The organism is Dermabacter sp., from assembly GCF_032550575.1.
GTDB lineage: Bacteria > Actinomycetota > Actinomycetes > Actinomycetales > Dermabacteraceae > Dermabacter > Dermabacter hominis.
The window spans coordinates 57,672-113,796 of the sequence record NZ_JAWFZC010000004.1 but is presented as its reverse complement, the minus strand read 5'-3'; the positions used below and the strand labels follow the sequence as shown (position 1 = coordinate 113,796).

The 56,125-nt window shown below is 62.6% G+C and carries 60 protein-coding genes and 1 pseudogene (2 of these 61 only partly in view); 53 read left to right on the top strand and 8 right to left on the bottom strand.

Annotated features, from left to right (window positions below):
- Positions 1–526, top strand: partial view of a 50S ribosomal protein L1 gene (gene rplA, locus E6X30_RS05860; RefSeq protein ID WP_016664001.1) — the 3' portion only. It extends 194 nt beyond the left edge of the window; only the last 526 of its 720 coding nucleotides appear in the window; the start codon falls outside the window, past its left edge; its stop codon occupies positions 524–526.
- 83 nt (positions 527–609) lie between these two features.
- Here rplA and E6X30_RS05855 read toward each other — a convergent pair whose 3' ends face one another.
- A complete protein-coding gene (locus tag E6X30_RS05855) occupies positions 610–2,193 on the bottom strand; it encodes an oligopeptide:H+ symporter (RefSeq protein ID WP_316335876.1) in 1,584 nt (527 codons plus the stop codon).
- 364 nt (positions 2,194–2,557) lie between these two features.
- Here E6X30_RS05855 and E6X30_RS05850 point away from each other — a divergent pair, with 364 nt between their 5' ends.
- Positions 2,558–3,739 carry a Gfo/Idh/MocA family oxidoreductase gene (locus E6X30_RS05850; protein WP_316335875.1) on the top strand — a complete coding sequence of 394 codons (1,182 nt, stop codon included), beginning with the start codon at positions 2,558–2,560 and terminating at the stop codon, positions 3,737–3,739.
- A 93-nt stretch (positions 3,740–3,832) separates the two neighbouring features.
- Here the strand turns inward: E6X30_RS05850 and adhE are convergent, their stop codons facing one another.
- On the bottom strand, positions 3,833–6,448 hold the full coding sequence (gene adhE, locus E6X30_RS05845; RefSeq protein ID WP_316335874.1) for a bifunctional acetaldehyde-CoA/alcohol dehydrogenase: 2,616 nt from the start codon (positions 6,446–6,448) through the stop codon (positions 3,833–3,835).
- A gap of 679 nt (positions 6,449–7,127) precedes the next feature.
- Between adhE and rplJ the strand changes: the two genes are divergently transcribed.
- From rplJ to tuf, 13 genes are all read left to right on the top strand, one after another.
- Positions 7,128–7,643 carry a 50S ribosomal protein L10 gene (rplJ, locus tag E6X30_RS05840; protein ID WP_016664005.1) on the top strand — a complete coding sequence of 172 codons (516 nt, stop codon included), beginning with the start codon at positions 7,128–7,130 and terminating at the stop codon, positions 7,641–7,643.
- 117 nt (positions 7,644–7,760) lie between these two features.
- Entirely contained in the window at positions 7,761–8,147 is a 387-nt protein-coding gene (gene rplL, locus E6X30_RS05835) for a 50S ribosomal protein L7/L12 (RefSeq protein ID WP_061211095.1), read from the top strand.
- 145 nt (positions 8,148–8,292) lie between these two features.
- Positions 8,293–9,147 (top strand): hypothetical protein, encoded by an 855-nt coding sequence (locus tag E6X30_RS05830; RefSeq protein ID WP_016664007.1) that lies wholly within the window; start codon positions 8,293–8,295, stop codon positions 9,145–9,147.
- 15 nt (positions 9,148–9,162) lie between these two features.
- Entirely contained in the window at positions 9,163–9,939 is a 777-nt protein-coding gene (locus E6X30_RS05825) for a hypothetical protein (RefSeq protein WP_141740594.1), read from the top strand.
- A 16-nt stretch (positions 9,940–9,955) separates the two neighbouring features.
- Complete coding sequence (locus E6X30_RS05820; protein WP_316335873.1) at positions 9,956–10,759, top strand: hypothetical protein; 804 nt, start codon at positions 9,956–9,958, stop codon at positions 10,757–10,759.
- A gap of 50 nt (positions 10,760–10,809) precedes the next feature.
- Positions 10,810–11,595 (top strand): hypothetical protein, encoded by a 786-nt coding sequence (locus E6X30_RS05815; protein WP_316335872.1) that lies wholly within the window; start codon positions 10,810–10,812, stop codon positions 11,593–11,595.
- 307 nt (positions 11,596–11,902) lie between these two features.
- Positions 11,903–15,388: a DNA-directed RNA polymerase subunit beta gene (gene rpoB, locus E6X30_RS05810; RefSeq protein ID WP_259915168.1), complete on the top strand. Its 3,486-nt coding sequence runs from the start codon at positions 11,903–11,905 to the stop codon at positions 15,386–15,388.
- Between the two features lie 117 nt (positions 15,389–15,505).
- On the top strand, positions 15,506–19,393 hold the full coding sequence (locus E6X30_RS05805; protein ID WP_070460077.1) for a DNA-directed RNA polymerase subunit beta': 3,888 nt from the start codon (positions 15,506–15,508) through the stop codon (positions 19,391–19,393).
- Between the two features lie 287 nt (positions 19,394–19,680).
- Positions 19,681–20,928 (top strand): septal ring lytic transglycosylase RlpA family protein, encoded by a 1,248-nt coding sequence (locus tag E6X30_RS05800; protein ID WP_316335871.1) that lies wholly within the window; start codon positions 19,681–19,683, stop codon positions 20,926–20,928.
- Between the two features lie 400 nt (positions 20,929–21,328).
- The gene (gene rpsL, locus E6X30_RS05795; RefSeq protein WP_016664014.1) at positions 21,329–21,703 is read left to right on the top strand and encodes a 30S ribosomal protein S12; all 375 of its coding nucleotides are present in this window, start codon (positions 21,329–21,331) and stop codon (positions 21,701–21,703) included.
- A complete protein-coding gene (rpsG, locus tag E6X30_RS05790) occupies positions 21,703–22,173 on the top strand; it encodes a 30S ribosomal protein S7 (protein ID WP_016664015.1) in 471 nt (156 codons plus the stop codon). Before rpsL ends, rpsG begins: the two co-directional genes overlap by 1 nt.
- A gap of 42 nt (positions 22,174–22,215) precedes the next feature.
- A complete protein-coding gene (gene fusA, locus E6X30_RS05785; RefSeq protein ID WP_070435453.1) occupies positions 22,216–24,363 on the top strand; it encodes an elongation factor G in 2,148 nt (715 codons plus the stop codon).
- A gap of 129 nt (positions 24,364–24,492) precedes the next feature.
- Positions 24,493–25,680, top strand: a complete 1,188-nt coding sequence (tuf, locus tag E6X30_RS05780; RefSeq protein ID WP_016664017.1) for an elongation factor Tu — start codon at positions 24,493–24,495, stop codon at positions 25,678–25,680.
- Between the two features lie 715 nt (positions 25,681–26,395).
- Here tuf and E6X30_RS05775 read toward each other — a convergent pair.
- Positions 26,396–27,295, bottom strand: coding sequence for a general stress protein (locus E6X30_RS05775; RefSeq protein WP_316335870.1), 900 nt, complete (start codon positions 27,293–27,295; stop codon positions 26,396–26,398).
- A 485-nt stretch (positions 27,296–27,780) separates the two neighbouring features.
- On the opposite strand from E6X30_RS05775, the gene rpsJ reads away from it, so the two are divergent.
- Genes rpsJ through rpsQ form a run of 11 tightly spaced genes read left to right on the top strand, consistent with a single transcriptional unit; the run spans position 27,781 to position 33,424 of the window.
- Complete coding sequence (gene rpsJ, locus E6X30_RS05770; RefSeq protein WP_016664019.1) at positions 27,781–28,089, top strand: 30S ribosomal protein S10; 309 nt, start codon at positions 27,781–27,783, stop codon at positions 28,087–28,089.
- Positions 28,090–28,102: 13 nt separating this feature from the next.
- On the top strand, positions 28,103–28,783 hold the full coding sequence (rplC, locus tag E6X30_RS05765) for a 50S ribosomal protein L3 (RefSeq protein ID WP_016664020.1): 681 nt from the start codon (positions 28,103–28,105) through the stop codon (positions 28,781–28,783).
- A 5-nt stretch (positions 28,784–28,788) separates the two neighbouring features.
- Complete coding sequence (gene rplD / locus E6X30_RS05760) at positions 28,789–29,736, top strand: 50S ribosomal protein L4 (protein ID WP_070435451.1); 948 nt, start codon at positions 28,789–28,791, stop codon at positions 29,734–29,736.
- Positions 29,733–30,035, top strand: coding sequence for a 50S ribosomal protein L23 (gene rplW / locus E6X30_RS05755; RefSeq protein ID WP_016664022.1), 303 nt, complete (start codon positions 29,733–29,735; stop codon positions 30,033–30,035). The genes rplD and rplW overlap by 4 nt, the downstream gene beginning before the upstream one ends.
- 46 nt (positions 30,036–30,081) lie before the next feature.
- Positions 30,082–30,918, top strand: a complete 837-nt coding sequence (gene rplB, locus E6X30_RS05750) for a 50S ribosomal protein L2 (RefSeq protein WP_016664023.1) — start codon at positions 30,082–30,084, stop codon at positions 30,916–30,918.
- A 21-nt stretch (positions 30,919–30,939) separates the two neighbouring features.
- On the top strand, positions 30,940–31,221 hold the full coding sequence (gene rpsS / locus E6X30_RS05745) for a 30S ribosomal protein S19 (RefSeq protein ID WP_016664024.1): 282 nt from the start codon (positions 30,940–30,942) through the stop codon (positions 31,219–31,221).
- 59 nt (positions 31,222–31,280) lie between these two features.
- Positions 31,281–31,646, top strand: coding sequence for a 50S ribosomal protein L22 (rplV, locus tag E6X30_RS05740; RefSeq protein WP_016664025.1), 366 nt, complete (start codon positions 31,281–31,283; stop codon positions 31,644–31,646).
- Entirely contained in the window at positions 31,646–32,473 is an 828-nt protein-coding gene (rpsC, locus tag E6X30_RS05735) for a 30S ribosomal protein S3 (protein WP_316335869.1), read from the top strand. Before rplV ends, rpsC begins: the two co-directional genes overlap by 1 nt.
- A 5-nt stretch (positions 32,474–32,478) precedes the next feature.
- Complete coding sequence (rplP, locus tag E6X30_RS05730; RefSeq protein WP_016664027.1) at positions 32,479–32,898, top strand: 50S ribosomal protein L16; 420 nt, start codon at positions 32,479–32,481, stop codon at positions 32,896–32,898.
- Positions 32,898–33,131: a 50S ribosomal protein L29 gene (rpmC, locus tag E6X30_RS05725; RefSeq protein WP_016664028.1), complete on the top strand. Its 234-nt coding sequence runs from the start codon at positions 32,898–32,900 to the stop codon at positions 33,129–33,131. Before rplP ends, rpmC begins: the two co-directional genes overlap by 1 nt.
- 17 nt (positions 33,132–33,148) lie before the next feature.
- Entirely contained in the window at positions 33,149–33,424 is a 276-nt protein-coding gene (gene rpsQ, locus E6X30_RS05720; RefSeq protein ID WP_016664029.1) for a 30S ribosomal protein S17, read from the top strand.
- 96 nt (positions 33,425–33,520) lie between these two features.
- On the opposite strand, the gene E6X30_RS05715 is transcribed toward rpsQ, so the two are convergent.
- The 3 genes from E6X30_RS05715 to E6X30_RS05705 form a co-directional block, all read right to left on the bottom strand.
- Positions 33,521–33,817 carry a hypothetical protein gene (locus E6X30_RS05715; RefSeq protein ID WP_316335868.1) on the bottom strand — a complete coding sequence of 99 codons (297 nt, stop codon included), beginning with the start codon at positions 33,815–33,817 and terminating at the stop codon, positions 33,521–33,523.
- Positions 33,818–33,956: 139 nt separating this feature from the next.
- On the bottom strand, positions 33,957–34,358 hold the full coding sequence (locus E6X30_RS05710) for a hypothetical protein (protein WP_040386478.1): 402 nt from the start codon (positions 34,356–34,358) through the stop codon (positions 33,957–33,959).
- Positions 34,359–34,693: 335 nt separating this feature from the next.
- On the bottom strand, positions 34,694–34,855 hold the full coding sequence (locus E6X30_RS05705) for a hypothetical protein (RefSeq protein ID WP_316335867.1): 162 nt from the start codon (positions 34,853–34,855) through the stop codon (positions 34,694–34,696).
- On the opposite strand from E6X30_RS05705, the pseudogene E6X30_RS05700 reads away from it, so the two are divergent.
- The 24 genes and pseudogenes from E6X30_RS05700 to rplQ form a co-directional block, all read left to right on the top strand.
- Positions 34,830–34,940, top strand: a pseudogene (locus E6X30_RS05700) (50S ribosomal protein L5); the annotation flags it as partial. The gene E6X30_RS05705 and the pseudogene E6X30_RS05700 sit on opposite strands and share 26 nt — an antisense overlap.
- A gap of 328 nt (positions 34,941–35,268) precedes the next feature.
- On the top strand, positions 35,269–35,976 hold the full coding sequence (locus E6X30_RS05695) for a hypothetical protein (protein ID WP_016664033.1): 708 nt from the start codon (positions 35,269–35,271) through the stop codon (positions 35,974–35,976).
- A 29-nt stretch (positions 35,977–36,005) separates the two neighbouring features.
- Positions 36,006–36,536 (top strand): flagellar motor protein MotB, encoded by a 531-nt coding sequence (locus E6X30_RS05690; RefSeq protein WP_246826728.1) that lies wholly within the window; start codon positions 36,006–36,008, stop codon positions 36,534–36,536.
- Complete coding sequence (locus E6X30_RS05685; RefSeq protein ID WP_016664035.1) at positions 36,526–37,299, top strand: response regulator transcription factor; 774 nt, start codon at positions 36,526–36,528, stop codon at positions 37,297–37,299. Before E6X30_RS05690 ends, E6X30_RS05685 begins: the two co-directional genes overlap by 11 nt.
- Positions 37,296–38,207 (top strand): sensor histidine kinase KdpD, encoded by a 912-nt coding sequence (locus E6X30_RS05680; RefSeq protein WP_034372270.1) that lies wholly within the window; start codon positions 37,296–37,298, stop codon positions 38,205–38,207. Before E6X30_RS05685 ends, E6X30_RS05680 begins: the two co-directional genes overlap by 4 nt.
- Positions 38,208–38,712: 505 nt before the next feature.
- Positions 38,713–39,081, top strand: coding sequence for a 50S ribosomal protein L14 (gene rplN / locus E6X30_RS05675; protein ID WP_016664037.1), 369 nt, complete (start codon positions 38,713–38,715; stop codon positions 39,079–39,081).
- A 1-nt stretch (position 39,082) separates the two neighbouring features.
- Positions 39,083–39,493: a 50S ribosomal protein L24 gene (gene rplX, locus E6X30_RS05670; protein WP_016664038.1), complete on the top strand. Its 411-nt coding sequence runs from the start codon at positions 39,083–39,085 to the stop codon at positions 39,491–39,493.
- On the top strand, positions 39,493–40,050 hold the full coding sequence (gene rplE / locus E6X30_RS05665) for a 50S ribosomal protein L5 (protein WP_316335866.1): 558 nt from the start codon (positions 39,493–39,495) through the stop codon (positions 40,048–40,050). The genes rplX and rplE overlap by 1 nt, the downstream gene beginning before the upstream one ends.
- A 1-nt stretch (position 40,051) precedes the next feature.
- Positions 40,052–40,237, top strand: a complete 186-nt coding sequence (locus E6X30_RS05660; RefSeq protein WP_016664040.1) for a type Z 30S ribosomal protein S14 — start codon at positions 40,052–40,054, stop codon at positions 40,235–40,237.
- A 63-nt stretch (positions 40,238–40,300) separates the two neighbouring features.
- Positions 40,301–40,699 (top strand): 30S ribosomal protein S8, encoded by a 399-nt coding sequence (gene rpsH / locus E6X30_RS05655; RefSeq protein ID WP_016664041.1) that lies wholly within the window; start codon positions 40,301–40,303, stop codon positions 40,697–40,699.
- Positions 40,700–40,717: 18 nt separating this feature from the next.
- Positions 40,718–41,260 (top strand): 50S ribosomal protein L6, encoded by a 543-nt coding sequence (gene rplF / locus E6X30_RS05650; protein ID WP_016664042.1) that lies wholly within the window; start codon positions 40,718–40,720, stop codon positions 41,258–41,260.
- A gap of 2 nt (positions 41,261–41,262) precedes the next feature.
- On the top strand, positions 41,263–41,649 hold the full coding sequence (rplR, locus tag E6X30_RS05645; protein ID WP_016664043.1) for a 50S ribosomal protein L18: 387 nt from the start codon (positions 41,263–41,265) through the stop codon (positions 41,647–41,649).
- A 35-nt stretch (positions 41,650–41,684) separates the two neighbouring features.
- Complete coding sequence (gene rpsE, locus E6X30_RS05640) at positions 41,685–42,377, top strand: 30S ribosomal protein S5 (protein WP_016664044.1); 693 nt, start codon at positions 41,685–41,687, stop codon at positions 42,375–42,377.
- Entirely contained in the window at positions 42,374–42,556 is a 183-nt protein-coding gene (rpmD, locus tag E6X30_RS05635) for a 50S ribosomal protein L30 (RefSeq protein WP_034372287.1), read from the top strand. The genes rpsE and rpmD overlap by 4 nt, the downstream gene beginning before the upstream one ends.
- Positions 42,557–42,559: 3 nt before the next feature.
- Positions 42,560–43,012, top strand: a complete 453-nt coding sequence (gene rplO / locus E6X30_RS05630) for a 50S ribosomal protein L15 (RefSeq protein WP_070460050.1) — start codon at positions 42,560–42,562, stop codon at positions 43,010–43,012.
- A 157-nt stretch (positions 43,013–43,169) separates the two neighbouring features.
- Positions 43,170–44,477 (top strand): preprotein translocase subunit SecY, encoded by a 1,308-nt coding sequence (gene secY, locus E6X30_RS05625; protein WP_316335865.1) that lies wholly within the window; start codon positions 43,170–43,172, stop codon positions 44,475–44,477.
- A complete protein-coding gene (locus E6X30_RS05620; RefSeq protein ID WP_316335864.1) occupies positions 44,474–45,058 on the top strand; it encodes an adenylate kinase in 585 nt (194 codons plus the stop codon). Before secY ends, E6X30_RS05620 begins: the two co-directional genes overlap by 4 nt.
- A gap of 6 nt (positions 45,059–45,064) precedes the next feature.
- Positions 45,065–45,922 (top strand): type I methionyl aminopeptidase, encoded by an 858-nt coding sequence (gene map, locus E6X30_RS05615; RefSeq protein WP_316335863.1) that lies wholly within the window; start codon positions 45,065–45,067, stop codon positions 45,920–45,922.
- Between the two features lie 176 nt (positions 45,923–46,098).
- Complete coding sequence (gene infA, locus E6X30_RS05610) at positions 46,099–46,320, top strand: translation initiation factor IF-1 (protein ID WP_016664050.1); 222 nt, start codon at positions 46,099–46,101, stop codon at positions 46,318–46,320.
- Between the two features lie 75 nt (positions 46,321–46,395).
- Positions 46,396–46,509, top strand: a complete 114-nt coding sequence (rpmJ, locus tag E6X30_RS05605; protein WP_016664051.1) for a 50S ribosomal protein L36 — start codon at positions 46,396–46,398, stop codon at positions 46,507–46,509.
- Between the two features lie 172 nt (positions 46,510–46,681).
- Positions 46,682–47,059, top strand: a complete 378-nt coding sequence (gene rpsM / locus E6X30_RS05600) for a 30S ribosomal protein S13 (protein WP_016664052.1) — start codon at positions 46,682–46,684, stop codon at positions 47,057–47,059.
- A gap of 77 nt (positions 47,060–47,136) precedes the next feature.
- Positions 47,137–47,544, top strand: coding sequence for a 30S ribosomal protein S11 (gene rpsK, locus E6X30_RS05595; RefSeq protein WP_016664053.1), 408 nt, complete (start codon positions 47,137–47,139; stop codon positions 47,542–47,544).
- A 96-nt stretch (positions 47,545–47,640) separates the two neighbouring features.
- Complete coding sequence (locus E6X30_RS05590; protein ID WP_316335862.1) at positions 47,641–48,642, top strand: DNA-directed RNA polymerase subunit alpha; 1,002 nt, start codon at positions 47,641–47,643, stop codon at positions 48,640–48,642.
- A gap of 30 nt (positions 48,643–48,672) precedes the next feature.
- Complete coding sequence (gene rplQ, locus E6X30_RS05585) at positions 48,673–49,182, top strand: 50S ribosomal protein L17 (RefSeq protein WP_034372312.1); 510 nt, start codon at positions 48,673–48,675, stop codon at positions 49,180–49,182.
- A 136-nt stretch (positions 49,183–49,318) separates the two neighbouring features.
- On the opposite strand, the gene E6X30_RS05580 is transcribed toward rplQ, so the two are convergent.
- Positions 49,319–51,625, bottom strand: a complete 2,307-nt coding sequence (locus tag E6X30_RS05580) for an N-acetylmuramoyl-L-alanine amidase (protein WP_316335861.1) — start codon at positions 51,623–51,625, stop codon at positions 49,319–49,321.
- Between the two features lie 90 nt (positions 51,626–51,715).
- Positions 51,716–54,010, bottom strand: a complete 2,295-nt coding sequence (gene purL / locus E6X30_RS05575; protein ID WP_316335860.1) for a phosphoribosylformylglycinamidine synthase subunit PurL — start codon at positions 54,008–54,010, stop codon at positions 51,716–51,718.
- 88 nt (positions 54,011–54,098) lie between these two features.
- On the opposite strand from purL, the gene E6X30_RS05570 reads away from it, so the two are divergent.
- From E6X30_RS05570 to fmdA, 3 genes are all read left to right on the top strand, one after another.
- On the top strand, positions 54,099–55,034 hold the full coding sequence (locus E6X30_RS05570) for a MaoC/PaaZ C-terminal domain-containing protein (protein WP_316335859.1): 936 nt from the start codon (positions 54,099–54,101) through the stop codon (positions 55,032–55,034).
- 130 nt (positions 55,035–55,164) lie between these two features.
- Entirely contained in the window at positions 55,165–55,452 is a 288-nt protein-coding gene (locus E6X30_RS05565; protein ID WP_016664059.1) for an FmdB family zinc ribbon protein, read from the top strand.
- Between the two features lie 36 nt (positions 55,453–55,488).
- Positions 55,489–56,125 carry the 5' portion of a formamidase gene (gene fmdA, locus E6X30_RS05560; RefSeq protein ID WP_034372321.1) on the top strand. The gene runs 620 nt beyond the window's last position, so only the first 637 of its 1,257 coding nucleotides appear in the window; its start codon is at positions 55,489–55,491; its stop codon lies off the right edge, out of view.

Below are 56,125 nucleotides of genomic sequence, written 5' to 3'. Positions count from 1 at the left end.
CCCGCACGGCACCGGTAAGACCGCCCGCGTCATCGTGTTCGCGACCGGCCCCCAGGCCGAGGCAGCACGCGCCGCAGGCGCCGACGAGGTCGGCGACGACGACCTCATCGAGAAAGTTGCAGGCGGCTGGACCGACTTCGACACCGCCGTGGCAACCCCGAACCTCATGGGTAAGGTGGGCCGCCTTGGCCGCGTGCTCGGTCCCCGTGGCCTCATGCCGAACCCCAAGACCGGCACCGTCACGATGGACACCGCGAAGGCTGTCAGCGACATCAAGGGCGGCAAGATCGACTTCCGCGTTGACCGTGCTGCCAACCTTCACTTCATCATCGGCAAGGCCTCGTTCACCGAGAAGCAGCTCGTGGAGAACTACGTTGCAGCTCTCGAGGAGATCCTGCGCCTCAAGCCGGCGAGCTCGAAGGGCCGCTACATCTCGAAGGTCACGATGTCCACGACCTTCGGTCCCGGTGTTCCGATCGACGTGAACCGTACGCGCAACCTCACCGAGGAGACCGACGAGGCCTGAGCCTCGAAGCTCCCGGAGAGCACAGCATAAAAGAGTGGGCCCCGCGCAATGCGCGGGGCCCACTCTCGTATAGGAGGGTGCGATTACTTCGCGACCTTCACGCCAACCTCACGCGCTCCACTGAGCTCGCGCTGATCGACGTCGTCCATCTTCGACTGCACCCAGGGGGCAATCAAGAACATAATGATCGCCACGACGACGGTCACGGCACCGAGGCCGTAGTAGTACACGGCGTCACCGAGGTTTGCCCTCTTCACCTGGTCGATAATCACCGACGTGAGACCCATGCCGACGCTCGGCGCAAGGTACCAAAGGGTCATGGTTTGCGAGGCAAACTGCTTCGGTGCGAGCTTGGTCGTCACCGAGAGGCCCACGGGGTTCATGCACAGCTCGGCAACCGTCTGCACGACGAACACGAGGCCCAGGTACCAGAACGGGGCGAGCATGCCCGCACCCGGCCACGTTCCGAAGCCGTAGCCCATGAGCAATGCCGACAGCGCGATGATGACGAGAGAAAGTGCGAACTTTGCGGCCGTGTTCGGGAACTTGCCCTTGCGGCGTGTGAAGATCCACGCGATCACCGGCGAGAGCAAGAGCACCGCGGCGGGGTTGATGGACTGGTAAACCTCGGGGGAGAGGTTCAGTGCGCCGATCGTGCGGTCCGTGTTGTTCTCGGCGAAGAAGGCCATCTTGCCGGCAGCCTGCTCGAAGATCACGACGAACAGAACCTGGCCGACCCAGAGGGGCAGGAATGCGCCAAGGTGCGTGCGCTCCTGTGCGGTGACCTTCGGGCTCTTAAACATCGTGAGGAAGTAGTAGGCGCTCATGATCAGAGCGAAGGTGAACAGCGAGTAGGCGATCGCCGAGTGAAGCTCGCCGAGGAGGGCATTGAAACCGAGCACCAGGAGTGTCGCGACGACGACAATGCCGAGGCCGCCGAGGGCGAGACGCGCGCCTTCACCCTTCTGGAGCGGGTTCGGGATGCGGTAGGCGAACTCGCCGAGCTTGTGGCGGCCGTAGAAGAACGACACGAGTGCAAGCGCCATGCCGACGGCAGCGGCGAGGAAGCCGACGTGGTAGCCGAAGTGGCCGCGCAGGAAGCCTACGATCAGCGGGGCAACGAGCGAGCCGACGTTCACCGACATGTAGAAGTACTGGAAGCCAGCATCGCGCCTCGGGTCGTCCTCATCGTAGAGGCCGCCCACGATTGTCGCGAGGTTCGGTTTGATGAGGCCCGTACCAATAGCGATGCAGATCAGGCCCGACCATGAGGTGATCGCGGCCGGGAACGCGAGCAGCACGTGGCCGAGCATGATGACCGATCCACCGATGAGGCCAGAAATCCACGGGCCGAGGATGCGATCGGCGATGATGCCGCCCGGGATTGTCATGAGGAGCACCGCGGCGCCGTAGGCGGACACGATGACCTGTCCCGCGGTATCCGAAAGACCGAGACCCTGGTTAGCAGCGACATCGGTGAGGAAGTACAGCAGGATCGCGCGCATGCCGAACCAGCTAAAGCGCTCCCACATTTCGACCTGGAGCATCCAGGGTAGGCCGCCAGGGTGACCGATGAAGGACTTATCGTTCTTGGAGGGACCCGTGCGTAGTTTTGAGGGCCGGTACTTGTATACCGCTGAATCTTGTGCGGTCGGATTGGTCGTCATCGATAAATCCTTGCTGTGTCGTTCCTATCAATCGCGTATCGCGGGGGCCAACCGGCGCACGGTGTGTGGCCGGGCTGCGCGGGATATGCGCCACACCCATGACATCAGACGAACGGGACGCCCGCAGGCTCAGGAGACGGGTGCAGGAGACGTAGTTTTATGCGTAATCCGGTTGCCCGGATCGGTAAGAGATGTAGGGACCTAGGGCACGATAGCGGTCGAAGGCGCGCCCGCCTCTCACGCCACGGCTGCTGAGCTCGCGCCGTGTGATTGGGTACTGTTAGTGGCCAAGGCCACGTAATCGGTGCGTCGTGGGCTCGCCCAGTGAAGGCTGCGCCTGCACCGCTGTTGAAAGGGGCTCTCGTTGACTCAGAACGCCGATCTACGAGTAGGAGTGGTGGGTTTTGGCGCTCGTGGCGCTCTGGCGCGTCACGCGCATAAACCGGGAGAGGGAGCCCGCGTCACGGTCGTCGCGGATCCCACCGAGCGAGGCAAAAAGAAAGCGCGCGAGATCATCGGCGAGGACGTCCACACGGTGAACACCGTCGGGGATATTCTGGGCAGCCACGACGTTGATGCGGTCATGATCCTCGCGCCCGACGACCTACACGCCTCGATCGCACTCACAACGCTCGGGGCGGGTATACCGACGTTTTCCGAAAAGCCCATGGCGATCTCTGTCGAGGACACCGATGCGATGTTAAACCTCGCCTACGAGAAGCGCACGCGGCTTTACGTGGGCCACAACATGCGCCATATGCCGGTGATCCGCCAGATGAAGGACATGATTGATGCCGGGTTAATCGGTCGCGTGCGTGCCATTTGGTGCCGGCATTTCGTGGGGGCCGGCGGCGACTTCTACTTCAAGGATTGGCACGCCGAGCGTGCGCGCGCGTTCTCGCTCTTGCTGCAGAAGGGCGCTCATGACATCGACGTCATTCACTGGCTCGCCGGTGGCTACACCCGCCGGGTTTCCGGTATCGGCGGCCTCGAGGTTTACGGCGACATCGAGGACCGACGCGATAACTCCGATCGCATTATGTGGGACTGGTTCGATGCGGACGTCTATCCGCCCTCGAAGCAGAGGGAACTCAACCCCATAATCGACGTCGAGGACATCTCGATGATCCACATGACGCTGGACAACGGCGTCTATGCCTCGTACCAGCAGTGCCATTTCACCCCGGATTACTGGCGCAACTATACGGTCATCGGCGACGAAGGGCGGATCGAAAACATGGGCGACAGCGCCGGGGATCAGATCTACCTGTGGAACTCGCGCCACTCGGGTGCCGCTCGCCCGGATCAGGTGGAGGTGATCGCGAGGGCCGACGGCGGCCACGGCGGTGCTGATCCACGGCTCATCAATGAATTCCTCGAATTCGCGAGGAACGGTGGCCGTACGGATGTGTCGGTGATTGCCGCGCGCGAGGCGGTCGCCACGGGCGTGTACGGCGCTCGTTCGATCCGCGCGGGTGGGCAGATGCTCGAGGTTCCTCCCGTGCCCGCGAACATTCGCGAGTATTTCGACTCGGGGCAGGCCTAGCCGAACGACGCACAAACGGTGCCGAGGCAGCGAGGAGGGGTGGCCCCGCCAAGCGGAGCCACCCCTCATACCGTTGCGGAGGAAATGCCGTGCTTACTTCGCGTGCTTCTCGCTGTAGTCGAGTTCACCCTCAAAGGCGTCGCGGATGAGCGCCTTGAGTTCGCTCACGAGAGGCTGCTTCGGGTTTGCCGGCGTGCACTGGTCCTCGTAGGCGCGATCGGCAAGGGTGTCGATCGTCTTTTCGAGGTGCTCGAGCGTCGCGCCGTTCGCCTTGAGCGACATGTCGATGCCGATGTCCTCGGCGAGCTCGGTGACGGCCTTGACGAGCGAGGCGACGCCTTCCTCCGTGGTCTTTGCCGGGAGGTTGAGTGCGCGGGCAATCTCGGCGAAGTCCTCATCGGCACGGAACGACTCGTACTTCGGGAAGAGCGCGTGCTTCACGGGCTTCTTCGCGTTGTAGTTGATGACGTGCGGGAGGAAGATCGCGTTCGTGCGGCCATGCGCGAGGTTGAACTCGGCGCCGACCTTGTGCGAAAGCGAGTGCACGATACCGAGGAAGGCGTTCGCGAAAGCGATGCCCGCCATGGTGGAGGCATTGTGCATGTTCTCCTTGGCCTCGCGGTCGCCCTCGAGGACCGACTTGCGGAGGTTCGCGAAGATCATCTGGACCGCGCGGAGCGAGAGGCCCTTCGTGTAGTCCGAAGCCATCGTCGAGACGTACGACTCGATCGCGTGGGTGAGTGCGTCCATGCCCGAGTCAGCCGCCGTGCGGGCGGGGACGGTGTCCACGAACTGCGCATCGGCGATGGCGACGTCGGGAAGAATCGCGTAGTCGGCGATCGGGTACTTCACGTGGTTCTCGGAGTCGGTGATGACCGCGAACGGGGTGCACTCTGAGCCGGTGCCCGAGGTCGTTGGGATCGCGACGAAGCTTGCCTTTTCACCGAGCTTCGGGAAGGTGTAGGTGCGCTTGCGGATATCGAGGAACTTCTGCTTCATGCCGAAGTAAGAAGCGTTGCCGTCCTCGTAGAACATCCACATACCCTTCGCGGCGTCCATTGCGGAGCCGCCGCCGAGGGCGATGATCGTGTCGGGCTTGAACTGGTTCATCTGCTCGACGCCGCGGAACACGGTGTCGGAGCTCGGGTTGGGCTCGACGTCCGAGAAGATCTGGTACTGGATTGGGTTGCGGCGCTCGCGAAGCTGCTCGAGAACGATGTCGACGTAACCGAACTGGACCATGCCCGGGTCGGTCACGATGAAGGCTCGGTTGATACCTTCCATGTCGCGCAGGTACTGGGTGGAGTAGCGCTCGAAGTAGGTCTTCGGAACCTTGAACCACTGCATGTTGTTACGACGCTCCGCAATTCGCTTGATGTTGATCAGATCGATGGCCGACACGTTGCGCGACACCGAGTTGTGGCCGTAGGAGCCGCAGCCGAGGGTGAGCGAAGGGATGAGGCCGTTGTAGATGTCACCGATGCCGCCCTGCGAGCTCGGGGAGTTGACGACGATGCGGCACGCGCGCATCGCGATGCCGTACTCGCGCTCCTGCTTCTCGTCGCTCGTGTGGATGACGGCGGTGTGGCCGAGACCGCCGTGTTCAAGAAGCTGATCGGCGAGATCGAAGCCCTCGGCAGCGTCCTTGACGACCTTGTAGCCGAGTACCGGCATGAGCTTTTCCTGGCTGAACGGGTGGTCTTTGCCCACGCCGTCGATCGGCACGAGGAGAACCTTCGTGTAGTCGGGAACGTTGAGTCCTGCGCCTTCGGCGATCTTGAGGGCGCTCGAGCCGACGAGTGCGGGGTTGACTCCACCCTTGTCGGTGATCATGAACTTCTCGAGCTTCGTGCGTTCGGTCTTGTTCAGGAAGTAGCCGCCGTACTTTTCGAATTCGGCAACGAATTCTTTGTTGATGTCGGTGTGAACGAGGACGCTCTGTTCGGATGCACAGATCATGCCCGAGTCGAAGGTCTTCGACAGCAAAAGATCGTTGACGGTGCGCGAAATCTTCGCGGTCTTATCGATGTACACGGGAACGTTGCCCGGGCCCACGCCGAGGGCGGGCTTGCCGGTGGAGTAGGCGGCCTTGACCATGCCCGAGCCACCGGTGGCAAGCACGAGGGCAACCTTGTCGTGGTTCATGAGCAGGCCGGTCGCTTCGAGCGAGGGCGTTTCGATCCACTGCACGCAGTTCTCGGGAGCTCCGGCCTCGACGGCAGCTTCGTACACGACGCGTGCGGCGTGGGCGGAGCTTTCCTGGGCGCTCGGGTGGAACGCGAAGATGATCGGGTTGCGGGTCTTCAGGGCGATGAGCGACTTGAAGATCGTGGTCGAGGTCGGGTTGGTCGTGGGCGTGACGCCTGCAATGACGCCCACGGGTTCGGCAACTTCAATCACACCGCGAGTCTTGTCCTCGTGGAGGATGCCGACGGTCTTGTCGTGCTTAATCGAGTTCCAAATGTATTCGGAGGCGAAGATGTTCTTGATGATCTTGTCTTCGTACACACCGCGCCCGGTCTCTTCGACGGCGTGCTTGGCGATCGCCATGTGTTGGTCCAGGGCAGCGAGGGCCGCCTGGTGCACGATGTGATCGACCTGCTCTTGTGTGAAGTCGCGGAACTCTTTGAGCGCGGTCGCGCCCTTGTCTGCGAGAGCGTCGATCATCGCCTGCGTGTCCGTATCGGGCGTAGCTTTGGCGTCTGCCATGAGCGTGTCCATCCTTTTCTGCGGGTGGAGTGAATAGAAAAGTACGTCGTTGTGACTCCAACCTACGTGGCTGCCGTGGTGCACTCAACAACGTTTGATAGCTGTCTAGATTAAGCAAAAGTGCAGGTCAGAGAGTTTGTTTGCGGAAGGTTGGGGGTGTGGTGTGCGGATCTGGAAATAGTGGGCCCGGACCAGCTTTGGTCTCGGTCACAAGCGCCAGTCTAGCGCTCTAGGGGTATAAGGTCCCCGAATGACCTGCATGTTCATTGAGACCATGAATACTGGGTGAAGTTGGACCTCGAGAGAGGGTGACGAGGCCGGAATGGAAGCGCGGTAACGTGCCGGTTAGGGTCCGACGGCAGCCGAAGGGATATTGGTCCCCATTTTTGAACTGTGGCCCGATTCACGTCGGCATGAAGTGCGGCTTGCTTGTGGGAGGGATCACCGCTCGTGGGGTTTCGCTGCCGCGGGTGTGGGGGTAAAGTTGATCTCACCGAAGACCGCCGGTCGTCGCCCTGCCATCAGGGGGACCGAAAGCTTTCACTGTGGTGAAACGGCCTGCGCAGGTGCTCAAGAAACGATACGCGCTATGTGCGTGCTCAAGCCTTGACCCTGCGGTCAAGGCTTTTTTCATGACTGAAGCTTTCAGGCCGGCCTCGAGACCTCTGGAAGGAGGGCCATGGCGAGGCCTGACAAGGCAGCTGCCGTTGCCGAGCTCACGGAACTGTTCCGCGAGTCGAGTGCGGCAATTCTGACCGAGTACCGCGGGCTGAGCGTTGACCAGCTCAAGACGCTGCGTCGTTCGCTCGGTGCCGACACTACCTACGCCGTGGTAAAGAACACGCTTGCTGCTATCGCGGCGCGGGAAGCTGGGATCGACGCCTTTGAGGGCGATCTCAACGGCCCTACTGCGATCGCGTTCATTAAGGGCGAGCCGGTCGAACCGGCTAAGGCTCTGCGTGACTTTGCCAAGGACAACCCCATGCTGGTCGTCAAGTCCGGTTACTTTGAGGGCAAAGCCCTCACGGCTGACGACGTTGAGAAGCTTGCCGATCTCGAATCGCGCGAGGTTCTTCTTGCCAAGACTGCCGGTGCTCTCAAGGCATCGATGTCGAAGGCTGTTTTCGTTCTCGCTGCGCCGCTCACCAAGACCGCGCGCACCGTGGACGCCCTGCGTGCCAAGAACGAGGGCTGAGGCTTCGAGTCTCATCCCGAGGCGTGATGCACGCGCTCGGCACAACCTTTTACACAAACACCCGGCGCACATGCGCCTGGCACCCTTAGGTGCCACTTGACAGGAAGGACTAGCCCCATGGCTAAGCTCACCAACGACGAGCTCATCGAAGCTTTCAAGGAAATGACCCTCATCGAGCTCTCCGAGTTCGTGAAGCAGTTCGAAGAGGTCTTCGACGTGACCGCTGCTGCCCCCGTTGCCGTTGCCGCTGCTGGCGGCGCTGCCGGTGGCGAAGCTGCCGCTGCTGAGGAGAAGGACGAATTCGACGTCATCCTCGAGTCGGTCGGTTCGGCCAAGATTGCCGTCATCAAGGAGGTGCGCGCTCTCACGGGTCTCGGCCTCAAGGAGGCGAAGGACCTCGTCGATGGCGCTCCGAAGCCGGTTCTCGAGGCTGCCTCGAAGGAAGACGCTGAGAAGGCCAAGGAGCAGCTCGAGGGCGCTGGCGCAACCGTCACCCTCAAGTGATTCCTGCGCTTTAGGCGCATTTCATAGCGAAAGGGTCGTCCCTGCCGGGGCGGCCCTTTTTGCTGCCAGCCCGAGGGTGTGAGGAGGCTCTCAAGGGCGGCTGGTAAGGTATGCCCGGACCTTGCCCCCTGCCCTAAGGACCCCCATGTCACGTACACGTCCCACGTTGACCCGCGCCGCGCGAGGCGTCGCCGCGCTGCTGCTTGCAACTTCCCTCGCAGCCTGCGGGGCGCTCGGGAGCAGCGTCGCTAAAAAGGAGGAAACCTCTCCCGCAGCCACCACTTCGAGCTCGAGTGGAGGATCTGCCGAGCCGAGCGAGGGGGCGAGTAGCGATCCAAGCGATACGTCGAGCGCCACGCCGGGGGGCACCTCCTCTGCATCTCCCACCGACGATGAAAGCGCCCCCGCAGCTCAAGGGGAGGAGCAGCCTGCCGGCAGCGTGGACAATCCCGCGACGTGGCTTGCGAACACTCCTTACGTTCCGCTCAAGGGCATCGAAGGTGTGACGGTCGATGTGCTGCAAGGCGGCCCATCCGGCGACGGAACATTCACCCTGAGCTTTACGTTCGAACATCCGAATGCATCGCAGAGCTGTGTGGACGCTGTGGCTAAATTGAACGAGTTTGAAGTTCCCATCCAGGGCATGGCTATTGCGAAGTACGAAGGTGACTTCGAGGCGTTGGATGAGACGGAAGGGGCAGCGACCGTGCAGTCAGCTGCGGTTGTGACCAAAGAGGACTTGAATCTCGGCGATGCCTATAACGACGTCATCAGTGAGTGTGCGAACACCCCCGGGGAGCCGAAGTCGGTCGTGGAAAAGCTTCCCGGGCACGACGGTATTCACGCCCGATTGGGGTCTGCGGACCTGCTAATTGTGTGTAAATCGCACGGCAATCGGCACGTCTGGATGATCCTTGCGAATGTCGAGCCTGAGCAAGCAAAAACATACATCGATGCCCAAATCGATCTTTTTGATCGCACTGTGACGAATGCCGCCTGACCGTAGCGAATTGTCATGAGCAACGCAACTGCATTCATATCTGCTCGCCGTTCAGGTATGTGGTTTTCGGGCCTCGCCGCTCTCGCCCTAGCCACATCGCTGACTGGGTGCGGAGCGCTTACCGATGCTGGACAGAACGACCAAGCGGGCTCCTCGTCGAACTCGCATAATGCAGGCGACAACGGGCAAACGAAGGGGAGCGGCGGGCGCGGCGTTCCCGACCGGAAAAAGCAGCCCGCGGGCAATCCCGATGATGTGAAGTCATGGCTTCTTACCGAGGAGCATCTGCCGGTGGACGGCATGAAACCCAGCGAGGTAGAAGTCGACAAAGAGGAGGGGGACTTCGAGCTGAGCTTCTCACTCGAGCACCCGAATATTTCAGCAGAATGCACAGACGCAGTCACCACGCTCGACAATGCAACGTTTACGTCCGAGGCTGTTGCGACCAGTGTGCTTCGAGGGCAGCCCGCTCCGGGCTCCGTCAATGCGGAGTCGATGATTAAGATTGTCGCGCTGACGACCCCCGACGACATGAACGTCATGGACTTCTACAACGATGTTGTGCAAAAGTGCGGAAATATCCAGGGCGCGCCCCCGGTCACCGTTGAAAAACCTTTTGGTGGTGAAGGGGTGCACGTCAAGCTTCCCGACGAAGAGTTCTTCCTCGCTGGAAAGTCCAGCGGCAAGCGCCATATCTTTGTCGTCATGTCCGATGTCGGTGATGACGAGGCCAAGGCCGTGATCGATGCCCAGATCGACCTTTTTGAACGCTCCGTAGGTAACGCAACGTAATGGCGAGGTGCTCCCCATGACTCAGACGATCTTTCCCACTGCTCTCTTGCGCCAGCGCGCGTGGGTTTCAGCCCTCGCCGCACTTGCCCTTGTCGGCGCTCTGGGCGGGTGTGGCGCGCTCAGTGCGAGGGAACAGGAAAAGTCCGACGCCTCCTCCACTTCCGCTGACTCTTCGGCGGGCGCAGAAAACTCCGGATCCTCAAGCAAGGGCGGAACGGGCAAAACCTCAGCCGGTGGAGTTGGTGAGCAAGAGGCGGGCGACGTGAACGACCCGGCGACGTGGATTCTGAAGCCCGAGAATACCCTCATCGATGGCGTCGAGGATTACGACCTCAAGACCTCGATTGAGGACTCAAGCGATCGAGACTTCACACTGCAATTTACACTCGGCGCCGAAGCCGCACAGATTCCCGAGTGCGCCGAGGTTTCGCAGAAGATCGAGAGCTTTCACGGCACTATCGCTCAAGGTGCGATTGCGACGTATAAAGGTGATATCGCACCTGTGACACCCGGCGAGGACGTGAGCATCAATGCTGCGACGGTCATCCTTGACGAGGAAACTGACGTGATGACGCTCTATAGCCAGGCGGCGAAGGCATGTGGCGATATCGGCGGGAAATTCGACGTGAGCGTCGAGCAGGTCGACGACCTTGACGTTGTTCACATCATGGCTGATGGAAAGCACTTCTATATTGGTGGGCGCTCCGCCGGCAAGGCGCAACTTTTCCTCTATGTTCAGGGCGTCGAAGAATCCCAAGCGGTCGCCTTCATCAAAGCTCAAGTAGACCTTTTCGATCGATCAGTGGACTCTGCCGGGTAGACATTTGTAGCGCCGAGGCCGGGTGTGCGCTTGGAAAGGACGTAGGTGTCGTGAAGTGCGTTGTCGCGAACGAACCTGGTCTTCTCACGGTTCGGAGGTTTTCCGTAGCGCTTGCCGTACTCGCCCTGACGCTGTCTGCATCAGGCTGTGGAGCACTGAAGAGCGTGGGCGCGGGTGGACAACCCGCACCCACGAGCGCTGTGCCGAGCGAGCAGCCGTCGGACCAAGAGCCTCCCGACGAGCCGGTGGGTGAGCCCGCAAAGTGGCTTCTCACGCCAGAGGACTCGGGCGAGTTGCTGATCCTTAGCGAGGTCGACATCACAACGGAGCGACCAGCCAATAAGCAGATATCTTTCCCTATTGAAATCCCCGACCCAAGCTACCTTGAGGCGGACTACAGAAAAGAATGCAAAGCGGCAGTGGAAGCGATGCAGGCACCGCAATCAGGCGTACACACAGTCGTGACAGCTGAATACACGGAAGACCCCGACTGGCAGGGGAGTGTGGGTGAACCCCCGAAGGCTCGGGTCATCGCGTTCCAGACCGACGAGGACGTCAATATCATGGAGGTTTTTCGCCTCCCGTGGGGAACGTGCCCCGACGAGCGAGGGGAGAAGCCGAGCTTCTACGAATACATCACCCCGGGCGGCGAAGATATGGACACGTTTGTGTACACGCACTTTTCCGACGGTGAAGGCATGCATTCGACCTCCTACTTCGGCGTAGTGTCCCGAGGAAAGAACCATATTTTCATCCAGGTAGACAACATCGACGCTCCGACCAGTGCCCCGTTCATCAAAGCGCAGATCGAAAAATTCAAGCGTGAAGCGGCGTGAGGAACCCCCGCACGTGCATCCAGGCGCGAACTTCCCACCGAGGCGACGTGCGCGGCTGTTGAGTCGATACGACCGGCCCACGCGGGACGGCTCGACTGCCGACGTGACCACAGTCTCGCCAGTTTTTTCGTGCGAGGTCTTGAGGGCGGAGCCACTCTCGCATACTCTTGAAACTTAGCGCCCGTGTTTCGTGCGCCCTTTTTCAACTCATTCGACTCATATAGCGGGGTTGGTCGTGAATGAGGGGCCGAAGCACATCGAGTCTATCGAAGCGTGTACGAGTCCTCATCCCGTGGAAGGATAACCCTTGGCTGCCTCGAGCACCGATTCTCACACCACTGCACTGCGCACCGCCTCGCCCCGCGTTACCTTCGCGAAGCTTGGCGATCCCATCGAAGTTCCCGATCTTCTTTCGCTCCAGACGAGCTCGTTTGACTGGCTGCTCGGTAACGAGCGCTGGCAGGAGCGCGCGGCCGAAGCAGAAGCGGCCGGACGCGAAGACGTCCCGCAGACCTCTGGCCTCGCCGACATTTTCGAAGAGATCTCGCCCATTGAGGACCTCGCCGGAAATATGTCGCTCTCCTTCAGGAACCACTCCTTCGAAGAGCCGAACTACTCGGTCGAGGAGTGCAAGGAAAAGGACCTCACCTACGCCGCCCCGCTGTACGTGACGGCGGAGTTCATGAACAACGAGACCGGTGAGATCAAGACCCAGACCGTGTTCATGGGCGATTTCCCGCTCATGACCGACAAGGGCACGTTCATCATCAACGGCACCGAGCGCGTCGTTGTCTCGCAGCTCGTGCGCTCGCCCGGCGTGTACTTCGAAGAGAGCATCGACAAGACGAGCGACAAGCACGTCTTTAGCGCGAAGGTCATCCCCTCGCGCGGCGCATGGCTCGAATTCGAGGTCGACAAGCGCGACCAGGTCGGTGTGCGCATCGACCGTAAGCGCAAGCAGTCCGTGACGACCCTCCTCCAGGCGCTCGGCATGTCCAAGAGCGACATCCTCGAGGAGTTCGGCGAGTTCGAATCGATGCGCGCCACGCTCGAAAAGGACAAGGTCGAGTCTCAGGACGAGGCCCTCATGGACATCTACCGCAAGCAGCGCCCGGGCGAACCGCCCAGCCGCGATGCCGGCGAGACGATGCTCAACAACCTCTACTTCAACGACAAGCGCTACGACCTCGCGAAGGTCGGCCGCTACAAGATCAACAAGAAGCTTGGTCTCGAAGGCCCGCTCAGCGAGAGCGTGCTCAACCTCGAGGACGTCATCGCGACGATCAAGTACATCGTTGCCCTCCACGCTGGCATGGACAGCATGGAAAACAGCTTCGGCACCGAGATCCGCGTGGAAACGGACGACATCGACCACTTCGGCAACCGTCGTATTCGCGCCGTCGGCGAGCTCATCCAGAACCAGGTTCGCACGGGCCTGTCCCGCATGGAGCGCGTCGTGCGCGAGCGCATGACGACCCAGGACGTCGAAGCGATCACGCCGCTCACGCTCATCAACATCCGCCCCGTGACCGCGGCGATCAAAGAGTTCTTCGGAACCTCGCAGCTCTCGCAGTTCATGGACCAGAACAACCCGCTTTCGGGCCTCACCCACAAGCGCCGCCTCTCGGCGCTCGGCCCGGGCGGCCTGTCGCGCGACCGTGCCGGCATGGAAGTGCGAGACGTGCACCCCTCGCACTACGGCCGCATGTGTCCGATCGAGACGCCGGAAGGCCCGAACATCGGTCTTATCGGTTCGCTCGCAACGTTCGCGCGCATCAACCCGTTCGGTTTCGTCGAGACCCCGTACCGCAAGGTTGTTGACGGTGTCGTGACCGACGAAATCGTCTACCTGACGGCCGACGACGAGGATCGCCACATCATCGCTCAGGCAAACGCCAAGATCGATGAGAACGGAAAGTTCCTCGAAGACCAGGTGCTCTCGCGTATGCCCGGTGGCGAGCCCGAGCTGATCGACCCGAGCGACGTGACCTACATGGACGTTTCGGCTCGACAGATGGTGTCGGTCGCAACCGCGATGATTCCGTTCCTCGAGCACGACGACGCGAACCGTGCTCTCATGGGCTCGAACATGCAGCGCCAGGCCGTCCCGCTCCTGCGCACCGAGATGCCTCTCGTGGGTACGGGTATGGAGCGTCGTGCAGCTGTCGACGCCGGCGATGTGATTGTTGCGGAGAAGGCCGGTGTGATCACCGAGCTCTCCGCCGACCTCATCACCGTCGCGGCGGATGACGGCACGAACCAGACCTACCGCATCGACAAGTTCCAGCGTTCGAACGCCGGTAACTGCTACAACCACCGCGTTCTCTTCGACGAAGGTGACCGCGTTGAGGCCGGCTCGGTCCTCGCCGACGGCCCCTCGACCGAAGACGGCGAGCTTTCGCTCGGTAAGAACCTCCTCGTGGCGTTCATGTCGTGGCATGGCCACAACTACGAGGACGGCATCATCCTGTCCTCGCGCCTCGTCCAGGACGACGTGCTCACGTCGATCCACATCGAGGAGCACGAAGTCGATGCCCGTGATACCAAGCTCGGTAAGGAAGAGATCACGCGCGACATCCCGAACGTTGGCGAAGACGTTCTCGCCGACCTCGACGAGCGCGGCATCATCCGTATCGGCGCCGAGGTTGTCCCCGGTGACATCCTCGTCGGCAAGGTCACCCCGAAGGGTGAAACCGAGCTGACCCCCGAGGAGCGCCTCCTGCGCGCGATCTTCGGTGAGAAGGCTCGCGAGGTGCGCGACACGTCGCTGCGCGTTCCCCACGGCGAATCCGGCACCGTGATCGGCGTGCGCGTGTTCGATTCGGAAGAAGATTCGGACATCCTCCCGACCGGCGTCAACGAGATGGTGCGCGTGTACATCGCGCAGAAGCGTAAGATCACCGACGGTGACAAGCTCGCTGGCCGCCACGGCAACAAGGGCGTCATCGCGAAGATCCTGCCCGTCGAGGACATGCCGTTCCTCGAGGACGGCACCCCGGTGGACATCATCCTCAACCCGATGGGTGTGCCCGGTCGTATGAACATCGGCCAGGTGATGGAAACTCATCTCGGGTGGGTCGCGAAGTCCGGTTGGGACATCGACGAATCGAACCCCGCCGCTAAGGATCTCCCGAAGGACGCCCTGCACGGTGAGCCCGGCACCCCGGTTGCCGTGCCCGTGTTCGACGGCCTGAGCGACACCGAGCTCGGCGCTCTCGTCGAGAACTACAGGCCGAACCGCGACGGCGAGCGCATGATCCGCTCGAACGGCAAGGCACGCCTGCTCGACGGCCGCACCGGCGAGCCGTTCCCGCACGAGATTTCGGTCGGCTACATGTACATCCTCAAGCTGCACCACCTCGTCGACGACAAGCTGCACGCTCGCTCGACCGGCCCGTACTCGATGATCACCCAGCAGCCGCTCGGTGGTAAGGCCCAGTTCGGCGGTCAGCGCTTCGGCGAGATGGAGGTGTGGGCACTCGAAGCCTACGGCGCCGCCTACGCCCTTCAGGAGCTCCTCACGATCAAGTCGGACGACATCACGGGCCGCGTGAAGGTCTACGAGGCGATCGTCAAGGGCGACAACATTCCCGAGCCGGGCATTCCCGAGTCGTTCCGCGTGCTCCTCAAGGAAATGCAGTCCCTGTGCCTGAACGTCGAAGTCCTCGGCGCCGACGGCCAGAACCTCGAGGTGCGCGACCGCGACGAAGACATCTTCCGCAGCGCGGAGGAACTCGGAATCAACCTGTCGAGCCGCCCGAACGAGGGCGCGATCAATATCGAAGAGGTCTGATCGATCGTCGGGGGAGGGTCCGACGATTGCCCAGCGACCGTCGGACCTTCATCCCCCGAAGATCTCAGCCCCAACCATTCAGACCTTGACGACTTTTTAGACGAGAGAAGGACACACGTGCTCGACGTCAACCACTTTGACGAGCTCAAGATCGGCCTCGCGACGGCCGACGACATCCGTTCCTGGTCATACGGCGAAGTTAAAAAGCCCGAAACCATCAACTACCGCACCCTCAAGCCCGAGATGGACGGCCTCTTCTGTGAGCGCATCTTCGGCCCGACCCGCGACTGGGAGTGCTACTGCGGCAAGTACAAGCGCGTGCGATTCAAGGGAATCGTGTGTGAGCGCTGTGGCGTAGAGGTCACCAAGTCCTCCGTGCGCCGTGAGCGCATGGCCCACATCGAGCTTGCGGCTCCCGTGACGCACATCTGGTACTTCAAGGGCGTGCCGAGCCGCCTCGGCTACCTGCTCGACCTCGCGCCGAAGGACCTCGAGAAGGTCATCTACTTCGCGGCCTACATGATCACGAAGGTCGATGACGAGGCCCGTCACACCGACATGCCCGAGCTTCAGAGCCGCCACGACCTCGAGATCCGCGAGCTCGAAAATGAGCGCGACGCCGCGATCAACGATCGCGCGGTCGCGGCCGAGAAGGACCTCGCTCAGCTCGAGGAAGAAGGCGCGAAGGCCGACGCGAAGCGTAAGGTTCGCGATTCCGCGGAGCGCGAGCAGGCACAGATCCGCAAGAAGTATGACGCTGAGATCACGCGCGTGCAGAACGTGTGGGAGCGCTTCAAGAACCTCGAGGTTGCCGACCTCGAGGGCGACGAACAGCTCTACCGCGCGATGAAGCTCCGCTACGGCCACTACTTCGAAGGTGGCATGGGTGCCGAGGCCGTGCAGCAGCGCCTGCTCGACTTCGACCTCGACTCCGAGGCTGAGAAGCTCCGCGAGGTCATCGCGAACGGCAAGGGGCAGAAGAAGGCTCGCGCCCTCAAGCGCCTCAAGGTCGTTTCGGCGTTCCAGCAGACGACCAACTCGCCCGCCGGCATGGTGCTTGACTGCATCCCCGTGATCCCGCCGGATCTTCGCCCCATGGTGCAGCTCGACGGTGGCCGCTTCGCGACCTCTGACCTCAACGACCTGTACCGACGCGTCATCAACCGCAACAACCGTCTCAAGCGCCTCATCGACCTCGGTGCGCCCGAGATCATCGTGAACAACGAAAAGCGCATGCTTCAGGAGTCGGTTGATTCGCTGTTCGACAACGGCCGCCGCGGCCGCCCCGTCACGGGACCCGGCAACCGCCCGCTCAAGTCGCTCTCCGATATGCTCAAGGGCAAGCAGGGTCGTTTCCGTGCGAACCTGCTCGGTAAGCGCGTGGACTACTCGGGCCGCTCGGTTATCGTGAACGGCCCGGAGCTGCACCTTCACCAGTGTGGTCTCCCGAAGGGCATGGCTCTCGAGCTGTTCAAGCCGTTCGTCATGAAGCGCCTCGTGGATCTCTCCCTCGCGCAGAACGTCAAGGCCGCCAAGCGCATGGTCGAGCGTTCGCGCCCCGAGGTGTGGGACGTTCTCGAAGAGGTCATCACCGAGCACCCCGTGCTGCTCAACCGTGCACCCACGCTTCACCGCCTCGGCATCCAGGCGTTCGAGCCGAAGCTCGTCGAGGGCAAGGCCATCCACCTGCACCCGCTCGTGTGTGGCGCCTTCAACGCTGACTTCGACGGTGACCAGATGGCCGTGCACCTCCCGCTTTCGCCCGAGGCGCAGGCAGAGGCGCGCATCCTCATGCTCTCCTCGAACAACATCCTCAAGCCGTCGGACGGCCGCCCCGTGACGATGCCCGCACAGGACATGGTCATCGGCCTCTACCACCTGACGACCCCGAAGCCCGAGGCACTCGGCCATGGCCGCTCGTTCTCGTCGATCGCCGAGGCGATCATGGCTTTCGATAACAACGAGATCGACCTGAACGCACCGATCAAGGTGCGCTTCACCGATGTCGTGCCGCCGTCGGACTGGAAGGCTCCCGAGGGCTGGAGCGAGGGTGACCCGATCACCCTCGAGACCACGCTCGGCACCTACTACTTCAACGAGACCCTCCCCGAGGACTTCCCCTACGTTGAAGGCCAGGTTGGCAAGAAGCGCCTCGGTGGCGTCGTGAACGCGCTCGCCGAACGCTACGACAAGGGCCAGGTGTCGGCTTCGCTCGACGCACTCAAGTCCTACGGTTTCTCGTGGTCGACCTACTCGGGCGTGACCTTCGCGTTCAGTGACGTTGTGGCGCCGCCGAACAAGCCGGAGATCATCGCGAAGTACGAAGCGAAGGCCGCGCAGGTCGAGGAGAACCGCGACCTTGGTCTCGTCTCCGAAGCTGAGCGCAGCAGCGAGCTCATCGACATCTGGACCGAGGCGACCAACGAGGTTGCCGAGGCGATGAAGGCGAACTTCCCGGTGGACAACACGATTTACCGCATGGTGCACTCCGGTGCCCGTGGTAACTGGATGCAGATCCGCCAGATCGCCGGTATGCGTGGCCTCGTGAACAACCCGAAGGGCGAGATTATTCCCCGCCCGATCCTCTCGAACTACCGTGAGGGTCTCTCGGTGCTCGAGTACTTCATCGCATCGCACGGTTCGCGTAAGGGCCTTGCCGATACCGCACTCAAGACCGCGCAGTCGGGTTACCTGACGCGTCGTCTCGTGGACGTCTCCCAGGACGTCATCGTGCGTGAGGGCGATTGTGGAACCTCGAAGGGCTTCACGATGGCCATCGGTCAGGACCTCGACGGTGTCATCGTGCCCGCCGACAACGTTGAGATCACGGCGTACGGCCGTACGCTCGCGCAGGACGTGGCAGGCGAAGACGGCACGGTTCTCGCATCTGCAGGTGACGACGTCGGCGATGTGCTCATTGAGAAGCTCCTCGCCGCGGGTGTCACCGAGGTGAAGGTCCGCTCCGTTCTCACATGTGACTCCGCCGTGGGCACATGTGCGCAGTGCTACGGGCGCTCCCTCGCGACCGGCCAGCTCGTGGACATCGGCGAGGCCGTTGGCATCGTCGCCGCGCAGTCGATTGGTGAGCCCGGTACCCAGCTCACGATGCGTACCTTCCACTCCGGTGGTGTGGCGTCGGCTGAGGGCGACATCACGCACGGTCTCCCGCGTGTGCAGGAGCTCTTCGAGGCACGTACCCCGGCGGGCTTCGCCCCGATCACCGAGGTTGCGGGCCGCGTGAGCGTGGACGAATCCGAAAAGCAGCGCAAGCTCACCGTGACGCCGGATGACGGCAGCGAACCCGTGACCTACACGCTTTCGCGTCGCGTGACCCCGCTCGTCTTCGACGGCGACCACGTCGAGGTCGGCCAGCAGCTCTCCCCGGGCTCGGTTGACCCGAAGCAGGTGCTTCGCATCCTCGGCCCGCGCGCCGTGCAGAAGCACCTCGTGGACGAAGTCCAGAAGGTGTACGTCAGCCAGGGTGTGGACATTCACGCCAAGCACATCGAGGTCATCGTTCGCCAGATGCTGCGCCGCGTGACGATCGTGGCCTCGGGCGACACGAAGCTTCTGCCCGGCGACCTCGTCGAGAACGCCGCATTCATCGAAGCGAACCGCGCTGCCCTCGCCGAAGGTGGGGAGCCCGCGCAGGGCCGCCCCGAGCTCATGGGTATCACGAAGGCGTCGCTTGCGACCGAGTCGTGGCTTTCGGCCGCCTCGTTCCAGGAGACGACCCGCGTGCTCACCGAGGCTGCACTCAGCTCCAAGAGCGACAAGCTCATGGGCCTCAAGGAGAACGTCATCATCGGTAAGCTCATCCCCGCGGGCACGGGTCTTCCCCGCTTCCGCAACTTTGAGGTGGAGCCGACCGACGAGGCGAAGGCGCAGATGTACACGGTTCCCGGGTACGACGACTTCGGTCTCACCGACTTCAGTGGTGCCGGCTCGAGCCTGAACCTCGACGACTTCAGCTACTCGGATCCGTTCAATACGGACTTCCGCTGATCTTCGCGCCTTCGGGCGTCACCGGAGGGCCGGTCCTTTCCCAAGCGGGGGAGGGCCGGCCCTCTTTTTCTCTGCTGTCGCGCAGGCCGCAGCGCCGCCTGCGCATGTGTGAGGCAAACCGCGGCGAGCGTCAAGCGTTGGCAAAATAGCGGTTTGTCTTGTTTTAAGGCTTGGTGTTGCGGGTACCGTCCCGCTTTCGTGCGCGACAAGATGGAGACATCCGAAAGCCGCACTCGCGCCCACCGTGCGCGACGCTTCCCGTGCACTCGTCAATGCGAAGGACACTCGTGAAGAAGAAGACTCCGATTATCGCCGCAGCCGCACTCGCGACCGTATTCGCGGGCGGTGGCGGTGGCGCAGCCTACGCGATGTCGAACGAAGTCACCGTGAACGCCTACGGCCGCGTGGCAACGTTCCGCACGTTCGACACGCAGGTGGCCGACATCCTCGAAGCGCACGGCGTGGATGTCTCCCACACCGATCTCGTGAGGCCGGCTCTCGGCGAGACCGTCGACTCGGGTGACAAGATCGTCGTGAAAGAACGCGAAGAGGTCAAGCTCAGTGTCGACGGCAAAGAGCAGTCGGTTCTCGTCGAGGGCGGCACCGTTGCCGATGCTCTCTCGCAGGCCGGAATCGACGCCAAAGGGGCCGCGGTTTCCCCGAAGCCCGACACCAAACTTGAGGATGTCGACGGTCCCGTGACCGTGACGACCCCCAAGGACATCACCGTGACCGGCATGAACGGCTCGTGGGTTGCCAAGGGCACGACCGTTCGAACCGTTCAGGACCTCCTCGATAAGTACTTCGCCGATTCGGTCGACGCCGACGACGACGTCACGCCCTCGCGTGACACCGTCCTCAAGGATGGCGACACGATCCACCTCGTGCGCCTCAACTCCGAGGAAAAGACCGAGAAAGTCGCGATCGACTACAAGACCGAGACCCGCAAGGACGACGCGATCTACGAAGGTGAAACTCGCGTGGTCACGAAGGGCGAAAAGGGCGAAAAGACCATCGTCAAGAAGGTTTCGACGACCGACGGAAAAGTGTCGGGCGAGGAAGTCGTGAAGGAAGAGGTCACGAAGGAGCCCGTCACCGAAGTCATCGCCAAGGGCACCAAGAAGCGCCCCGCTGAGGAACCGAAGAGCGAGGACGTGAGCAAAGCTAGTGGCGACGCCCCGAAGCAGAGCCGCAAAAAGCGCAGCGAATCCGCGCCTCAGGGTGGCAAGGCTGTGAGCGGCGTTCGTTCGTGCGGTGCCTCGTTCTACGGCAACGGCGACGGCACTGACGGCGGCCCCACGGCAAGCGGCGAGCGTTTCAACACGCATGCGTACACCGCGGCCCACAAGAGCCTGCCGTTCGGCACCCGCGTGCGCGTGACCAACAAGGCCAACGGCCGCAGCGTGGTCGTGCGCATCAACGACCGTGGCCCGTACGTGGGCGGTCGCTGCCTCGACCTTTCCTACGCGGCGATGAAGAGCATCGGCGGCGTGAGCTCCGGCGTGGCACGCGTCGACTGGCAGATCGTCGAGTAAGCCACCATGACAAAAGCGGGCCGACGGTACTCAGCTACCGTCGGCCCGTTTCCTTTGCTGTTGCCTGCGCGACACTTCCAGGTTCCCGTGCATGTGATGTACGACGAACTGGCCCCAGTCCTTTGACCGGAATAAAACGCGCAACGTAGACTGATGAACTGTGCCTGGGTGCCCTATGCCCTCTCGCGGCCTCGCCTCGTGCGAGTGCAATGAGCGGGGGTACGGTATCGCAGTCACCGGGCCTCATGAGGGGTCCGTGCGGGTCGAGATTGACACCCCTCGCGGCGTCGTCTCGGGTCGCGGCCCACTCCACACCCGTGGACCCGGTGCTTCGGCGCCTGTGGGCAAAGAAGGTGATCTGGCCGTGTGAAGAGCGCGGCTAGCGACAGAAAGAGAAAAAGTGCCTACTATTCAGCAGTTGGTGCGCAAGGGTCGCCAGGATAAGCCTGTCGCCTCGAGCACGCCCGCGCTCAAGGGCTCGCCCCAGCGCCGCGGCGTGTGCACCCGTGTGTACACCACCACCCCCAAGAAGCCGAACTCGGCGCTCCGCAAGATTGCACGTGTTCGTCTCTCCTCCGGTGTCGAAGTTACGGCCTACATCCCCGGTGAAGGCCACAACCTCCAGGAGCACTCGATCGTCCTCGTTCGCGGCGGTCGTGTGAAGGACCTCCCGGGCGTCCGCTACAAGGTCGTTCGTGGTTCGCTCGATACCCAGGCCGTGAAGGGTCGCCAGCAGGCACGCTCGCGGTACGGCGCGAAGAAGGAGAAGAAGTAATGCCACGTAAAGGTGCAGCTCCCAAGCGTCAGCTCGTGGTCGACCCGGTCTACGGCTCGCCCATCGTCACTCAGCTCATCAACAAGGTTCTCCTCGACGGCAAGAAGACCGTCGCCGAGCGCATCGTTTACGGCGCTCTCGAAGGCTGCCGTGAGAAGAACGGTCAGGACCCGGTTGCGACCCTCAAGAAGGCTCTGGACAACATCCGTCCGTCCCTCGAGGTTCGTTCCCGTCGCGTCGGCGGTGCCACCTACCAGGTGCCCGTCGAGGTGCGTGCCGGCCGCTCGACGACCCTCGCGCTGCGCTGGCTCGTTGGCTACTCGCGTGCTCGCCGTGAGCACACGATGACCGAGCGCCTGATGAACGAGATCCTCGACGCTTCGAACGGCCTCGGTGCCGCTGTGAAGCGCCGCGAAGACACCCACAAGATGGCGGAGTCCAACAAGGCCTTCGCTCACTACCGCTGGTAATCGCCGGCGGTACTCGAACCGAAGCGCAGAAAGGCATAGCCCGTGGCACTTGCAGTGCTTAAGGACCTCAGCAAGGTCCGCAACATCGGCATCATGGCACACATCGATGCTGGTAAGACCACCACCACCGAGCGCATCCTGTACTACACCGGCGTCAACTATAAGCTTGGCGAAACCCACGACGGTGCCGGCACCATGGACTGGATGGAGCAGGAAAAGGAACGCGGCATCACCATTACGTCCGCGGCAACGACCTGCTACTGGCACGACAACCAGATCAACATCATCGACACGCCCGGCCACGTCGACTTCACCGTTGAGGTGGAGCGCTCGCTGCGCGTTCTCGATGGCGCTGTTGCCGTGTTCGACGGCAAGGAAGGTGTCGAGCCGCAGTCGGAGACCGTGTGGCGCCAGGCCGACAAGTACAACGTGCCGCGCATTTGCTTCGTCAACAAGATGGACAAGATGGGTGCGGACTTCTTCTTCACCGTCGGCACCATCGTTGACCGACTCAAGGCGAAGCCGCTCGTCATGCAGGTGCCGATCGGCGCTGAAGCGGACTTCCGCGGCGTGATCGACCTCCTCGAGATGAAGGCCTACGAGTGGCCCGAAGAGTTCGAAGAGGACGCCCCCGAGTTCAACAAGAAGAAGGGCGATGCCGCTCTCGGTCAGTACCAGAAGGAGATCCCGATCCCCGCGGATCTCCAGGCCAAGGCTGAGGAATACCGCGAGAAGCTCGTCGAGGACGTCGCCGAGGCAAGCGAAGAGCTCATGGAGAAGTACCTCGAAGAGGGCGAACTCTCGATCGAGGATCTCAAGAAGGGCATTCGCGAACTCACGATTTCCTCGCAGGCCTACCCGGTGTTCTGTGGCTCGGCGTTCAAGAACAAGGGCGTGCAGCCCATGCTCAACGCCGTCGTTGACTTCCTTCCCTCACCGCTCGACGTCCCGCCGATGGTGGGCCACGACGTCAACGATGAGGAGAAGGAGCTCACGCGTAAGCCCTCCGCTGACGAGCCTTTCTCCGCGCTCGCGTTCAAGGTTGCCGCACACCCGTTCTTCGGCTCGCTCACCTACGTGCGCGTGTACTCGGGCCACGTTGAGACCGGTACTCAGGTGCTCAACGTCACCACGGGCAAGAAGGAACGCGTCGGCAAGCTCTTCCAGATGCACTCGAACCAGGAGAACCCTGTCGACGAGGCATTCGCGGGCCACATCTACGCGTTCATCGGTCTGAAGGACACGACCACCGGCGACACGCTGTGCGACGCGCAGCACCCGATCGCTCTTGAGTCGATGACCTTCCCGGAGCCCGTGATCTCGATGGCGATTGAGCCGAAGACCAAGGGTGACCAGGAGAAGCTCGGTATCGCGATTCAGCGTCTCGCCAAGGAAGACCCGACCTTCCAGGTCGAGCTTGACGAGGAAACCGGCCAGACGGTCATCAAGGGCATGGGCGAGCTTCAGCTCGACGTGCTCGTGGATCGTATGCGCCGCGAGTTCAAGGTCGAAGCGAACGTGGGCTCGCCGCAGGTGGCCTACCGCGAGTCGATCAAGAAGACCGTTGAGAAGTTCGACTACACGCACAAGAAGCAGACCGGTGGTTCCGGTCAGTTCGGTAAGGTTCAGATCACCTTTGAGCCTCTCACCGACGCTGAAGAAGGCGTGTTCTACGAGTTCGAAAACCTCGTCACCGGTGGCCGCATCCCGCGTGAATACATCCCGAGCGTTGACGCGGGTATTCAGGATGCGCTCCAGTCCGGCGTTCTCGCCGGCTACCCGGTGGTGAATGTCAAGGCATCGCTTATCGACGGTGCTTACCACGACGTGGACTCCTCGGAAATGGCGTTCAAGATTGCCGGTTCGATGGCGACGCGCGAGGCCCTCAAGAAGGCCCAGCCGATTCTCCTCGAGCCGATCATGAGCGTCGAAGTTCGTACTCCCGAGGAGTACATGGGAGATGTCATCGGCGACCTGAACAAGCGACGTGGTCAGGTTTCGTCGATGGAGGACGCGAGCGGGGTCAAGATTATCCGTGCTCTCGTCCCGCTGTCCGAAATGTTCGGCTACATTGGCGACCTGCGTTCCTTCACGCAGGGCCGCGCGATGTACACGATGCAGTTCGACAGCTACGCGGAGGTCCCGAGGAACATCTCGGAAGAGATCATCGCGAAGACGCGGGGCGAGTAAGCCTTACGAGGATTTGCGGGTAGAGTAGATCTGTTCGCTGATTCTCGGACCGCTTGGGTCGCCCCCTTCCGGGGGCGCCCCACCCGTTCAATAGAAGTACACCCAACCAAAGTCCTAGGAGGACACACTATGGCTAAGGCCAAGTTCGAGCGTACTAAGCCGCACGTCAACATCGGCACCATCGGTCACGTTGACCACGGCAAGACCACGCTTACCGCTGCCATCTCGAAGGTTCTGTACGACCAGTACCCTGACCTCAACGAGCAGCGCAACTTCGATACGATCGACAATGCCCCTGAGGAAAAGCAGCGCGGCATCACGATCAACATCTCCCACATTGAGTACCAGACCGACAAGCGCCACTACGCTCACGTCGACGCTCCGGGCCACGCCGACTACATCAAGAACATGATTACCGGCGCTGCGCAGATGGACGGCGCAATCCTCGTGGTTGCCGCCACCGACGGCCCGATGGCTCAGACCCGCGAGCACGTTCTTCTTGCTCGCCAGGTTGGCGTTCCCTACCTTCTCGTTGCACTCAACAAGTGCGACATGGTCGACGATGAGGAAATCCTCGAGCTCGTCGAGATGGAGGTCCGTGAGCTCCTCGCTTCGCAGGAGTTCGACGAGGACGCTCCCGTCGTTCGCGTTTCGGCGTTCAAGGCGCTCGAAGGCGACGAGAAGTGGGTCAAGTCGGTTCAGGACCTCATGGCTGCCGTCGACGAGTCGATCCCGGATCCGGTTCGCGACATGGACAAGCCGTTCCTCATGCCGATCGAGGACGTCTTCACCATCACCGGCCGTGGCACCGTTGTGACCGGTAAAGTCGAGCGTGGCAAGCTTGCCATCAACTCGGAAATCGAGATCGTGGGTATCCGCGAGGCTCAGAAGACCACCGTTACCGGTATCGAGATGTTCCACAAGCAGATGGACGAGGCTTGGGCAGGCGAGAACTGTGGCCTCCTCCTCCGTGGCACCAAGCGTGAAGACGTTGAGCGTGGCCAGGTTGTTGTGAAGCCGGGCTCGATCACCCCGCACACCGACTTCGAGGCTCAGGTCTACATCCTCTCGAAGGACGAGGGTGGCCGCCACAACCCGTTCTACTCGAACTACCGCCCGCAGTTCTACTTCCGTACCACGGACGTGACCGGCGTTATCACCCTCCCCGAGGGCACCGAGATGGTCATGCCTGGCGACTCGACCGAGATGACCGTTGAGCTCATCCAGCCGATCGCTATGGAAGAGGGCCTCGGCTTCGCTATCCGTGAGGGTGGCCGCACCGTTGGCTCGGGCCGCGTTACCAAGATCATCAAGTGATCTAGCGCTGCATAGCCTGCAGAGTTAAGAGAAGAGGCGCTCCGGATTCGTCCGGGGCGCCTCTCTTTGTGTTGCGGGGAGGGGAGAGGGCTTGGGGCGCCCGAGGTCTACGGGGTGCTACGGCTGCTCGGGGCGGGGTGGAGTCCCTTTCGTGCTCGGGGCGGGCTGGAATCCCTTCCGCGGATCTGTACCCAACGTTTGTGGCGGAATTGGGCGTGATACCGCCGCAAACGTTGGGGTTAGTTTGCTGGTTCAGAAGAAGGTGGGCTCGGGGTGCCGGGGTGCCTCAAGAGCCTGCGATGGCCTGGGAAGCCTGCCGTGCTGGGGAGCCTGCCGTGCCTGAGGAGTCTGGGGCGCCTGGGGGCCCGGGGCACACGGGGCGGAACCCCTTTCCCGGATCTGTACCCAACGTTTGTGGCGGAACGAGGCGTGATACCGCCGCAAACGCTGGGGTTAGTTTCCTAGGTAAGAAGAAGGTGGGACCGGCTCGGTTGGGGTGCCGGGTGGCCTGGGTGGTTGGGGTGCCGGGTGGCCTGGGTGGTTGGGGTGCCGGGTGGCCTGGGTGGTTGGGGCGCCTGGTGGCCTGGGTAGTTGGGGTGCCGCGTGGCCCGGGCGCTTGGCTGCCTCAGGTGCCTGCGGTGGCCTGGGAAGCCTGCCGTACCTGGGGAGTCTGGGGCGCCGGGGTACTCGGGGGCTCTGCCGAAGTTAGTCCCGTCTAACCGCGTGGGTGCGGCTCGTCATCTCCGTGGGTGCCGTGCGCGGAATCAGGGTCCGACGGCAACCCGAATGTTGGTCGCTTCGGGGCTTCGGCATCGTCGCCCTTCAGCGCAGGAGAATCACCGAAGCTGTGAGCACCGTCGCGGGCGGCCCCTGACGCCATCGAGCCTTGCGCCGGTTCCACCGGCTCTCGGCTCTCAGGTGCGCTTTGCCCGTATTGAGGTCGATTGGGGCGGGCAGGCATCGGGCCGTTCGCGCCGTGGCTGGGAGAATTAAGAGGTCGTGTGCCAGGCGATTGAGCGCCAGGCGTTTGTGTGCCAGGCGATTGCGTACCAGGCGACTGCGTGCCGGGCCCTGTCGGTCGATTCTTTGCGGAGTCACCATAGCCGCTGCCCCCAAAGGCGCCGTCGCCGAGACGGACGCCAGCGCCGGTGAGAATGCGACGCGCGTCCATGACGTTGCGGTGCTCGACGAGCAGCTCGTAGTGCATGGGGACCGTCGCGGTCATTGACGTGAAGTCGCGTTGCCCACCGCTCATGGCATGCCCGATCACGGCCCAGACCGTGAAGAACACAGCGCCGAGGAGAACGGAGCTGAGGATCGTCGAAAGCCAGTTCGAGGAAAGCATGCTGAACAGCAGGCCCACGAAAAGACCCATCCACATGCCGCTGAGCGCGCCCCCAAGAATGACTCGGCCCCAGGTCTTGCGGCCCGTCACGCGCTCGATGAGGCGCAGGTCGGTCCCCACAATGAGGGTATTCTGTACTGGAAAACCGGCGTCGGCGAGGATGTCGACCATGCGCTGAACGTCGGCATACTCCTTATACGTCCCAAGCGATTGCGGAAATTCGAGTGAAAATGCCTGCGATTGGAGCGGACTGTGCGGCTGTTGGCTCATGGGTCCACTCTAGGATGCTCACCTGCGCGTACGTTCGAAACAGTGTGGCGCACGACGCTGGAGCGCGCGGCATGGCGCTGGAGCCTGCGGCAGGGTGTGAGGGTGAGAGCCTGCGGCAGAGCGCGAGAGCGCGCGGTGGGGGAGTCCGACGGTCGATGTCCGACGGTGAATGCTTGTGAGGCGTTCCACGCCCCGACCCCTGGTGCCCGTTTGCGATACGTGGCAAACTAGATGAGTTGCTTGCGCGAGCGGCCATGCCCGGTTCCGTTCCCCGTCTCTGGGAATGACCACCGGATGACGCTCAGCCCAAGGATGCGAACAGTGTGGATACTCCGCTGAGGGCGCATCGTTCGAGGGAAAAGTCGCAAGGACAAGGGTTTCGCGCGGCCTTTTTGCGCCTCGCAAGAGCGACACACCCGACCGCGGGTGTCGGTCTGGCCCACTCCATGTAAGAGCGGTTTTAGAGAAAGAGATAGACCTAGGCTATGGCGGGACAGAAGATCCGCATCCGGCTCAAGTCGTATGACCACGAGGTGATTGACAGCTCGGCGCGCAAAATCGTCGACACTGTCAGCCGCGCTGGTGCAACGGTCGTGGGCCCGGTGCCGCTGCCGACTGAGAAGAACGTTTTCGTTGTGATCAAGTCGCCGCACAAGTACAAGGATTCCCGTGAGCAGTTCGAGATGCGCACCCACAAGCGCCTCATCGACATCGTCGACCCCACGCCCAAGGCTGTGGATTCGCTGATGCGCCTCGACCTGCCTGCGGACGTCAACATCGAGATCAAGCTCTGAGGTATCGGAACAGATGAGTAACGAACTGACAGGGCAGCGCGATCGCGTCATCAACGGCGTGCTCGGCACCAAGCTTGGCATGACCCAGGTGTGGGACGAGGACGGCAACATCGTCCCCGTGACCGTGGTTCAGGCCGGCCCGTGTGTCGTCACGCAGGTCCGCTCGCAGGACGTTGACGGCTACGACGCTGTCCAGATCGCGTACGGCGCGATCGATCCCCGTAAGGTGACGAAGCCCCTCAAGGGTCACTTCGAGAAGGCCGGCGTGACGCCGCGCCGTCACCTCGTTGAGCTCCGCACGAACGACGCCGCGGAGTACGAGCTCGGCCAGGAGATCGACGCTTCGATCTTCGAGGCCGGCCAGAAGGTCGACGTCGTTGGCACGACCAAGGGTAAGGGCAACGCTGGTGTCATGAAGCGTCACGGCTTCGCCGGTGTGAGCGCCTCGCACGGTCAGCACCGCAACCACCGCAAGCCCGGCTCGATCGGTGGCGCTTCGACCCCCGCTCGCGTGTTCAAGGGCATGCGCATGGCGGGCCGCATGGGCGGTAACCGCAATAGCGTCCAGAACCTCACCGTTCAGGCGGTGGACGCCGAGAAGAACCTCGTGCTCATCAAGGGTGCCGTTCCCGGCCCCAAGGGTGGCATCGTTCTGGTTCGCTCGGCCGTCAAGGGTCCGAAGAAGGGAGCCTGATTTTCATGGCTAACAACCTGACGGTCGACGTTCTCGACCCCGCAGGAAAGAAGACCGGCACTGCCGAGCTGCCCGCTCACATCTTCGATGTTCAGACCAACGTGGCGCTTATCCACCAGGTCGTGACCGCTCAGCTCAACGCTGCGCGTCAGGGCACGCACAAGGCCAAGACTCGCGGCGAGGTTAGCGGCGGCGGCCGTAAGCCGTGGAAGCAGAAGGGTACCGGTCGCGCTCGCCAGGGCTCGATCCGCGCACCTCAGTGGACCGGCGGTGGCGTCGTTCACGGCCCGGTTCCGCGCGACTACACGCAGCGTGTGCCCAAGAAGATGAAGGCTGCTGCGCTCCGCGGTGCCCTTTCGGATCGCGCCCGTTTCGGCCGCATCCACGTTTTCACCGCGCTCCTCGATGGCGACAAGCCCTCGACGAAGCTCGTGGCGAAGACCATCGCTACCGTCTCGGACAGCTCGAACTTCCTCCTGGTTGTTCGTCGCGACGACGAGGTCGGCGCGCTCAGCTCGCGCAACCTCTCGAACGCTCACGTGCTGTTCGCCGATCAGCTCAACACCTACGACGTCATGGCATCCGACCATGTCGTCTTCACCGAAGGTGCGCTCGAGGACTTCGTGGCAGGCGCGACTCTCGCCGCTGTGAAGGCTCCCGCGCAGCCCGAGGCTGCGGCAACCCCCAAGGCGGCCGCCACGGCTGAGGTGAAGAGCGAAGCTGCGGCTGTTGAGGCTCCCTACGGCGAAGGCAGCGCCCTTCCGCTCGACGGTGGCAAGGCCCCCGAAGGTTTCACCATCAAGGGCAACAGCAACTCCATGAAGTACCACACCGAGGATTCGCCGTGGTACGGCCGCACTAAGGCTGAGGTCTGGTTCGCGACGCCCGAAGCAGCGGAAGCTGCCGGCTTCGTGAACGCTGTTCGCCCGGCCGATGAGGAGGAAGCCAAGTGACCTCGATTAACAAGAACCCGCGCGACATTCTCTTCGCGCCGGTCCTCACCGAGAAGTCCTACGGCCAGATGGACGAAGGGAAGTACGTCTTCCTCGTCGATCGCCGCGCAAACAAGACCGAAATCAAGCTTGCCGTCGAGGAGATCTTCGACGTCAAGGTTGCTTCGGTGAACACCATCAACCGTCAGGGCAAGACGCGTCGCACGCGTTTCGGCATTGGCAAGCGCAACGACACCAAGCGCGCCATTGTCACCCTCAAGGACGGATCCATCGACATCTTCGGAGGCGCGACCGCCTGAGCGGTCGTGACCCGAAGACAAACGAGAGAGTCTGAGGAAACCCACGATGGGAATTCGTAAGAACAAGCCGACCTCGCCGAGCCGCCGCGGCTCGAGCGTCGCCGACTTCGTCGAGATCACTCGTAGTGAGCCGGAGAAGTCGCTGGTCCGCCCCCTGTCCAAGACGGGTGGCCGTAACAACAAGGGCCGCGTGACCTCGCGTCACCGCGGCGGTGGCCACAAGCGTGCCTACCGCGTGATCGACTTCCGTCGTCACGACAAGGACGGCATCAACGCCAAGGTCGCCCACATCGAGTACGACCCGAACCGTACCGCTCGCATCGCTCTGCTCCACTACCTGGACGGCGAGAAGCGCTACATCCTCGCCCCGGCGAAGCTTCGCCAGGGTGACGTGCTCGAAAGCGGCCCGAGCGCCGACATCAAGCCCGGCAACAACCTTCCGCTGCGCAACATCCCCGTGGGTACCGTTGTGCACGCAATCGAGCTCCGCCCCGGTGGCGGCGCGAAGATCGCCCGCTCGGCGGGTGCCTCCGTGCAGCTCGTCGCGAGGGAAGGCAAGTACGCCCAGCTTCGTATGCCGTCCGGCGAAATCCGCAACGTCGATGCGCGCTGCCGCGCGACCATCGGTGAGGTGGGCAACGCCGAACAAGCCAACATCAACTGGGGCAAGGCCGGCCGTATGCGCTGGAAGGGCAAGCGCCCGCACGTCCGTGGTGTTGTGATGAACCCCGTGGACCACCCGCATGGTGGTGGTGAGGGCCGCACGTCGGGCGGTCGTCATCCCGTTTCGCCTTGGGGCCAGCCGGAAGGCCGTACCCGCAAGCCGAACAAGGAAAGCGACAAGCTCATCGTGCGCCGCCGCCGTACCGGCAAAAAGCGCTGATAGGACGAGGGATAAACAGTTATGCCACGCAGTATTGCTAAGGGCCCCTTCGTTGACGATCACCTTCAGAAGAAGGTCGACGCTCAGAACGAAGCCGGTACCAAGAATGTCATCAAGACCTGGTCGCGCCGTTCGGTCATTACGCCGGACTTCCTCGGCCACACTTTCGCAGTGCACGATGGCCGCAAGCACGTCTCGGTGTTCGTCACCGAGTCGATGGTTGGCCACAAGCTCGGCGAGTTCGCTCCCACGCGCACTTTCCGCAGCCATGACAAGGACGACAAGAAGGGACGTCGTCGCTGATCGCCCACGTGGCGAAGTGATGATTTCCCTCGCTATTCACTAAAGAAAGCAGGACAGCAATGGAAGCCAAGGCGCAGGTGCGGTTCATCCGTATTTCGCCCATGAAGGCCCGGCGCGTCGTTGACCTTATTCGTGGTAAGAGCACGGGTGAAGCACTGGAGATTCTGCGGTTCGCACCGCAGGCCGCCAGCGAGCCCGTCTCGAAGCTCGTAAAGTCCGCGATCGCCAACGCCCGCGTGAAGGCAGATCAAGCAGGGGAGCGTTTCGATGAGCAGGATCTCGTCGTGTCCGCTGCATTCGTCGACGAAGGCCCGACCATGAAGCGGTTCCAGCCGCGCGCTCAGGGTCGCGCATTCCAGATCAAGAAGCGCACCAGCCACATCACCGTGGTTGTTGCCCCGTCGAAGAAGAAGGAGACCCGCTAGTGGGCCAGAAGGTCAATCCCAACGGGTTCCGTCTCGGTATTACGACCGACCACACGAGCCGCTGGTTCGCCGACTCCACGAAGGAAGGTCAGCGCTACCGCGACTACGTGAAGGAAGACGTCGCCATCCGCAAGCTCCTTTCCGAGGGGCTCGAGCGCGCTGGCGTGTCGAAGGTCGAGATCGAGCGCACCCGCGATCGCGTTCGCGTTGATCTGCACACCGCACGCCCCGGCATCGTGATCGGTCGCCGTGGCGCGGAGGCCGAGCGTCTCCGCGGTCAGCTCGAGAAGCTGACGGGCAAGCAGATTCAGCTCAACATCCTCGAGGTCAAGAACCCCGAGGCAGACGCGCAGCTCGTTGCTCAGGGCATCGCCGAGCAGCTCGCGAGCCGCGTGTCCTTCCGCCGCGCTATGCGCAAGGGCATTCAGTCCGCGCAGCGTGCTGGCGCGAAGGGTATCCGTGTCGCCGTTTCGGGCCGCCTCGGTGGCGCCGAAATGAGCCGCAGCGAGTTCTACCGTGAAGGCCGCGTGCCCCTGCACACGCTTCGCGCGAACATCGACTACGGCTTCTACGAGGCCCGCACCGCATTCGGCCGCATTGGCGTGAAGGTGTGGATCTACAAGGGCGACATCACGTCCAAGGAACTCGCTGCACAGCAGGCCGCCCAGGCTCCGCGCCAGGGCCGTGGTCCGCGCGCTGAGCGCCCCCGTGGCCGCCGCAACGAGCGCAACGCCGCCCGCCGTGAGAAGGCGGAAGCTTCGGCTCAGGCTCAGGCCGTCACCGAGGCTCCCGCTGCCGCTCCGGCCGATAAGGGAACGGAGGCCTGAGTCCAATGCTGATTCCGCGTAGGACCAAGCACCGCAAGCAGCATCGCCCCACCCGTACCGGTATGGCCAAGGGTGGCTTCGATCTCGCGTTCGGCGACTACGGTATCCAGGCTCTCGAGCCCGCCTACGTCACCAACCGTCAGATTGAGGCCGCACGTATCGCCATGACGCGCTACATGAAGCGTGGCGGCAAGGTGTACATCAACATCTACCCCGATCGCCCCCTCACGAAGAAGCCTGCCGAGGTCCGCATGGGCTCCGGTAAGGGTTCGGTGGAGTTCTGGGTAGCGAACGTCAAGCCCGGCCGCGTCATGTTTGAGGTTGCCGGTGTCGATGAGCCGACTGCACGCGAGGCACTGCGCCTTGCCATGCACAAGCTCCCCATGAAGTGCCGAATCCTCAGCCGAGAGGGTGGTGACATCTGATGGCAGCCACGAAGCTTACCGCTGACGAGCTCAACAAGCTCGATGACGCGAAGCTCACCGAAGAACTCGCGAAGGCCAAGGACGAGCTTTTCAAGCTCCGTTTCCAGGGCGCGACCGGTCAGCTCGAGTCGAGCGCTCGCTTGCGTTCGGTCAAGAAGGACATCGCACGGATCTACACGATCCTGCGCGAGCGCGAGTTGGGGATCCGCCAGGCCCCCGGTTCGGCCGAGTGAACGAGCGAGGTTAGGTAATGAACGAAAATCAGGTCGCTGAAGAGCGTCCGTACCGCAAGACTCAGCGCGGCTACGTCGTCTCCGACAAGATGGATAAGACCATCGTCGTCGAGGTCGAGGAGCGCGTGAAGCACTCGCTGTACGGCAAGGTTATGAAGAAGCACAAGAAGTTCAAGGCCCACGATGAGGAGAACACCGCCGGTGTCGGCGATCTTGTTCGCATCATGGAAACCCGCCCGCTGAGCGCTTCCAAGCGCTGGCGTCTGGTGGAGATTCTCGAGAAGGCTAAGTAAGCCGTTCTCAGGTTCGCCTGAACATAGAGAGGCCGGGGTGGACCCGCAATGCGGATCCACCCCGGCCTCTCTTTTGTGCCTTCGTGGTGTGGGTTGCTAGTGCTTCCCACGTTCGAGGTTCGTGACGCGCCAGCTGCCGTCGGCCTGCTTTGCCAACGTGAGGGACCCGGTGAGTTCGGGCGTGAAGCCCATATGTGCCGCGTCGCCATAGTCGTACTGGACCCGGGCAATCCTGCCGCGAACATCGATACCCGCAACGCGTCCGTCTTCGGGCATTCGGGGGCGGGGTGGTGCAATGAGCGGCTTCTGGAGTTCGCTGCAGCTGTGCGGGAAGCGGGGCCGACGGTTGCCTTCAACCCGGGGCACGAATCTTGCCGGACGCTCATGGCTCATGCATGAGCGGATTCCTTGATTGTGTCTTCTTCGCTGTCCGGGGTGAGCAGCAGCCACAATGTGAGGGTTCCGGCACAAAGCCCAGCGATAACGAGGGCGGTGCACGCGGTGAGGATAATGGCGGCCTTGGGCTTCGCTGTCACGGCATCTTCCAGCTGTTGTTGCTGCTCTTGCTTCCAGTGATCTTCCATTCGCCATCCTGGAGCTCGAGGTCGAAGACGTGGTCTGTCTCGGGGACGCTCACGGCTGGGTCGTGCAGTGTGGTGGTGACCTCCACCTGGGCCTTGGTGTTTTCGGTGCTGATGTGCGTGATGTCGTAGTCGAATCCGCCGCGACGGTCGATTTCCGCTGCGGCTTTCTTGAAACGCTCGCAATCGACGCTGTCAGCCGCTTGATCCTCGAGAGCGCCCGTGAATGCCGAACAATCCTGGGACTCAATGGCAGCGAACATGTCGTCCACAGTGTTCTTGGGCCCATGGATGAGGGCCGCTCCGCCGCCGATGACGAGAACGAGGGCGGCGATACCGGCGAGGCTGAGCAAGCTTAGGCAACCGCAAATGCCACAAAAAACGCCCCTACTGGAACCTTGGGGGCGGACGTATGGGGGAGGGGGTGCAGGGGAGTAGTGGGGGTAGGTCATTGTGCACCTTTCGCATGACCTGCGTTACAGTTGCAAACATACCCGCTTGAGATTGCACGTACAAACATGCGTTGCGGAGGCTTGGGGATTGGGAGGTAGGGCGCAACTTGGGCTTGGGCTTCGGTTGGGGTCACGGGCGAGAAGCTCGCCCGTGTGACGCGCGAACAACAACGAGGATTGGCAAAGCAATGTGGGGCCGGCCAAGGGCGGCCGGCCCCACATTCGGTGGAAAGGGGTTAATTCTCAAACATGTTTCCGCCGTCGGAGATGACCCACTTTCCGTCTTCCTTGACGAGGGTGAACGTTGAGGTCTTTGTGTTCGTCTCTCCGGTCTTCTTGTTCTTGGCGGTGAGCTTCGTGGGAACCGCGGCCTTGTCGCCGAGGGAGTTCGACGGCAACGGCAACTACACCTTCGGCCTCACGGAACAGGTCATGTTCCATGAGATCGATCAGGACAAGATCGACCGCGTTCTCATCATGGAGACTTACCCGCTGGGTGCTTCGAAGCGCTGGCGTCTCGTCGAAATCATCGAGAAGGCTAAGTAAATCTGTCGGGCTCAGTCCCGAAAGATCTCCGAGAAGGGGTCGTCCGCTGCTCAGCGGGCGGCCCCTTCCGCTATTGAGCGGGCGTTCGCGCCCTCGTGGCGTTACGATGACCAACGCTCATGCGCGTGACGACAGTTGTCGCAAATCTGCGACACGACATGGCAGAGTAGGTACCGCGTCGCAACGCCGCCGCGATATCCGGGCAATAGCGTGGAGGTAACGAGGAGGCGAGAAGCGGCTCCCGTGACTTTGAGGAGTGAATCCCATGACGACGACCACGATGACGAAGCGCCGCCTCGCGGCAGCCCTTGCAGCCGCGTCTCTTCTTGTTGCCGGTGCAAGCGGGTGCTCGTTCGGCGTGCTCGGTAGCAGCGATGAGAAGCCCACGGAACAGACGAGCGCGGCAGCCCCGGCAGATAACGGCAATGGCGGCGATCAGGGAAGCGGGTCCGACGGCGCGAATCCCGCGCAGGGCGCGAGCGATGACGGCGGCGCTGCGGCAGGTTCCGATCAGGGCGGCGAGAACGGGAAGCCGGCCAGCGGAGGTCAGAATAAGGCGAACTATCCTGCGCCGATTTTCACGACCGAGCGTCCTGTTGAGGTGAAAGAAGATCCGAACGCAACATTGACCGTCAATCTTCATCAGCTCAAGCGCGAGGGTGATACGGTCACCGCTTACGTCTCTTTCACACTCAACTCGACGGCGAAAGAGGCTAAGGACTTCTTTTTCCTCAATGGGAGTCTGATCTGGAAGCCATTCCTTATTGACAACGTGAACTTGAAGAAGCACACGCCACTTTCGACGACGAATAGCCAGCACTATGCGATGACTCCTATGGAAGACGTGGACCTCATGCCCGGTCAAACCACGTACGCGTTCGCAACCTTTGCCGCGCCGCCGGCGGACGTCAAGCAGATGGACGTGAGTCTTATGGACGGCACTGAGGTCGCGAAGGGGGTCGAAATCAAGTGAGAAAGCGTCACCTTGTAAGCCTCACGGCCGTGGCTTTCGTATTCGCTGCGGGGCCAGCAGCCCTCGCGGACAATGGCGGCGAAACGCCCGCCCCCGAGCCACCGTCGCAAATCGGAACTTACGAGTCCAATATCTACTCGCTCGACCAAAACATTTACGATCTCGAGCAAAATATTGAAGACCTCAACACCGATACACAAGAGGGCAACACCAAGGTCGTCACCTTGAACTCGGACATCCTCTTCGACTACGGATCCAACGAGCTTTCGGACCCCGCGAAAAAGCGCATCGGTGAGCTCGTCAAAGACGTTCCGCAGGGTGCGACCGTGAAGGTCGATGGTCACACTGACAACATTCCGTACCATCGCGGCAACGACGTGCTCTCTAAGGAGCGTGCGCAGGCGGTGGCCGACGCGATTTCCGCGGTGCGCGGCGATCTCAAACTCGAGGTCGCGGGCCACGGCGACACGAAACCCGTGGAGCCGAACAAGAACGGCGACGAGGACAACCCTGAAGGGCGCGCTAAGAACAGGCGCGTGGAGATCCGCTATGACGGGTAGCCAGACTCCTTCATTCGCGTCGGGATCGGCCGGTTCAGCGGAGCCGGCCGATCCGGCGCGTCAGCGCATCCTGCTCGTGGACGACGATGAGACGATTCGCGAGCATCTCGGGGGAGTGCTCTCACGCAGCGGGCTTGATGTGCGCATGGCAGCGAACGGTGCCGAGGCACTCGAGAGGCTCGATGAGGAGGAACCCGATCTCGTCATCCTCGACGTCATGATGCCGGTCATGGACGGTCGAGAAGCGCTTCGCCGGATCCGGGAACGCCATGAATGGTTACCCGTCATCCTTCTTACCCAGGTGGGGGAGAGCTTCGAGCGTGCGTCCGCGCTCGACGAAGGGGCCGACGATTACCTCAATAAGCCGTTCGACCCTCACGAGCTCCTCGCGCGGATCAGGGCAGTTCTGCGTCGAAGCTCGCGCGGCTCGGCCCCGCTCAGCACGTCCTCGACACTCACCTCCGGTGAGCTGCGCATCGATCGCACGGCCCGGCGGATCTTCGTGGGTGGCAAGGAAGACCAGCTCACGCCGCGGGCGTTCGCGCTCCTCGAGTACCTCATGGCGCACCCCGGCGAAGTGTTCACGCGTGAGCGGCTCCTGCAGACCGTGTGGGGTTTCGATGCGATCGTGACCACGCGAGCCGTTGATCACCGCATCGCCGAGATTCGCCGCGTGATTGGTTCCGCCGACGGTTCCCCCACGTACATCGAGACAGTCCCGAGCCTCGGCTATCGCTTCGCCCAGAAGGTCGAACGTTCATGAAGAAACACCCACTTGCCTACGCCTCGGCTTTCGCCGCGCTTCCCCTCGCGATCGGCGTGGTGGCGTCCCTCGTATGGAGCGTCCTCGGCGAATCGAGGCACATCTACTTCTCTATGTCGCTCGCCTGGCTCCCGCTCACGATCGGTGCGGTTCTCACCCTCGCCGTGCTCCCCGCCCTCGGCGCGTGGTGGTATACGCGCCACGCCGTGAGCAAGGCGCGGCGCGAAACGGTGGCGGAGCAGACGGCAAGCCGGCGTCGGCTCATCGCCCGACTCGACCACGAAATAAAGAACCCGATCCAGGGCATTCGAGCGGCGCTTGCCGACGAACCGTCCGAGCGCCAGCGCTCGAGCATCGACGCCCAATCACGCCGCCTCACCTCTCTTCTGAGCGACCTGCGCAAAATTGGGGAGGTCGAGCACACTCAGCTCGAGATTACGCAGATCGACCCTTCGCGTCTCGTCCACGATGCCATCGAAACCGCGCGCGAGGTGCCCGGTGCGAGCGAACGCTCGATCCGCGTCTCGCTTCCCACGGCCCCGCGCCCTCTGCCGCCGATCAACGGCGACGAAGACCTCCTCTTCCTGTGCCTCGTGAACGTCTTGAGCAACGCCGTGAAGTACTCGCGGCCGGGCGATGCGATCGAAGTGCGGGGGCGACAGCTCGAAAGCGGCATCGTGCTCGAGGTCGCCGACACCGGACTCGGGATTTCCCCGGACGATCTTCCGCTCGTATGGGAAGAACTCGGTCGTGCGAGCGAGGTGCGCGGAATCGAGGGCTCGGGCCTCGGGTTGCCCATGGTGAAAGCGATCGTCGAACGACATGGAGGCACTGCGACCCTCACGTCGTGGCATGGCGAAGGGACATCCGTGAGCCTTACCCTCCCGTTTGCGGGGCCCGCGCGGTAAAACACCTGGAAAAGGAGCGGGTCGGGAAAGAGCGCGGGTGCTCGTGCATGCGCGGTCGGGCTAAGGGCACGTATCAAAAGAAAGTCCGACGCTTGCCGTCCACCGTCGGCCCCTGGCAAACGGCGCCCCCGCACTCGCTGAACCGGCGGTGCCAAACGCAGCGAGACCAAGCACACACGCGCAGGGACCCTCGCCCCCTTACGTTCGGTGCCCGCGTGCCGTAAACTAGACGGGTTGCTGTGTGAACGCACCCAAAAACCGGGAGGTTGGCGGGATGCGCCACTGAGCACAGGACCCGGTCCTCGGGCCCCAAGAGGGACCCATCCCAGCCGGAGACCTTGCATCGCCATTCGGCAGTGCCTGAGTCCGGCTCGGGGTTTTTTGATGCCCGGGAACTGGAAGCCGCTGCGCCCCACGTGAGTGCGGTGGAAAACAAGTCCGATATCCGTTCCGCAAGGCTCGAGGCTCACGCCGAGAGAACCGGCGAGACGCAAGGAGAACGTTAGTGATTCAGCAGGAGTCGCGACTCAAGGTCGCCGACAACACCGGTGCAAAGGAAATCCTCTGCATCCGTGTTCTCGGTGGCTCCGGTCGCCGTTACGCCGGCATTGGTGACACCATCGTTGCGACCGTCAAGGATGCAATCCCTGGCGGAAACGTCAAAAAGGGCGATGTTGTGAAGGCCGTCGTGGTTCGCACCACGAAGGAACGCCGTCGTGCCGATGGTTCATACATCCGATTCGATGAGAACGCAGCCGTCATCCTCAAGAACGACGGCGAGCCGCGTGGCACGCGTATCTTCGGCCCCGTGGGCCGTGAGCTGCGTGACCGCCGGTTCATGAAGATCATCTCGCTGGCACCGGAGGTGCTGTGACATGAGCATGAAGATTAAGAAGGGTGACCTCGTTCAGGTCATCACCGGTCGCACGAGCGACGCAGACAAAATCGCCAAGCGCAACGAAACCCGCGCCGCAAAGGGCAAGGGCGAACTCGCCGCAGGCGACAAGGGTAAGCAGGGCCGCGTGCTCCAGGTGTTCCCCGACACCCAGCGCGTGCTCGTCGAGGGCGTCAACCGCATCACCCGCCACAACAAGCCCGGCTACAACGGCCAGGCTGGCGGCATCGAGCAGGTCGAAGCCCCGATCCACATCTCGAACGTCGCCCTCGTGGCTGACGACGGCAAGCCGACCCGCGTCGGCTTCCGTGAAGAGAAGGTCGAGCTCGAGGACGGCCGCACGAAGACCATTCGTGTGCGTTACTCGAAGCGCACCGGGAAGGACATCTGATGACCGAGACGACCACCCCGCGCCTTAAGACCAAGTACAGCGAAGAAATTAAGGATTCGCTCCAGAGCGAGTTCAACTACGCCAACCCGATGCTCATCCCCGGCCTCACGAAGGTCGTTGTGAACATGGGTGTCGGCGATGCCGCACGTGACTCGAAGGTCATCGACGGTGCCATCGCGGATCTCACCGCGATCACCGGCCAGAAGCCTCAGGTGACGCGCGCCCGCAAGTCGATCGCGCAGTTCAAGCTTCGTGAGGGCCAGGCCATTGGCTGCCACACGACCCTGCGCGGCAACCGCATGTGGGAGTTCCTCGACCGCCTGCTCTCGACCGCGCTTCCGCGTATCCGCGACTTCCGCGGCCTTTCGCCGAAGCAGTTCGATGGCAACGGCAACTACACCTTCGGTCTCACCGAACAGGTCATGTTCCATGAGATCGATCCGGACAAGATCGACCGCGTTCGCGGCATGGACATCACCGTGGTGACCACCGCCAAGACCGATGACGAGGGACGTGCGCTGCTTCGTGCGCTCGGCTTCCCCTTCAAGGAGAACTGATATGGCCAAGACAGCGCTTAAGAACAAGCAGCAGCGCAAGCCCAAGTTCGCTGTGCGCGCCTACACCCGGTGCCAGAAGTGCGGTCGCCCGCACTCGGTGTACCGCAAGTTCGGCCTTTGCCGCGTGTGCCTTCGCGAGATGGCCCACCGCGGTGAACTGCCCGGTGTCACCAAGAGCAGCTGGTAAGGACTATCGCCACAGGTCCCCGCTTTACGCGAGGGAAACCACGGTGAGAAAGAAGCATTCGACATGACAATGACTGATCCGATCGCGGACATGCTCACGCGAATCCGGAACGCCAACACCGCGTTCCACGATTCCGTGACCATGCCGTACTCGAACCTTAAGTCCCGCATCGCGGAGATTCTGAAGGCCGAGGGGTACATCAAGGACTGGCGCGAGGAAGAAGCCGAGGTTGGAAAGAACCTCGTCATCGAACTCAAGTACACCGACGATCGCGAGCGCGCGATCTCGGGCGTCCGCCGTGTCTCGAAGCCCGGCCTTCGCGTGTACGCAAAGTCCACCAACCTGCCCAAGGTGCTCGGCGGCCTCGGCGTGGCCATCCTGTCCACGTCCTCCGGCCTCCTCACCGACAAGCAGGCCACGAAGAAAGGCGTGGGTGGGGAAGTCCTCGCCTACGTCTGGTAACCGGAAAGGAGAACCGTAATGTCCCGCATTGGACTTCGACCGGTTTCCGTACCGGCTTCCGTCACTGGTGTGACTATCGACGGCCAGCACGTCCAGATCGCTGGCCCCAAGGGCGAGCTTCAGTACGAGGTTCCGAAGCCTCTCAGCGTTGAGCGCGCTGAGGATGGCTCGATCGTCGTGCGCCGCCCCAACGAAGAGCGTGAGAACAAGGCCCTCCACGGCCTTGCACGCACTCTCATCGCGAACATGGTTGAGGGTGTCACGGAGGGCTTCGAAAAGAAGCTCGAAATCGTGGGCACCGGCTACCGTGTCGTCGCGAAGGGAACCGATCTCGAGTTCGCGCTCGGCTTCTCCCACCCCGTGCTCGTGAAGGCCCCCATGGGCATCACGTTCAACGTGGAGAGCCCCACGAAGTTCTCGGTATCGGGCATTGATAAGCAGCTGGTCGGCGAGACCGCCGCGAAGATTCGCAAGATTCGTAAGCCCGAGCCGTACAAGGGCAAGGGTGTGCGCTACGCCGACGAGACCGTGAAGCGCAAGGCCGGAAAGGCTGGTAAGTGATAATGGGTTTCGCTGAAAAGCACACTCGTGGTGACCGCAAGAGCCGCGTCCGCGCACGTGGCCGCCGTCACCTGCGCCTCCGTCGCCGCGTTGCGGGTACCGCTGAGCGTCCCCGCCTCGCCGTGACCCGTTCGGCGCGCCACATGTACGTTCAGGTCATCGACGATACGAAGGGCATCACCCTCGCATCGGCATCGACCATGGAAGCAGACCTCCGCTCGTCGGAAGCCACGAAGACCGAGAAGGCCAAGCAGGTCGGCTCGCTCGTGGCCCAGCGCGCGAAGGAAGCCGGTATCGACGCCGTGGTCTTCGACCGTGGCGGCAACAAGTACCACGGCCGCGTGGCCGCCGTCGCTGACGGTGCGCGCGAGGCCGGACTGACTCTGTGACCACCCCCCGGAAATAGGACGAGAAGAGGATTCACATGGCTGCTGAGCAGCGTAACAATGGTCCCGCGGCCTCCGGTCGGAGGGGCGAGAACGAGGATCGTAACAACCGCGGTCGCGGCAATGACCGCAACCAGGGCGGGCGTCGCGGCGAGGGCCGTGGCGGTCGTCAGGAAGAGAAGTCGGCCTTCCTTGAGCGCGTGGTAGCAATCAACCGCGTGTCGAAGGTTGTCAAGGGCGGTCGCCGCTTCGCCTTCACCGCGCTCGTCGTGGTTGGCGACGGTGATGGCACCGTTGGCATCGGCTACGGCAAGGCGAAGGAAGTTCCCGCCGCCATCTCGAAGGGTGTCGAGGAAGCGAAGAAGAACTTCTTCCGCGTTCCCCGCATCCAGGGCACGATCGTGCATCCGGTTCAGGGAGAGGACGCCGCAGGCGTTGTCTTCCTCCGTCCGGCTGCTCCCGGTACCGGTGTAATCGCCGGTGGTCCGGTGCGTGCGGTTCTCGAGTGCGCGGGCGTCGCCGACGTTCTGTCGAAGTCGCTCGGTTCCTCGAACACGATCAACATCGTGCACGCGACCGTCAAGGCCCTCAAGCAGCTCGAGGAGCCGGAAGCAGTGGCAGCTCGCCGCGGCCTTCCCCTCGAGGACGTCGCCCCCGGCTACCTGCTTCGTGCACAGGCCGAGGGTCGCGCAGCGGCTCGCGAGGCGCGTGAAGAGAAGGTAGGTGCCTGATGCAGCTCAAGGTTACTCAGGTCAAGTCTGTAATCGGCGGTAACGACGCACAGCGCTCGACGGTGCGAGGCCTCGGTCTCAAGCGCATCGGCGACGTCGTCGTCAAAGAAGACCGCCCCGAGATTCGCGGCATGATCAATGCCGTCCGTCACCTCGTGACGGTTGAAGAGGTGGACTGATCCATGGCGAACGAAAACCCGCTTAAGCTCCACGATCTTCGCCCGGCTCCCGGCGCGAAGACCGCTAAGATCCGCGTGGGCCGTGGTGAAGGCTCGAAGGGTAAGACCTCGGGTCGCGGTACCAAGGGTACGAAGGCGCGCTACCAGGTGAAGGCAGGCTTCGAGGGTGGTCAGACCCCGATGCACCGCCGCCTTCCCAAGCTTCGTGGCTTCAAGAACCCCTTCCGTGTGGAGTTCCAGGTCATCAACCTGGACACCATCGAAGCGCTGTTCCCCGAGGGTGGCACCGTCACCGTCGAGGATCTTGTCGCGAAGGGTGCCGTGCGCAAGAACCAGCCTGTCAAGGTGCTCGGTTCTGGCGACATCACAGTGAAGATCGACATCACTGCCCAGAAGTTCTCGGCTTCGGCCGAGGAAAAGATCACCGCCGCTGGCGGCTCGGTCACCGTGGCGTGAGTTGAAGCAATTTTCATAGTGCTTCTTTGACCAGGCACCGCGACTCAGGATATTTTGAGGCGCGGTGCCTGTTTTTATAGGCCAATAACCCCTAGCTCAAATGCGCTCCGTGTGCATGATAGGCCCACCCCTCGGGCCGCCCGACAGGAGGAACCTGGTGGACAACGCCTTCGTGCGCGCCTTCCGAACCCCTGAGCTCAGGAACAAGCTGCTGTTTGTCCTTGGAATGCTCGCCATCTACCGCTTCGGCGTGTTCGTGCCGACCCCCGGATTCGACTACACGAACATCGCTGCGTGTACCGAACAGGCATTGAACGGTGCCGGTGGCGGTGTGCTCGGCATGGTGAACCTGTTCTCCGGCGGGGCGCTCTTGCAGATGTCCGTCTTTGCGCTCGGCGTGATGCCATACATTACGGCGTCGATTATCGTGCAGCTGCTACGCGTCGTGATCCCCAAGTTCGAGGAGCTGCACAAGGACGGCCAAGCAGGTCAGGCGACCCTCACGCAGTACACGCGGTACATGACCATCGGCCTCGCGGTCCTGCAGTCCACCACCGTGATCACCCTCGTGCGCAGCGGCGCCTTCTTCGCGGGCTGCAACCTCCCGCTCTTGCCCAATCAGTCGTGGTGGATGCTCGTCCTCATGATCCTGACGATGACGACCGGCACCCTCGTCATCATGTGGCTCGGCGAGCTCATCACCGAAAAGGGCGTGGGCAATGGCATGTCCCTGCTGATCTTCACGTCGATCGCCGCGGGCTTTCCCGCCTCGTTCGGTCAGATCCTGAAGCTCCAGGGGTGGATGACCTTCTCCATCGTCATGCTGATCGGCATGATCATCGTGATCGCCGTGATCTACGTCGAGCAGTCGCAGCGCCGCATCCCCGTCCAATACGCCAAACGCCAGGTGGGCCGTCGCCTCGTGGGCGGCTCCTCGACCTACATCCCGATCAAGGTGAACCAGGCCGGCGTTATCCCCATTATCTTCGCATCCTCACTTCTTGCCCTGCCGCAGCTCATAGCCTCGTTTGGCGACCAGAGGTCCGGATGGGTGCAGTGGATCCACGCCAACTTCGTGCTCGGCCAGGGCTTCTCGTGGATATATTCGCTTGTCTATTTCGCCCTCATCGTGTTCTTTGCGTTCTTCTACGTGTCGATCACCTTCAACGCTGAAGAGATCTCAGACAACATGAAGAAGTACGGCGGCTTCGTTCCCGGTATCCGTGCGGGCCGCCCAACAGCGCGCTACCTCGAGTACGTCATCAACCGCGTGCTCTCCGCGGGCTCCCTGTACCTCGGTATCTTGGCGCTTGTTCCCCTGATCGCGTTCGCGCTTCTTGGTGCAGACCAGAAGTTCCCGTTCGGCGGAACCTCGCTCCTCATCATCATCGGTGTTGGTCTCGATACCTTGAAGCAGATCAGCTCCAAGCTCCAACAACATCACTACGAAGGGATTCTCCGATGACCGCCTCCACTCCGGCCCGCCGCCTCCTCATTGTTGGACCTCCGGGTGCCGGCAAGGGAACGCAAGCGGAGCGCATTGTCGAGAAGCTCGGCGTCCCCGCCATTTCCACGGGCGATATTTTCCGTGCGAACGTCTCCAATGAAACTGAGCTTGGTGTTCTCGCGAAGTCCTACATGGATAAGGGCGAGTACGTTCCCGACTCGGTCACCAACGAGATGGTGGAGAGCCGCCTTGGTGAAGATGATGCCGCGAACGGCTTCCTCCTCGATGGCTACCCCCGCACCGTGGCGCAGGTGGAGGCTCTCGATGGAATTCTCGAGAAGCTCGGCGTGGCGCTCGGCGCCGTCATTCTCCTCGACGTTGAGAGTGAAGCTATCGTGCAGCGGCTTCTTCAGCGCGGAAAAGAACAGGGCCGCAGCGACGACAACGAAGAGACCATTCGCCGCCGCATCGACGTGTACGGCGAGCAGACCACGCCCCTCATCGATATCTACGACAAGCGAGGTCTCGTGAAGCGCGTCGACGGCATGAAAGATATCGACGCTGTGACCGCAGATATCCTCGCCGCGCTCGGAGTCTGAGCCCGGATGTCCTTTCGCCGCAAGCCCCGCGTGAGCCTCAAAACCCCCGAACAGCTCGGGGCAATGCGCCGCGCGGGGCTTCTACTTGACCGTATCCACGATGAGATCGAAAAGAACCTCCGCAGCGGTATGACGACGGCAGACATCGACCAGATCTCTCGTGCCGTTATTGCCGAAGCCGGTGCGAAGTCCAACTTCCTTGGCTACCACGGCTTCCCGGCGACTGTGTGCGTGAGCGTTAACGAGGAAATCGTGCACGGGATCCCCGGCACTCGGGTGATTCGCGACGGTGATGTGGTGAGCGTGGATGCTGGCTGCATCGTGGACGGATGGCACTCCGACGCCGCCCGCACCCACATCGTGGGCACGGCACGGAGCGAAGCCGATCGCGAACTGGTCGACGTGACCAGGGGAGCAATGTGGGAAGGCATCGCGGCGCTTGCCACCGCGAGCCGCGTGGGTGAGATCGGCGCCGCAATCGAAGACTACGTCGCCGAATGCGCGGGGGAGCGGATCCAGCACCTCGAGGAATTCGGAGGGCACGGCATCGGCCGAGCCATGCATGAGCCGCCCGACGTCATGAACTTCCGCACGCACGATCGCGGCCCGAAAGTCGTGCCCGGTATGGCCCTGTGTATCGAACCCATGCTCATCCAAGGCGACGGCGAATTCGACATCCTTGACGACGAGTGGACCGTGGTGGCGACAAAGGGTGGGCGCGCAGCCCACTTCGAGCACTCCGTCGCGGTGACCGAAACGGGAATCTTCGTGCTCAGCGCCGCTGACGGTGGGAAAGCCGAACTTGCAAAGCGTGGCGTGATGATCGCTGAAGAACCGTCGGACCACACCGCCACCGGAAGGTGAGCGATCGCACGCGCCAAGCCACTTATCGCGGCCCGCGTGCGCGTGTACGATTGACAGTCGAGTGCGCTCTTTCGGCAACCCCGAAAATTTAAGCGGTTCGCCGCTTGAAAAGTGCGCGCTTGAAGGTAGGACATGCGAAACCAGTCCCCGCAAGGGGCAGAGGGACAGTAGAGACTATGGCGAAAAAAGACGGCGTGATCGAAGTCGAGGGCACCGTGACCGAAGCGCTCGCAAACGCGCGCTTCCGCGTTGAGCTGGACAACGGCCACAAAGTACTCGCGCATATCTCGGGCAAGATGCGCCAGCACTACATCAGGATCCTCCCCGAGGATCGCGTTGTGGTCGAGCTCAGCCCGTACGACCTTGAAAAGGGTCGCATCGTTTACCGATACAAGTAAGCCGGGCCGCGCATGCGGTCAGCTACGCTCTCGGGCCCGCTAGGCTCGAGCGCAGATCAACTGTAGAAGGGCATCATGAAGGTTTACCCCAGCGTGAAGCGTATCTGTGACAACTGCAGGGTGATTCGTCGCCACTCGCGTGTCATGGTTATCTGCACGAACCCGCGCCACAAGCAGCGCCAGGGCTGAGTGCACCGCCTCCAACCGGAGGCACCCCGCGGCTCACGCCGCACCTATAAGTAAAGAGACAGCATGAACCTCATTGCGAGGATCACCCGCGGGCCAGGGGCCGCGGCGCACCGCTAAAGCGGGAGCGACATGCTGGATCAGGCCCCTGAGTAAAACAGTAGGAGAACTGCTCATGGCACGTCTCGTTGGCGTCGACCTCCCGCGCGAAAAGCGCCTGGAAGTCGCCTTGACGTACATCTACGGCGTGGGTCGCACCCGCGCAATCGAAGCTCTCAACGCAACCGGCGTTGACGGCAACCAGCGCGTCCACCAGGTATCCGATGAGGACCTTGTCAAGCTGCGCGATTACATCGAAGAGAACTACCAGGTCGAGGGCGACCTGCGACGCGAGGTCGCAGCAGACATTCGCCGCAAGATCGAGATCGGCTCGTACGCCGGCATGCGTCACCGCCGCGGCCTTCCGGTCCGTGGTCAGCGCACCAAGACCAACGCACGTACCCGCAAGGGCCCGAAGCGCACCGTGGCCGCCAAGAAGAAGGCTGCTCGCTGAGCGGCAGTTACTCCACGGGCAGTGTTCGGCACTGACCCGTATCGATCACCTTTCACGAACTCAAGGAGTTTTGGCACATGCCTCCCAAGTCACGTCAGGCCGCCGCGGCGCGTAAGCCTCGCCGCAAGGACAAGAAGAACGTCGTCAACGGCCAAGCACACATCAAGAGCACCTTCAACAACACCATCGTGTCGATCACTGACCCGAGCGGTGCTGTGATCTCGTGGGCCTCCTCGGGCCAGGTCGGCTTCAAGGGCTCGCGTAAGTCCACCCCGTACGCTGCGCAGATGGCCGCCGAGGCCGCCGCGCGCCGCGCCCAGGAGCACGGCCTCAAGAAGGTCGACGTCTTCGTTAAGGGACCGGGTTCGGGCCGCGAAACCGCGATCCGTTCGCTCACCGCAGCGGGCCTCGAGGTCGGTTCGATCCAGGACGTTACCCCCCAGCCGCACAACGGCGTTCGCCCGCCGAAGCGTCGCCGCAACTGAGCATTGCTCGGGTGCGCGAAACGATAACCGTCATCCATCAGTGTCGTACCGCCACCGCGAACGTCATATAGCGGACGTTCCAAGAAAGGACACAACGTGCTCATTGCACAGCGCCCCACGCTGACCGAAGAGGTCGTTTCTGACTACCGCTCACGGTTCGTCATCGAGCCGCTCGAGCCGGGCTTCGGCTACACGCTCGGCAACTCGCTGCGCCGCACACTGCTCTCGTCCATCCCGGGCGCGGCAGTGACGTCGATCCGCATCGACGGCGTCCTCCACGAATTCTCGACCGTTCCGGGTGTGAAGGAAGATGTCACCGAGCTCATCCTGAACATCAAGAACCTCGTGGTGTCGTCGGAAAACGACGAGCCGGTCGTAATGTACCTGCGTAGGGAGGGTGAGGGCGTCGTGACCGCCGCCGACATCACCCCGCCGGCAGGCGTCGAAATCCACAACCCCGACCTGCACATCGCGACCCTCAACTCGAAGGGTCGCCTCGAGGTCGAGCTGATCGTTGAGCGTGGCCGCGGCTACGTTTCGGCCCAGCAGAACAAGGGCGCCGAGAGCGAGATTGGCCGCATTCCGGTCGACTCGATCTACTCGCCTGTTCTCAAGGTGACGTACAAGGTTGAAGCCACTCGTGTCGAGCAGCGCACGGACTTCGATCGACTCATCATCGATGTCGAAACGAAGCCGGCGATCGCCCCGCGCGATGCCATTGCTTCGGCTGGCAAGACCCTCGTGGAGCTCTTCGGTCTCGCACAGGAGCTCAACCACGAGGCAGAGGGTATCGAGATTGGTCCTTCTCCGACCGACCAGGCCCTTGCCGCCGACCTTGCGCTTCCGATCAACGACCTCAACCTCACGGTTCGTTCGTACAACTGCCTTATGCGCGAGGGTGTGTACACCGTTGGTGAACTCACCAATCGCTCCGAGGCGGACCTGCTCGACATCCGCAACTTCGGCCAGAAGTCCATCGACGAAGTCAAGGCGAAGCTCGCTGAGCTCGGCCTCTCGCTCAAGGATTCCCCGGCCGGTTTCGATCCTTCCACTGTTCTTGACTCGTACGGCGACGACGAGTTCGGCGAGCAGTTCTGATTTCCATCTTTTTCTTCGAGGAGAAACAACATGCCTGCACCCACTAAGGGCGCTCGACTCGGCTCGTCCCCGGCTCACGAGAAGGCTATTCTCGCGAACCTCGCGACTGCCCTTTTCGAGCACGGTGCCATCACCACGACGCAGACCCGCGCGAAGCGCGTTCAGCCCCTCGCTGAGCGCCTCATCACCCAGGCGAAGAAGGGCGACCTTGCCAATCGCCGCCGCGTGATGCAGACGCTCAAGACGAAGACTGCCGCGCACGTTCTCATGACTGAGATCGCTCCGAAGTTCTCGGACCGCCCCGGCGGTTACACCCGCATCACGAAGCTCGAGAACCGCAAGGGCGACAACGCCCCCATGGCTCTTCTTGAGCTCGTGGAGGAAGAGTACTCGCCGAAGCAGGCCGTCGTGAAGGAAGCCGAAGGCGCTGCCAAGGCATCCGCAAAGGCCGACGAAGCTCCCGCTGAGGAGACGAAGGTCGAAGAGACCGCGGCTGAGGAAACGCCTGCAGAGGAGACCACGGAGAACACCGAGGCCTGATCCACGGCTCTTCTTCACGTAGAGGAAACGGCCCGACCCCCGTGAATGGGGTGTCGGGCCGTTTCCTCTATTGTTGTCGACTACGGTCGTGCCTTATGCGCAGCCGTAACCACGCAGGACGACACACTGCTGAGTCTTAGCTGCGTCGAGTAAAAGCGACCGATCGCCTCTTGGGATCCCACGTGAGACGCCCGCCTTGGAAATCTTGAACGATGCGTCCGCGGGAGTCTTTGAACTCGTCCGTGGTTGGGAAGCCGAGTGTGCTTTTTTCTCCCCCTCTGTGAAGCCAATAGGTGAGGAAACCATTCTTAATAATGCGTGCGCCGGTTGCACGCGACCAATACACTCGTTGACCGTTCTCGAACGCTTGGTATACACCGCCCTTGACAGGGACTTCCTCGCTGGCGGGGTAACCGAGACTTCCGCGCTCGAAGTTCTCGCGCACATAAACACCGCGGATCGCGCCCTTGACCGCGAAGGTTTTACCGTTCTTTGCATCGTGGAGCACAATTCCACCTTGGAAAAATTGCGAGCTGCCGCCATTCCTAAGCCCGGCGAAAGGATCTCGGGCGGGATACTTTAGCCAGCTTTTTTCGGCGCCGAGCTTGTTCCAGTAGTGGAGGATAGCCTCGCTTACCGTTACGGCTCCAGTAGCGCGGGACCAGACAATTTGCCCATTGCGGAAGGATTGTGCGAATCCTCCGTCGCTCAGAACTCGCTCGCGGCTCGTGGGGAACCCGAGCCTGGATCCGGTTGCGCCAAGGGAATCCCATTTGTTGCCGATAGCGTTACGCGTATCGTAAGCGCCGGTCGCAGGGTGCCACGATATGGTTGAACGAGCGAATTTCTGCTGGTATCCGCCGTCGATGCGGAATTCCGCGTCTTGCGGGGCACCAAATTCCGTTGCGCCACCGTTGCTCACGTAGAAAGCCCCGATCGCGCCGGTGACGCCTTCGGCTGAAGGCGAGGTCGTGTTCTTCTGCGGCGTGAAAGTGACCCTGCCATTGGCGCGTGTTGCGGTGCCGTTCTCGAAGCGCTGGGTAGTGCCCGTCGTGCTTTCGAGGGGGCGTCCCCAGGCAGACGTCCAGTCGGCGCCGAAGGCACTTTTGTGAGCGCTCGTGCGACCACCTGCCGTGAGAATGAGCCCACCCGTGAGGCGAGTGACGTCGTAGGCCCCTTCTGCCCGGCGAACGTGCGTGACGGTTCCGAACGCACCGCGCCCGCCGCCGTTGACGTAGGCAACGAGGTGCTCGGGGTAACGCTCCTTGAATCCGTTGAGCTTTTGCTGCACGAGGCTGCGCAGCTTCGGAAGCTGGCCGTAGTAGGTGTCCCCCGGGCAATCCGTGTAGTTCACGTCGCGGTGCGCGAAGAGGTGGGGCATGGAGAAGGTGCCGCTGCGCTTCACGTTCGAGGTGGTGACGGTCCAGGTCTCGGTGCCGTACACGTCCTGAGTGAACGTGCTGGCGAGCTTCCACGCAGCCACGGTTGCGATGGCGTTGAGCGCCGCGGTGGGCACGGGAATGTCCATGTAGTCACCCATGACGGAGATGCCACAGGAGCCCGTGTTGAAGCCGCGGGCGTGGGCGCCGGCAACGTTGCGGTGCAGGCCACCCGCGCGCCCCTCAAAGATTTGTCCGTATTTGTCGACGACGACGTTGTAGCCGAGATCGGCCCAACCGAGGGTTTTAGTGTGGTAGGTGAACATCCCGCGCACAACCTGAGGGCTTTGCGCCGCGGTGTAGGTGTTGGAGCCGCCCGTGTGGTGGATGCAGATCGCCTTGAGTTCCTTCGCGTAGCTCAAACGTGAAGTGTTGACCGTGCCGGCGCTCCATTCCTCACGGGTGATGAACGTTGGCGCGCCGGTGCCGGGCGTCACGGTAGCAGGCAGAATGCGGGTGATGCCGGAACCGCTACCGCTTGAGGCGAGGCGCACGTCGCTGCGTGATTCCGACGTGGTGATGAGGTGCGCGGTGAGCTGCTCGGAAATGTCGATGCCATCGCGGAAGGCGCGGACATTAACCGCGCTCGAGGGCCCGACCCACACGGCTTCGCTCGCGTTTTCCTCAATGTCGGTCATCAGCTCTGCGCTGAGCCAATCGCCCCAGTCGCCAGTGTTGATGTCTTGGCCCTGGAACTCCACCACGTCGGGCGCGTCGATATCGGCGGGCCAGGTTGCCGCGGCCATGGTGACATAGCCGGCGACATGCTTTGCCGCAGCACCGTTCAGTTCGGGGTTGTTTTCCGAGGCGCCTTGCGTTTCGACGGTGTTAGTGCGCGCGAGGTCGCGATCCACAACGGCGGTGTCACCACCGCTGGGGGCGGGGGAGTCGTCGGCAAGGGCAAGGCCCATTCCGAGAGCGCCCACTCCGGCTGCGGCGAAGGGGGTGACGGCACCGACCTTGAGTAGGGTGCGACGATTGAGGGGGGATTTTTCGAAGCTCATGGGGAAGTGCTTTCTTGTGAGGGGAAGTCGGCCTTACCATAGCGCACGCGGGCCTTCGCTGGGAAGGCCCGCGTGCGTCATCTGACCGGGTTAAGCGAGATGCTCGGGGAGCGTTTGGGCGCGGCGCTCGCGAAGCTCCGCGAGGGGGAACGTTCCGACGCCAGCCAGCTCCAGGCCGTCGCCACCACTTGTGCCGATGCGAGCCGCGGGGACCGACGCACTGCGTGCGAGTTCCTCGAGGGCGGGGGCATCGTCAGGGCGCACCGCGACGATAGCCCGCGCGTGCGACTCGGAGACGAGGGCTGTGAACGCATCGATGCCGTCACGGTCGATCACGGTCGTGAGGTCGATCGATGCGCCCGTGTCGAATCGAGTGGTGGATTCGACGAGTGACTGGAAGAGGCCGCCTTCGCTGAGGTCGTGGCTTGCGCGTGCGATTCCCTGGTCGGCGGCACCGATGAGTACGGTAGCGAGGGCTTTTTCGTGTGCGAGCGACACGTGCGGGGGTGTGCCGCCGAGGTGAGCGTGGGTGGCGTCGGCCCACGCGGAGCCCGAAAGCTCCTCGCGAGTTTCACCGAGAAGGTAGATGGCGAGCCCTTCTTCGTGCCATCCGGAGGGCACCCGCGTCGCGACGTTGTCAAACACGCCGAGGACGCCTACGACGGGGGTCGGGTGGATTGCCGAGTTGAGGCGGCCGGGCTCGCCCGTGGAGTTGTACAGGGAGACGTTGCCGCCGGTCACGGGAACTTCGAGCTCCTGGCAGGCGTCGGCGAGCCCCGTGATTGCTTCGACGAACTGCCACATGCGGTCGGGATCTTCGGGGGAGCCGAAGTTGAGGCAATCGGTCACGGCGAGAGGGCGTGCGCCTGTCGTGGCGACGTTGCGGTAGGCCTCCGCGAGCGCGGCGCGTGCGCCTTCTTTCGGATTGAGCATCGCGAAGCGACCGTTGCCGTCGGTGGCGATGGCGATGCCGCGGCCCGTTTCTTCGTCGATGCGGAGCACACCTGCGTCGTCGGGTATCGCGAGCGCGGTGTTGCCGCCGACGTAGCGGTCGTATTGGTCGGTGACCCACGCGGTGCTCGCGAGGTTCGGGGAGGTCGTAAGTGCCCACAGCTGCGCAACGAGTTCGTCGGTGCTTGCGGGGCGGGGGAGGTCTTCGGCGTGGTCGGCCTCGAGAGCATCCTGCCATGCTGGGCGCGCGTAGGGGCGGTCGTAGGTGGGGCCCTCGTGCGCGACGGTCGTGGGATCGACATCGACGATGCGCTTGCCGTAGTGGTCGATCGTGAGCCGGCCCTCGCCCGTGACTTCGCCGATGACGGCGGCTTCAACACCCCACTTGTCGGTGATCGCGAGGAATTCCTCGAGGTTGTCGGGGGTGACGACGGCCATCATGCGCTCTTGCGATTCGCTCATGAGGATCTCGCCCGCGGTGAGCGTCGGGTCGCGAAGGAGCACGTTTTCGAGGTCGATGTGCATGCCCGAGCCGCCGTTGGACGCGAGTTCGCTCGTTGCGCACGAGATGCCCGCGGCGCCGAGGTCCTGGATGCCTTCGACGGTGCCTTTCGCGAAGAGCTCAAGGCAGCACTCGATGAGCAGCTTCTCCATGAACGGGTCGCCGACCTGGACGCTCGGGCGTTTCGCCGGGCCCTCGTCCTCGAAGGTTTCGGAGGCGAGGATCGACGCGCCGCCGATTCCGTCGCCACCTGTGCGTGCACCGAACAGCACGACCTTGTTGCCGGCGCCTGTCGCGGAGGCCAGGTGGATGTCCTCGTGGCGAAGCACGCCCACGGCGAGGGCGTTGACGAGGGGATTGGTTTGGTAGGCGGGGTCGAACACGGTTTCACCACCGATGTTGGGCAAACCGAGGCAGTTGCCGTATCCGCCGATACCGGCGACGACGCCGGTGGCGACTCGTGCAGTATCCGGGTGGTCGATCGCGCCGAATCGGAGCTGATCCATGACGGCGACGGGGCGGGCCCCCATCGAGATGATGTCGCGGACGATGCCGCCAACGCCGGTCGCAGCCCCCTGGTAAGGCTCGACGTAGCTCGGGTGGTTGTGCGATTCGACCTTGAACGTCACGGCCCAGCCGTCGCCGATATCAACGACGCCAGCGTTCTCGCCGATACCCACGAGGAGGTTTTCCTTCATCGCGGGGGTCTGTTTCTGGCCGAACTGTTTGAGGTGGATCTTGGAGGACTTGTACGAGCAGTGCTCAGACCACATAACGGAGTACATGGCGAGCTCGGCGTTCGTGGGGCGGCGGCCGAGGAGCTCGCGGATCTTCGCGTACTCCTCTTCCTTGAGGCCCAGATCGGCCCACGGCTGCTGTTCGTTCGGGGTTTCACGCGCCCGCTCGATCGTGTCTGGCTCGTGCGTGTTCATGCTCGCGGCTGTCCTCCGTGTCGGTTGTTCTCAGCACCTCGTATTTTACGACGTCGCGCACGGTAACGCGGAATGACAGAGTAGAGACATGTCGCCTTCCACGAAGACTCTTGCGCGTGTGCCGAACGCTGCCGCCGCGTGGGCAGCGATTCTCACCCGCGCGCCCGTCGCGCGCGCCGAGGACGTTCCCGATCGCCGCTATAGCGTGCGCGGTGTTGCCATTGAAGAGCGGCGCGCCCTGCGCTATTCGCGCGTCGTTGCGCCTCATGGAAGGGACGCGTGGGCTGATGCGCATCTCGCCCATCCCGGTTTCTTGCATGCCCTCGCGCATCCGCTCGGGCTCGCGCTCATGGCGGCTCCGCGTTTTCCGCTTCCCGCGCTCGGGCTTGTGCACGTCAAGAATTCGCTCTTGTTGCACCGGCCAGTGTGCATAGGGGAGAGGATCGACATTGAGACACGTATTGGGGACCTCGCACGCTCTTCACGGGGGAGCGCGTGCGAAGTGGTCTCGGTGTTGTCGAGCGGGGGTGACATCGTCGCGACCGACGTCTCGACGTACCTGCTGCGTGGCTCCGGTAATTCTGCGACGCGTGCAAAGTCTCTCCAGACCGAGGCGGCTCCTTTCGCCTCGGCGGCGTCTCCGTCGCGATGGAAGCTCTCCGCGGGTGTGGGGCGCGAGTTCGCACGAGTGAGCGGCGATGTCCACCCGATTCACGTGAGCGCACTGAGCGCACGTGCGCTTGGTGCCCCTTCGCCGCTCGCCCACGGCATGTTCCTGGGATCGCGTGCGCTCAGCGAAGCCGGAGTAGGGGCGCACTCTCCGCTTTTGTGGGAACTCGAGTTCCCGTCGCTTCCGCCTTTGCCCGCAACGGTGTGGGTGCGGTACGGGCGAGAGGAGCCGAAGGAAGGAACGAAGGGCAGTTCGGTCGCGTTCTCAGGGTTCAGCCTGCGGGGTCCGACGCCTGCCGATCGCACGGCGCACCGTGCCTTTTCTGGCCGCGTAACGGTCCTTGGAGGCGCATGAGAGCCCCGCGTGGCCTCAGTAAACTCAAGAAGATTTCAGGAACCTCGATGCGGTGGGCGTTAGCGTGATTTAAGCAAAGACGAAGGTGGCGCGGGAATTGCGTCGCCGAAGGTGCGGACGAAGGAGTGCCATGCCCCTGTACGAGTTTCGGTGCGGTGAAGGTCACCTCAGCGAAGCACTGCTGCCGATGAGCAGCACGACTCGAGAACGCCAGTGCCCCGAGTGCGACACCACCGCGAGGCGCCTCGTGAGCGCACCTGCTGTGCGGTCGCTCGATCCAGCACTGACAAACGCGATTGATTCAGCGAAGCGCAGCGCCTATGAGCCTCAGGTTCATTCGTCGCTTCCCTCTTCGCGAGGCGCCAAGCCAACCCCTGTATCGCACGATCCGCGCCATCGTGCACTTCCGCGTCCCTGACGCCCCGAGTAGGCAAGCAAAGGAGCACACAGAGCCATGCCTAAGAATCTTTTCCCGCTTGATTCCACGAAGTCGTTCAAAGATCAGGACATCGTTGGCCACAACCGTTGGCACCCGGACATTCCGGCGGCTGTCACGGTAAACCCCGGCGACACGTTCCGCATCGACTGCCGCGAGTGGTTCGACGGCGACATCAAGAACGATGACAGCGCCCAGGACATCCTCGAAGCTCCCGTGAGCAAGGTCCACGCACTTTCGGGCCCGTTCCACATTAAGGGTGCGAAGCCGGGCGACCTGTTGATCGTGGACATCCTCGACGTTGGCCCGATTCCGCAGGAAGATGAGGGCCCCCTCGCGGGTCAGGGCTGGGGCTACACCGGCATCTTCGCGAAGAACAATGGCGGCAGCTTCCTCGTGGATCAGTTCCCGGATGCCTACAAGGCTGTGTGGGACTTCAACGGCCAGACCGCGACCTCGCGCCACGTGCCTGGCGTGTCGTTTACGGGTCTCATCCATCCGGGCCTCATGGGCACGGCGCCCTCGCACGAGCTTCTTAAGAAGTGGAACGACCGCGAGGCCGCGCTGATCGCCACGGACCCGAACCGCCTGCCTCCGCTCGCGCTCCCGCCCGAACCGAAGGATGCAGTTCTTGGCACGCTCACCGGCGACGATT

Excerpts from the sequence above, each read along its gene's own strand:
- E6X30_RS05855 (WP_316335876.1), bottom strand. The coding sequence starts at position 2,193 with ATGACGACCAATCCGACCGCACAAGATTCAGCGGTATACAAGTACCGG.
- adhE (WP_316335874.1), bottom strand. The coding sequence starts at position 6,448 with ATGGCAGACGCCAAAGCTACGCCCGATACGGACACGCAGGCGATGATC.
- rplJ (WP_016664005.1), top strand. The coding sequence starts at position 7,128 with ATGGCGAGGCCTGACAAGGCAGCTGCCGTTGCCGAGCTCACGGAACTG.
- rplL (WP_061211095.1), top strand. The coding sequence starts at position 7,761 with ATGGCTAAGCTCACCAACGACGAGCTCATCGAAGCTTTCAAGGAAATG.
- E6X30_RS05830 (WP_016664007.1), top strand. The coding sequence starts at position 8,293 with ATGTCACGTACACGTCCCACGTTGACCCGCGCCGCGCGAGGCGTCGCC.
- E6X30_RS05825 (WP_141740594.1), top strand. The coding sequence starts at position 9,163 with ATGAGCAACGCAACTGCATTCATATCTGCTCGCCGTTCAGGTATGTGG.
- E6X30_RS05820 (WP_316335873.1), top strand. The coding sequence starts at position 9,956 with ATGACTCAGACGATCTTTCCCACTGCTCTCTTGCGCCAGCGCGCGTGG.
- rpsG (WP_016664015.1), top strand. The coding sequence starts at position 21,703 with ATGCCACGTAAAGGTGCAGCTCCCAAGCGTCAGCTCGTGGTCGACCCG.
- tuf (WP_016664017.1), top strand. The coding sequence starts at position 24,493 with ATGGCTAAGGCCAAGTTCGAGCGTACTAAGCCGCACGTCAACATCGGC.
- E6X30_RS05775 (WP_316335870.1), bottom strand. The coding sequence starts at position 27,295 with ATGAGCCAACAGCCGCACAGTCCGCTCCAATCGCAGGCATTTTCACTC.
- rpsJ (WP_016664019.1), top strand. The coding sequence starts at position 27,781 with ATGGCGGGACAGAAGATCCGCATCCGGCTCAAGTCGTATGACCACGAG.
- rplC (WP_016664020.1), top strand. The coding sequence starts at position 28,103 with ATGAGTAACGAACTGACAGGGCAGCGCGATCGCGTCATCAACGGCGTG.
- rplD (WP_070435451.1), top strand. The coding sequence starts at position 28,789 with ATGGCTAACAACCTGACGGTCGACGTTCTCGACCCCGCAGGAAAGAAG.
- rplB (WP_016664023.1), top strand. The coding sequence starts at position 30,082 with ATGGGAATTCGTAAGAACAAGCCGACCTCGCCGAGCCGCCGCGGCTCG.
- rpsS (WP_016664024.1), top strand. The coding sequence starts at position 30,940 with ATGCCACGCAGTATTGCTAAGGGCCCCTTCGTTGACGATCACCTTCAG.
- rplV (WP_016664025.1), top strand. The coding sequence starts at position 31,281 with ATGGAAGCCAAGGCGCAGGTGCGGTTCATCCGTATTTCGCCCATGAAG.
- rplP (WP_016664027.1), top strand. The coding sequence starts at position 32,479 with ATGCTGATTCCGCGTAGGACCAAGCACCGCAAGCAGCATCGCCCCACC.
- rpmC (WP_016664028.1), top strand. The coding sequence starts at position 32,898 with ATGGCAGCCACGAAGCTTACCGCTGACGAGCTCAACAAGCTCGATGAC.
- rpsQ (WP_016664029.1), top strand. The coding sequence starts at position 33,149 with ATGAACGAAAATCAGGTCGCTGAAGAGCGTCCGTACCGCAAGACTCAG.
- E6X30_RS05715 (WP_316335868.1), bottom strand. The coding sequence starts at position 33,817 with ATGAGCCATGAGCGTCCGGCAAGATTCGTGCCCCGGGTTGAAGGCAAC.
- E6X30_RS05695 (WP_016664033.1), top strand. The coding sequence starts at position 35,269 with ATGACGACGACCACGATGACGAAGCGCCGCCTCGCGGCAGCCCTTGCA.
- E6X30_RS05685 (WP_016664035.1), top strand. The coding sequence starts at position 36,526 with ATGACGGGTAGCCAGACTCCTTCATTCGCGTCGGGATCGGCCGGTTCA.
- E6X30_RS05680 (WP_034372270.1), top strand. The coding sequence starts at position 37,296 with ATGAAGAAACACCCACTTGCCTACGCCTCGGCTTTCGCCGCGCTTCCC.
- rplX (WP_016664038.1), top strand. The coding sequence starts at position 39,083 with ATGAGCATGAAGATTAAGAAGGGTGACCTCGTTCAGGTCATCACCGGT.
- rplE (WP_316335866.1), top strand. The coding sequence starts at position 39,493 with ATGACCGAGACGACCACCCCGCGCCTTAAGACCAAGTACAGCGAAGAA.
- E6X30_RS05660 (WP_016664040.1), top strand. The coding sequence starts at position 40,052 with ATGGCCAAGACAGCGCTTAAGAACAAGCAGCAGCGCAAGCCCAAGTTC.
- rpsH (WP_016664041.1), top strand. The coding sequence starts at position 40,301 with ATGACAATGACTGATCCGATCGCGGACATGCTCACGCGAATCCGGAAC.
- rplF (WP_016664042.1), top strand. The coding sequence starts at position 40,718 with ATGTCCCGCATTGGACTTCGACCGGTTTCCGTACCGGCTTCCGTCACT.
- rplR (WP_016664043.1), top strand. The coding sequence starts at position 41,263 with ATGGGTTTCGCTGAAAAGCACACTCGTGGTGACCGCAAGAGCCGCGTC.
- rpsE (WP_016664044.1), top strand. The coding sequence starts at position 41,685 with ATGGCTGCTGAGCAGCGTAACAATGGTCCCGCGGCCTCCGGTCGGAGG.
- rplO (WP_070460050.1), top strand. The coding sequence starts at position 42,560 with ATGGCGAACGAAAACCCGCTTAAGCTCCACGATCTTCGCCCGGCTCCC.
- E6X30_RS05620 (WP_316335864.1), top strand. The coding sequence starts at position 44,474 with ATGACCGCCTCCACTCCGGCCCGCCGCCTCCTCATTGTTGGACCTCCG.
- map (WP_316335863.1), top strand. The coding sequence starts at position 45,065 with ATGTCCTTTCGCCGCAAGCCCCGCGTGAGCCTCAAAACCCCCGAACAG.
- infA (WP_016664050.1), top strand. The coding sequence starts at position 46,099 with ATGGCGAAAAAAGACGGCGTGATCGAAGTCGAGGGCACCGTGACCGAA.
- rpmJ (WP_016664051.1), top strand. The coding sequence starts at position 46,396 with ATGAAGGTTTACCCCAGCGTGAAGCGTATCTGTGACAACTGCAGGGTG.
- rpsM (WP_016664052.1), top strand. The coding sequence starts at position 46,682 with ATGGCACGTCTCGTTGGCGTCGACCTCCCGCGCGAAAAGCGCCTGGAA.
- rpsK (WP_016664053.1), top strand. The coding sequence starts at position 47,137 with ATGCCTCCCAAGTCACGTCAGGCCGCCGCGGCGCGTAAGCCTCGCCGC.
- rplQ (WP_034372312.1), top strand. The coding sequence starts at position 48,673 with ATGCCTGCACCCACTAAGGGCGCTCGACTCGGCTCGTCCCCGGCTCAC.
- E6X30_RS05580 (WP_316335861.1), bottom strand. The coding sequence starts at position 51,625 with ATGAGCTTCGAAAAATCCCCCCTCAATCGTCGCACCCTACTCAAGGTC.
- purL (WP_316335860.1), bottom strand. The coding sequence starts at position 54,010 with ATGAACACGCACGAGCCAGACACGATCGAGCGGGCGCGTGAAACCCCG.
- E6X30_RS05570 (WP_316335859.1), top strand. The coding sequence starts at position 54,099 with ATGTCGCCTTCCACGAAGACTCTTGCGCGTGTGCCGAACGCTGCCGCC.
- E6X30_RS05565 (WP_016664059.1), top strand. The coding sequence starts at position 55,165 with ATGCCCCTGTACGAGTTTCGGTGCGGTGAAGGTCACCTCAGCGAAGCA.